Source organism: Rhizobium sp. R339, from assembly GCF_002211395.1.
In the GTDB taxonomy this organism is placed as follows: Bacteria; Pseudomonadota; Alphaproteobacteria; order Rhizobiales; family Rhizobiaceae; genus Rhizobium.
Map to the genome: position 1 here is coordinate 558,241 of NZ_LOKV01000023.1, position 56,475 is coordinate 614,715.

Sequence of the window (56,475 nt, forward strand, 5' to 3'; positions counted from 1 at the left end):
GTTCAGGTGTAATCAACTGATGCGGGATGGAAAGGTTCCGTTGCCGAGCGCTGCCGGCCCCCGTAAGGGGCAGAGGGCGGAACGCTTTGTCTGAAAGGCTGTTGTCAGAGGATTTCATCATGGCAGATCTCAAGGCTCGTCCGCGTCCGACCGGCGCCACCGCCGTTCTCGGCCGCATGGGTTTTCCGCATGTCACGTCCACCACCAAGGGTGAGATCGATATCGTCACCGCGCCGTCGCAGCCGGGCTTCAGCCCGCTCGATCTGCTCTATGCCTCGCTTTCGGCCTGCCTCGTGCTCAGCGCACGCATCGCCGCCAGCCAGATGGGCGTTTTGGACAGGATCACCGAGATCACAGTCGACGTTACCGGCGAGAAGGCGACGGAAGGTCTTTCGCGCGTTGCGAAGTTCAACATTGCCTTCTCGATCAAGGGCGATATCGACGAGGAAATGCGCGAGAAAATCGTCCGTGCAGCCGAAGAAGAGATCTGCACGGTCAGCAATACGATCCGCGGCAATGCCGATTTTTCGACGACGATATCGGGTCGGACATAATCCATAATTATTATAGACAACCGCCGGCGGAGGATTGCGCGGCCAATGTCCGGCTTCTATGCTCGGGCATCGAAAGCGATGATCCGGCCACCATGCAGTTCAATCCACTCCTGAAGTCTCAACGGCCTGTCGTCGCCATCATCGGCGGCGGCGTTTCCGGCGCAGGCGTTGCCTACCATCTCGCCAAGGCAAATTGCCGCGAACGTCCTGTCATCGTCGTCTTCGAACCGCGCGCCGAACTTGGCCGCGGCCTGGCCTATGACACGACCGATCCGGCCCACCGCATCAATGTTCCGGCCGCCAAGATGAGCCTGCAGCCCGCCGACATCGGCGAATTCCAGGCCTGGATCGAAGCGCGGGATGCCGTCGCCGACGATCCCGAGGCGAAACAGCCGGATGGCATGCTTTTCCCGCGGCGCCGGCTCTTCGGCGAATATGTCGCTTCCATGCTGAAGCCGCTGCTCGACGATGGCACCGTGCGTCATTGCCGCGCCGCGGTGACTGCCGTCGAGCGCCGGGGCGGCCGCTGGTCGATCCAGGATGACAAAGGCGGCGTGACGGAGGCCGATATCGTCGCGATCGCCACCAGCCATCCGCCGCCGGCAGCGCCCGGCCGGCTTGCGGCCAGGCTTGGCGCCCATCCCCGCTTCATCGCCGATACCACTAGGCCGGGCGCACTCGAGGTGATCCGCCCGCACGACCGCGTGCTCGTCATCGGCAACGGCCTGACGGCGGCCGATGTCATTGCCTCGCTGACGCAGCGCGGGCATGCGGGGCCGATCACCGCGATCTCGCGCCGCGGCCTGCGTTCGCGCGGCCACGCGCCGGTGCCGCAGCAGCTCTTCGGCGATTTCCTCTCTCACGCCGCGCATTCCGCCGTTTCGCTGCTGGCGGCAATCCGCTCGGCCATCGACGCCGCCAAAGGGGAGGGCATCAGCTGGCACGGCGTGATCGATCAGGTGAGGGCGCAGGGGCATGATCTGTGGCAGGCGCTGCCGATTGCCGAGCGACGCCGTCTCGTCCGTCATCTCCGCCCCTATTGGGATGTGCACCGTTTCCGCATTGCGCCGCAGGTCGAAGCCGTGCTCGACGCGGCGATTGCCGCGGGCCGTCTCGAGATCCTCGCCGGATCGGTCGCCGATGCGCGCATCGAGGGCGAGCTCATTCGTTGCACCCTGCAACCGCGGCATCAGCCTCAGCCGTTGGAGCGGAGCTATGACGCCGTCGTCGTGACCACCGGCCCGGCCCATGGTGACATTCTCGAAACCCAGCCGTGGCTTTCCGCCCTTGCCGCAAATGGCCACCTGAGCCTCGATCCGACCGGCCTCGGCCTTGCCTGCACCGAGCGTTCGGAGGCGATCGGCTCGACCGGGGCGGCAGATCCGTCGCTGCTGATCTCCGGTCCCTTGGCGCGCGGCACCTTCGGCGAGCTGATGGGATTGCCGCAGGTCACCGAGCATGCATTCTTCGTTGCGAGCAAGATTGCCGGGAAGCTAAAGGCGACTGCGACGAAGCCACAACCGGCCTGATTTTCTATTTCTGATGTCGCTCTTTGACTGTCGCCACTGATCGGTTTCTGGTACTCAGTCGCCAGCCAATATCCCGCTGCCCTCCTGTTGGGCGCCAAAAATATCGAGATCATGTCGCAGGCTGCCTCCACCCTTTCCGAAGCCTCGCCTTCCAATCGTTTTCCGCTGGCGATGCTCCTTCTCGGCGGAGCGGCGATCGGCGGCTCGCCGATCTTCGTCAGGCTGTCCGAGGTCGGACCGATGGCCACGGCCTTCTGGCGGGTGGCACTGGCGCTGATCCCGATCTTCATCGTCTCGCTCATGAAGAAGAATGCGGGACCGAAACCGCAAAGCCTTTCCGACTATGGCATGCTGGTCCTTCCTGGTGTCGTGCTGTCGCTCGATCTCGCTGCCTGGCACCTTTCGATCACCATGACATCGGTCGCCAATGCGACGCTGCTCGCCAACCTCGCGCCGGTTTTCGTCACCGTCATCGCCTTCCTCTTTTTCAAGGCGCGGATCAGCCGCGTCTTCGTGCTTGGACTTGTCACGGCACTGGCCGGCGTCGTCATCCTGAAGGGCGGGCCGGCCGCGCTTGGCAATGGCGACCTTCACGGCGATGGCCTGGCGATGATCGCCGCCTTCTTCTACGCCTGCTACATCCTTGGGCTCGGCAGGCTGCGCAGCCGGTTCGATACGATGCGCATCATGCTGTGGAGCACGGCGTCCGCCGCCGTCTGCATCCTTCCGGTCGCCTTCTTCTTCGAGGGGAACATGGTGCCGGTGACGGTCTATGGCTGGTCGATGGTTTTTGGCCTTGCCTTCATCAGCCATGCCGGCGGGCAGGTGGCGATCACCTATGCGCTGGCCTATCTGCCGCCGGCCTTTTCCTCGCTGACGCTGCTGCTGCAACCGGTCGTCGCAGCGATCCTCGCCTGGGCGCTGCTCGGCGAGGCGATCGGCACGATGCAGGCCGTGGGCGGCGCTGTCGTGCTTGCCGGCATCATGGTTGCCCGAACAGCTCGGGCTTCGGCTTGACCGCCTGCTGTTCCAGCGGCGGCTGTTCATCGCCCATTCTCTGCAGCAGCCACTTCTGGATGATCGGCACATCGGCATCGCCAAGGTCGTGGCCGCCGGGAATGACGTCGGAATCGACGGTGGCGCCCGAACTTTTCAGCCGCCCTTCCAGCTCGCTCGCATATTTGCCGTAGGCATCCGTCTTTCCGCTGATGACGAGCAGGTCCGTGCCCTTCAGATCGGCATGCGGATAGTCGCTGAGAACAGGCATGGAACGCAGCAGCACCGCCTTGTGAATGAGGTTCGGGTGCAGATAGAGCAGCGAGTTCAGAAGGTTCGCGCCGTTCGAATAGCCGACATAGACGACCTTCTGCGGATCGAGCCCATAGGATTTGACGGCGCCTTCGATGAAGGCCGCGAAAGCCTCAGCCTCAGTCTTGATATCGTTCTGGTCGAAGGAGAAGGGGGTGAGGCGCTTGTACCAGCGCGGAAAACCTTCCTCCGTTGCCCGCCCGCGTACGCCGAGCAGCGTCGCGCGGGGCGCCGCCTTGTTCAAGAGCGGCATCAGCGTCGTTTCGTTGCCGCCGGAACCGTGCAGAAGCACGAAGACGCTGCCGTCGGGATTCGGCGGCGTATAGAAGCGATGGACGAAGGGCAGCTCGCGGTAGTTGATGCGCGGTTCGCCGGGCATCGAAAATTGCGGCAGCACCACCTTCAGGTCGCCGAGATCGGTGATGGCGTCGGGCGGCGCGAAGAGCTTTTCCCCGAGCGCTGCCTGCTCTTCATCCACGATCATGCCGGGTTTGTCCGTCGCAAGCTCGATCAGCGTGCCGCCCGGTTCCCGTGCATAGAGCGAGCGGAAATATTTGCGGTCATGCATGTTGGTTGGCGACGCCTCGGTCGTCTCCAATGCCTTGCGGACGGACAGCAGCGTCTCCTCATCGGGAGCGCGGAAGGCGACGTGGTCGACTGTGCCGGTGCCCGGCGCACCGGACCAGAAGCCGCGCGCATCGCGCACGTCGATGATGTCGCCGGATTGCGAGGCCAGCCTGTCGATCGTGCCGCGGTTGGCCTGGAAGCGGTAGCCGAAATGGGTTTCGAGGAAGCTGCGGCTCTCGGCGGGCTTTTCGGTCAGCATGGTCGCGCCGCGCACCCGCTGGATGGCGTGCTCGACCGGAATAGAGGCGCCATCCCAGACGGCTTGCGACGCAAGGCCCTTTGCGCCGGCGAGCTTGAGAATGATGTTGTCGGGATCTTTCAGCCGCAGGACGGGCTCGCCGAATTCCTCGGCCGGTCCCTCGGAGCGCAGGCCGAAGCTCATGGCGCGCGTCAGCCAATAGCCGATGCTTGCGGGGTCGATCGCCAGCGAGACTTCACTGATCTGGCCGTAGCCGGCCCGCCCGGGTGCCCCATCCTCCCAGGCGAGGAAGGTCAACAGCGACCCCGAGGTGCCCGCCGCATCGCCGTAGAAGAGATGCAGTTGCGTCGCGTCCTCGTAGCCGGCGGTCTGCTTGACCAGCCGCATGCCGAGAAAGCCGGCATAAAAGTCCACGTTCGCCTGCACCTTCCGGGTGACGGCCGTGACGTGATGTATGCCTGATACCATCGAGAGCAGTCCTGATTGAATGGGCGTCAGGAGCGCGAGTATGAGAGCTGCGACAGTCATACCGTTGCCAATGACCATCGCTTAGTTTTGTTCCGCACAAAGCGCAAGCGAATCGCCGCGCTGCAGCAATTCCAGATGCTCCACATCCTCGAGTGCCTCTTCCAGTTGCTGACGGGTCGGTGGCTTGACCATATAGGCGAGTGCGCCGAGATCCCGGGCCCGCCGCATGTCGGTCTCGTCGCTCGACGTGCTGAGGATGCAGACGGGAATCTGCTTGAGGCGGGCATCGGCCGAAAGCGCATGCAGCACCTCGAAACCGTCCATGATCGGCATGTTGATGTCGAGCAGCATCAGGTCGATCTGCGGCACATCGGCAACGCCGGCGCGTTCTTCGAGCAGCTGCATCGCCTCGCGCCCGTTGGTGGCGACATGCAGGTTGAAATTCACCTTCTCGCGCCGCATCAGCTTGATCTTCAGAAGCTGGATGTCGGCGGGGCTGTCTTCCACCAGCAGCACCTCGGCGAGCCGGCCAGAACCTTCGCCCAGATGTTCGCCGAGCCTGGCATTGTGCGTCACGGGCGAAACGGCGGGCGCCTGAGGCTTCACCGCGGCGAGCGGCACCTCGACGATGAAGGTGGCGCCGGATCCGTTTCCTGCCTCGCACCAGATCGAGCCGCCATGCAGTTGCGCGATGCGGCGGCAGATGGCAAGGCCGAGCCCGGTGCCCTCGATGCCGCGGCCGACGAGGCGTTTGAACGGCTGGAAGATCAGCTCGCGATGCTGCGGATCAATGCCTGGACCGTTGTCATGCACGGTGAGGCGGCAGATGTCGCCCTGCGGTTCGCCCGAGATCCTGATCTCCGGAACCTTCTGATCGCAATAGCGGATGGCGTTCGACACCAGATTCTGCAAGAGCTGGACCAGGAGAGTCGCGTCGCCCATGACTTCCGGCAACGCTCCGCGGATGATGGCGGCCCCGCGGCTTTCGATCTGCTGGCGCAGATTGTCTTCCACCTGGCCGAGCACGTCGGCCAGCGACACCGGCTTCAGCTCCGGCCCGCCGGAGGCCTCGAGCTTGGTGAAGCCCGAGACCTTGACGATCAGGTCCTCCATATGATCGGCGGCACTCAGTACGTAATCGAGCAGTTCCCGGTCTTCGGCGGGAAGGGCTGCAGAACCGTGCAGGATCCGGCTGAAGGATTTGATCGTCCGGAGCGGCTCCTTCAGATCATGGGCCATGGCGCGCGTGAAGATCTCCAGCGATTGCCGCTTCTGCTCCAGCTTCGCTTCCAGCACGCCGTGCATGATGGCGTTCTGGATGCAGCGATGCAGTGTTTCGGGCGAAAGCGAATCCTTGGTCAGATAGTCGCGCGCGCCGCTCTTCATCACCTCGACAGCAACGGTTTCGCTGCCCTGGCCAGTCAGCACGATGACGTTGGCGGCAGGGTCGTCCTCGAGGATATCGGCAAGAACGCCGAGCCCGTCGCGTCCCGGCAGCGAATAGTCGAGCAGTATGCAGTTCGGCCGTCTGCGGCTGTTCAGCGCGCGGCCCTCTTCGCCCGTCTCGGCCTCGACCACCGTGTAAGCGATGCTGGTGACCCGGCCCAATATGCGGCGATAGACCTCGCGGTCGTCAATATTGTCGTCGATGATGAGAATGCAGCACTCTTCCGCCAATCTGTCAGTCCTCAAGCGGCAGGATTGCGATTTCGAACCAGTATTCCTTCAGCCGCTGGATCGCGGCGAAGAGGCCGTCGAGATCGACCGGCTTCTGCACATAGGTATTGGCCCCGAGCGCGTAGCAGCCTTCGATATCGCGTTCGTCGTCGGAGGTCGTCAGGATCACCACGGGGATCTTGCGCCAGCCGTCGTTCGACTTGATCGCCTCCAGCGTCTTGCGGCCGTCGAGGCCGGGCATGTTGAGATCGAGCAGGATCAGCCCCGGTTTCGGCACCATCGCGGTCAGCATATCGAGCGCTTCCTGTCCGGAGGCCGCCCAGCGGATCGAGTTGCGCAGGTTGGTGCGTTTGAAGGCGCGCATCGTCGCTTCGAAATCGTCTTCGCTGTCTTCCACGATCAGGATCGGTTGCGTGTCACGCTGCTGCATTCTGCCCCTCGCGCTTTTTTCCCAGGGTGAAATAGAATGTCGTGCCGGTGCCGACTTCGGACTCCAGCCAGATATCGCCATTGTGCCGCGCGATGATCTTGCGGACGAAGGTGAGGCCTGCTCCGGTTCCGTCGTCGGAATCCTGCGACTTTTCAAGCCGCTTGAAAATGCGGAAAATATCCTCGTGGAATTCCTGCGGGATGCCCTTGCCGTTATCCTTAACGAAAAACACGTTGCGGGCAACCGTGCCGTCCGTGCCGACATAGCGTTCGAGATAGCCGATCGAGACGAGCGGCGCCGGTTTGTCGTTGTACTTGATGGCATTGGTGATGAGATTGCGGAACACTTCGGTCAGCCGCGGTGCGTCGCAGATCACGTCCGGGAGCCTGCCGTCGATGACGACCTTGGCATGACGTTCTTCCAGGAGGAGCTCCATCGTCGCGACGACGTCCTTGACGATCAGGTTGATATCGGTGCGCTTGACCGCCAGTTGCTGGCGTCCGAGACGGGAAAAATACAGGAGGTCGTTGACCAGCTTCTCCATGCGCTGGCTCAGGCGCACGAGCCGGTTCAGCCGGCGCACGCCGTCGTCGTCGAGCTTGTCTTCGTAATCCTCCAGCAGGAAGCGGGAATGGTTGTGCAGGCCGCGCAGCGGCTCCTTGAGGTCATGCGAGGCGATATAGGCGAATTCGTCGAGGTCGTGGTTGCTGCGCTCGAGATCGGCGGTATAGGCCTCGAGCTGGGCCAGCGTCGTCTTCATCCGTTCTTCCTGGCGGGCGCGCTCGCTGATATCGCGCACGATGCCGACGAAGGTCTTCGTATTGCCGGTGACGACGGCGCTGATGGAAACGTCGATCGGAAAGACGATGCCGTTCTTGCGCCGTCCCGAGACCATGCGCGTCGTTCCGATGATGCGCTCTTCGCCGGTCTGCCGGTAATGGGCGAGATAGCCGTCATGTTCGGAATGGTAGGGTTCGGGCATCAGCATCTTGATGTTCCGGCCGATCGTCTCCTGCGGGGAGTAGCCGAACATAGCTTCGGCCGCTGGATTGAAGCTTGTGATCGTTCCACGTTCGTCGATGACGATGACGGCATCGGGTGTGCTGCGCACGAGTGCGCCGAAGCGGATACGTTCGGTCTCCAGGTGATGGCTGTTGCGCATGAAATAAAAGATCAGGATCGCGATCAGCCAGAGCGTGGCGGCCGTGATGGTGCGATTGGCGATTTCCTGCCAGAACGAGGCTTCGTCATGCCTGACGGCGAAAAAGCCGAGCATCAGGAGCACGGTGCAGGCGAAGGCGAAGAAAAGCGGCGCATTCCTGTTGCCGAACCACAGCGCCGTCAGCACCAGCGGCACGTACAGAATACCGTTGGCGACGCCGAGCGGCGTATAGAGATCGACGAGCAGGCCTGTGAAGCAGACCGCGGCCGGAATCCACAACGGGATCTGCGCCCGGTTCGCCGGCTGCATCAGCCAGGATCGGGCCAGAAGCCCCGACCCGAAGATCACCATGCCGACGGCCGTGTGCAGCGCCATCGCTGCATAAGGCCCCCAGCGATAGCCTTGCTCGGCGGCGGTGACGTAACCGGCGAGCGCGATCATGCCGAGCGTGATGACGACATAGCTCGCCAGCTCCTGCACCACCTGACCTCGCGATTTCTCCATGCGAAGCGAGAGCAGCAAGGAGAGATTGCCGATCAGGAACACCAGCGCCGTGTTCGGCCCCATGCCGCCGCCGATCTCCGCAGAAAAATCCGGCGCGATCAGAAGACCAGTTACGAGCGTGTCGACATAGTGGAAGTTCCGCCCGATCGTGACGATTTCCACGAGCCGGACCGCGGCGATCGCCGCCGCGAGCCCCGCCGTGATCGCTGCCGCCGCCCGAAAGCGGCGGGCGGGAAATGTCGAGGTGACAAGCCCAGCGCCGGACAGCATGAAGCAGAGCGCGGTATTGAAGGCCATCGAGGGAAAGCCGGGAATGACCGAGAGAATCACCTTGATCTGCAACAGCCAGCCGGCAAGGACGGTGATGCCGAGAACGAACATCAGGCAGCCGACCGTGATCGCGAAGGCATGATAACGCCACCGCCTCCGCTGGTCTCGCAGGTCCAAGTCGTTCCTATCCTGCACCCGCGTATCCTCCTCGGTTCGCGCGGTCATTTTTTCCGAAATCGAGGAATACTCAATAGGCAAGCCAGGGCTGTGCCGTGCTTTTTGTGAAACGATTTGTAGCAATGTATATCGAATTTTAGCAAAACGGCCTTATCGTGATGTCGAAGGACGGCGAGGACCATTCCAACAATATCTGAGTTGCGGTGCTGGATGCCTACTTTATTCTACGTCGACGACAGCAGGGATGACCTCTTCTATCTCGACTATATCAGCAGGAAGCAGCAGATAGATGTCGATCTATTCTGTTTTTCGACCGCCGAGACGGTATTCGAGGCGTTGGAGCGGCGTGTGGCGGAAGGCAAGAACCCGCCCGACCTGCTGATTGCCGATCTCTATATGCCGCTGGACAGCGGCGTTGGGCTGATGAACCAGTTGCGCCGGGATGATCGGTTCAAAGCGATGCGGCTTGCTATCTGCAGTGGATCGGATGCCGATGAGGACCGTGCGCGTGCGCTGGAGGCCGGCGCCGATTTTTATCTCGAGAAGCCGCTTGATCTTGCTGCGATCATTCTCAATCTCTAAGTGTAGAAAACGATGGAAGCCTGAAGGCCCGTTTTCCGCCGTTCGTTCGCTGCGGTTGACAAACCGCAATTGACAAGGTCGAGGACGCATCCCAAGATGCAACCGAAGCGAAGAGACCGTAACGCAAAAATAAGCGCTGAGAGAACCGATTTACCCGCGTTCGCCGCCACGAACATCAGCCAACCCCTTAGCTGAATGGGCCAATCGGCTCTCTCGCGCTTACGTCTGGCACTGCCTTCCCGCATTCATGGATGTTGAACGCGGGGAGATTACGATACCCAGGTAAGAACTACTGCCCCCAGTAAAACTGCCCGTGCATCACCTGTAGTTGAGATAATTGATGATATCCGCCTTCCATATCGAAAGTCCCCGTTTCGATACTTGTCATCAACCGTCTCGCAATTTTTGTAGCTGTTCGCGTTTAGGACGTATATCCCAAGATTTCGGGATCGGGGGCATCGGGCGGGAGGAGAGGAAAGAGTGGGAATGAACAATGCTTCGGCAATTCCCTTTCATGCCGGACCGGAGCTTAGCCGGGCGATCAACCGCACCGATTTTTTCCGGCTGTTGAAGGCGGCGGCGCAGCATTACAACTTCGACAATTTCGCGCTTGCCCGCATTTCCGAGGCTTCGGCCCCCTTCGGCGAGCGGGATATCGTCATCACCAACGTTGCCGAGCGGCGCGTCGGCCTTTTCATTGCGACGTTGAAGGAAGCGCTCGGGACCGTGCGGGCAAAGTCCGCCCAGTTTCTGGCGACGCCGGTCCAAGGCAGGGGCGCCCAGCCGGAAGCCTATGCGTCCGATCTCGTCTTCAACGAGTTCCGGAATGGCGTCTTTCTCTTCATTCCCCTGTTTACGCCGGAGGGGCGGCGATACTGCCTCGTGCTCAGCGGCGAACGTCAGGAGCCCGATCAGGGTGAGATCGCCGACATGCTGCTGGATGCGATGCGGATTTTCGACAAGCTCTACGAGGAAATTCTGACGCAGGAAATGTCCGGGCGGCTTACCCAGCGCGAATCGGAAATCGTCAAATGGACGAGCGAGGGCAAGACGTCGGCGGAAATCGCCATCATCCTCGGCCTGTCCGAACATACGGTCAATTCGCATATCACCGCGGCGGCGCGCAAACTCGATGCCGTGAACCGCGTCCACATGGTGGCGATCGCATTGAGAAACGGATTGGTTTCGTGAAGCTGGTTTCGGGACTGGGGAAATTGGGAAGATGAGCGCCGAAACAACGCGGAGGAGTGCTGTAAAAGTTCTCTTTGTCGACGACGAATTCATCGAATTCCGTGCGCTCAAGAAGAAGATCGCTGATCTTTCCGAACCCGCCGTCGAACTCGAATATTCGGCATCGATCGGCGATGCGCTGGAAAAGATCCGCGCGGGGCGCTTCGACCTCATCCTGCTCGACAACCGTCTTCTGCCCAATGCGGATTTCCGTGAAACGGTGCCCGAACTGCGCGGCATCGGCTACACCGGGCCGATCGGCGTCGTCTCGACCGATATTTCGGGCGGCTATTTCCAGGAGTTTCCGGAGTACGGCGTCGATTTCCGCATCGGCAAGGACGAAATCGATGTCCAGACGCTCCAGCACATCATTCGCGAATATGTGACCTATGACGTGCCGGATTTCTGGAAGGACGATTACAGCATCTAGTTCCGAGACCCCGCTATAGATGCTGGCATGACGTGCTTTCGGCAAAGCTCCGAGACCGGCATGCCCGGCTGGTGCTCCTTCAAAATGCCGGCCAGAGCTTACTTCAAAATCAATTATTTTTGACGGGGCAAGGTCACCCGATATCACCCAACCGGATGATTGTACTCACTGGTCCGGACTATAGTTTAGAGCAGGTTCTCGGCGACTTCACGCGAGATAGTCGTCGATTTGGGGCTCGATCTTCGCGACGAACTCTTTTTTACAGATCGTGCCCGGGCAAGCAGATGGAGCTGCTCTAAAGGAACCTTTGCGGCTGGGAGCAGCCTTAATCGGTCAGCAGGCTCCATGTCATCGGATGATGTTTGAAAGGTAACGACATGCGCACAACAATAGCAGTCGGCCTAGCCGCGTTGATCGCCGTGTTCTTTCTCGGGGGCATGAGCGCGAGACATGAGCTCTTTCCTTGGCCACAACTTTCCGCGCTGCGGAAAATGGTCGGCGCAGAGAAGGCGGCGGCTCCAAGCCGGTATACTTTCGACGATAAGGAACGACTCATCGGCGATGAATCAAAAACGCTTGTGACCTGCCCGACTCAAACCGATCGAACTGCTGTCTTGCTCATTCTTGGCCAATCGAACGCAGCCAATTACGGTGGACAACGGCACCGGTCCAACTATGGCGCTCGGGTCGTGAACGCCTTTGACAAACGGTGCTTCATCGCGGCGTCGCCCCTTCTAGGATCGACCAATACCAGGGGAGAGTACTGGACGCTTCTTGGGAATAAATTGATCGCATCAGGACAAAATGACAACGTCATCCTCGCACCTCTCGCATATTCCGGATCTGAGGTTGCACGATGGGCGGCAGGCGGCGACTTCAATCCTGTTTTGGTCGACACAATGAAGAAGCTTCAGGATTCCGGTTATCGGATAACGGGCGTCCTCTGGGTGCAAGGAGAGGCGGACCTCGTGATGGGCACCACTGCCGAGACCTATCAGGAACGTTTCATGTCGATGGTCGGCACGTTGCGTCAGCACGGCGTCGAAGCACCCGTTTACATTTCGATCGCATCGAAATGCCTCGAGCCGAGCAATGGCGGCTTTAAGGAGCATATTCCAGACAACGCGATAGTTCAGGCGCAGCTGGCCCTGTCAAAAGGCGGCCACGGTATCCGAGAAGGCGTAAATTCTGACGTCCTGCTCGATGGAGACGATCGCTACGACGATTGCCATTTCGGGGGCACAGCCGGGGAGAAAGTGTCGCAGGCCTGGCTGAACCTTCTGCGCGGCGATCACCACCTGGAAGCCTCGGATAGTCTTCGGTGAACCGGTTTTCGTGCCTTCAGGCAATGGGCAGTCGGATGGTGAAGCGGCTGCCCCTATCATCCGAATGTTCGAGGCTGACATCGCCGCCGAGTGCCTTCAGAAACTCCCGCGCCGTCGTCAGTCCGAGACCGGCGCCGGGGACGGTTCCCGCCTTCGGCAGTTTCCAGAACGGCTCGAAGACCCGCTCCCGATGTGCGGGGTCGATACCCATGCCATTGTCGGAAATGCGAATGAACCACAGCGGGCCGTCGCGGTCTGCCGTGATCGTGACGTGCGGCGGCGATTCGCCGCGATAGGTCAGCGCATTGGAAATGAGATGCCGCAGCGCCAGGCCGAGTAGTGCAGGGTCGGTGCGGATGGAGGGAAGGGCTTCGCTTGTAAGCGCGGCGTCGCGGCTCGACGGCTCGTCGGTCAGTTCTTGCCAGACATTTTCGACGAGCGCCTGCAGATCGACCTCTTCGGGCGTCACTTGAGGCGTGCCGCCGGCGAGACTCATCAGGGCCTTGGTCAGGCGCTGAGCGGTCTGCGCCTTTTCCATGATCATCCTGAGGCTCTGGCGATGCTCATCCTCGAGCGTCTCCTCGATGTCGTCGAGCAGCACTTCGGCATACATGGCGATATGGCGAAGCGGCGATTGCAGGTCGTGCGAGGCGGTTGCGAGGAAGCGTTTGATTCGCTCCTCATTGTCGGCAGCGCTGGTTTCCGGCGGTCTCGTCGGGTTGGATGACATCTGGCGGTTTCCCCGATCATTCTTGGAGCGCCGTGCGTTCTTTCGAAGCGCACGATGCAGTGCCGACAATAGAAAGAGGGCGCCGGCTCTGCAACCGGCGCCCTCTTCAAGGATGCGTTAACAACCGCGATTAGGTCGCGGACTTGCGCGGGCGGCCCTGTTCGGGCGGGATGATGTCGACGTTCTCATCGCTTGCCGGTGCCTTGGCATGGCGGCGGCGCCAGTCGCCCAGGAAGAGCAGGATCGGGGCTGCGATGAAGATCGACGAGGCGCCGGCAACGAGAATGCCGAAGACCATCGGGATCGCGAAGCTCGAGACCGCGCTGCCGCCCCAGATCGCCATCGGCACCAGGGCGAGGAAGGCCGTCGCATTGGTGTAGAGGCTTCGTGCGAGCGTTTCGTTGATCGACTTGTCGATGATCTCGCGCAGCGGCATCGACTTGTAGAGCCGCATGTTTTCGCGCATGCGGTCGTAGACGACGACCTTGTCGTTCACCGAGTAGCCGACGAGCGTCAGGATGGCGGCGATGGCCGTCAGGTTGAAGTCGAGGCCGGTGATCGCAAAGAAGCCGATCGCCTTGGTGACGTCGAGCACCAGGGTAACGATGGCGCCGACGGCGAACGGCCATTCGAACCGCACCCAGATATAGATCAGCATCGCAAAGCTCGCGATCACCACCGACAGGATGCCGGCCGAGGCAAGCTCGCCGCTGACCTTCGGGCCGATGACGTCGGTGCCCTCGACGGTGGCGGTCGGATCGATCCTGGCGACTTCGGCCTTCAGCTTGGTCACTGCTGCCGTCTGCGCCTCTTCACCGCCTTCCTGCCGCTGGGCGCGAACGAGAATGCTGTTGTTGTCGCCGAAGGACTGCAGCGTGATTTCGCCGAGGCCGAGGCTATCGAGACCCTCGCGGAACTTCGCGAGATCGGCCGCGCCCTGGGTCTTGACGGACATCTGGATGCCGCCGCGGAAATCGACGCCGTAGTTCAGGCCGGGATGGATGAACAGCACGACGGAGGCGATCGAAAGCAGCGCCGAAACGGTGACGCCGAAGAAGCGCGCCTTCATGAACTGGATGTGCTTGTCGTAAGGGCTGAAGGGGATCAACGGCCGGATGTTCAGCACCTTGAACTTGCGGCGGCGGGTGATCTCGATCATGGCGACGCGAACGAAGGCGACCGAGGTGAACATCGAGATGATCAGGCCGAGCGCCATGGTCACCGCAAAGCCGCGAACCGGTCCGGACCCGAAATAGAACAGGATGGCGGCAGCGATCAGCGCCGTCATATTGCCGTCGATAATGGTCGAATAGGCGCGATTGAAACCCGTATCGATGGCGGCAAAGGCGCCCTTGCCCTTGCGGGTCTCTTCACGAATACGCTCGTTGATGAGGACGTTCGCATCGACCGCGAGGCCGATGCCGAGAACGACACCGGCAATGCCCGGCAGCGTCAGCGTCGCGCCGACCAGCGTCAGAGCCGAGAAGGTCAGGATGGTGTGGATCAGCAGCGCCACGTTCGCCAGGATGCCCCAGGTTCCGTAGAGCACGAAGATGAAGGCTGCGACGAGGGCGAAGCCGACGATGCCGGAATAGACACCCATCTTGATGGCGTCGGCGCCGAGGTCGGCGCCGACGGTGCGTTCCTCGATGACGGTCAGCTTGGCGGGCAGGGCGCCCGCGCGCAGCATGGCGGCAAGCGTCGTTGCGCTGTCGGCCGAGAAGTTGCCGGAGATCTGGCCGGAACCGCCGGTGATCGGCTCGCGGATGACAGGTGCGCTCAGCACCTTGTCGTCGAGGACGATGGCGAAGGGATTGCCGACGTTCTGGCGGGTGATATCGGCAAAGCGGGTGGCGCCGGCGCTGTCGAAGCGGAAGCTGACGACCGGCTCGCGGGTGTTGGGATCGAAGCTGACGCGGGCATCCGAAAGCCGGTCGCCTGATATTTCGACGCGGTCGAGGACAGGATAGGAGTTGCCTTCGTCATCCTTCATCATCGTCACGCCGGGGCCGGGCTGGTTGTTCGGCGCGAGCATATGGAACGACATCTTCGCCGTGGAGCCCAGGAGTTCGCGAAGGCGCGACGGATCCTGCGCGCCCGGAAGCTGGACGAGCACGCGGTTGCCGCCGATGCGCTGGATGGTCGGCTCGGAAACGCCGACCTGGTCGACGCGCTGGCGGATGACTTCAAGGCTCTGCTGGACGGCGTTGTCGACATTGGCGGAGATGCCGGCCGGCGAGAAGCCGACGGTGATGGTCGCTCCATTCGCCGTGACATTGAGATCGGCCTGGCCGGCGCTGAGGCCGGTGCTGATCGGGTTGGCGAGCGTCTTGAGTTCGGTGACGGCTGCATCGCTCTGCGAGGCATCGGCAAGCGTCACGACGATCTGGTTCTGGCTGCGCACGACGGCCTTCGGCTGGATGCCCTTTTCGCGCAGTACGCGGCGCGCGTCCTGGAGCAGCGATTGCAGCCGCTCCTTGGTCAGGTCGGCTTCATCGACTTCCAGCACGAGGTGAGAACCGCCGCGAAGGTCGAGGCCGAGCGACACCTGGTCATGCGGCAGCCATGCCGGGATGCGCTGGAGGGTGGATTGCGGCAGGACGTTCGGCAGGGCGATCAAGAGGCCCACTATGATGATCACCGAATAGGTGAGCACCAGCCATGGTGAGGTACGCATGTTGTATTCCTTAGATAATCAGGGGCCGGCGCTCCGGCGCTGGCGGTATGTCGTCAATGGTCGGAAGCGCCGCTCGGCGCAGGCCTCAGGCAACTGCCGGCGGTGCGCGCGGCTGATAGGTGGCGGAGACGGCGGCACGAAGCGGGGCTTTGAATGCCGCAAAAGGCACGGCGGCGGCCCAGCCGTCGAAATCCAAAGGCGGGACGGCGGCAAGCAGGGACGATCCGGCGTCGTGAGTGGTCTGCTTCGGCGCAAGCTTGCGCTCGGCGGCGAGCACCCCGCGCAGAGCCTCGCGCGCGGTCAGCTGCGGCGCCTGCGGATCACGGCCGGAAGAGGAAAGCGTATTGACGGCGGCGGCAGGCGAGAGAACCAGGTTGCCGCCGAAGAGCAGGCCGAGATAGGCAAGGATGGCGACCGCAAGGGAAGCGGCGATACGGATCGTCAGACGGTGCTGGTCCAGCTCCATCTCCTCCGTTCCGGCGATGTCACTCCCATATCGGCTCAAAAGCGCGCCAATCTCTCATTCTTTTTCCAGCGGAGCAGTGCCCGTCGGTATGATTGTATCAGGCTCGTGCCTGTCTTCATAGGGAACACTCTCATGATGCACTTGAGCGAGCCGGTCAACCATGCCAAGCGCGATTTCGCGTTCGCCCATGATGACGGTATCGGCGCCGTATTGCTTCAGCTCGTCGACCTCGGCGTCGGAATGGGCGCGGGCGACGATGAGGATCGAGGGATTGACGCTGCGCGCCTGCTCGGCGATGCGGCAGGCCTCGAAGGCGTTTGGAATGGCGATGGCGAGGCTGCGCGCCGTCGAGAGATTGGCGAGATCGAGCGTCTCCCGCGCCACCGCATTGCCCATGAAGGCTTCGATGCCCTGCGCCTTCAATTCGCCGATACGCTTGTCGGAATCTTCGATGACGAGGAAGGGCGTGCCTGACGATTTGAGGTTCTGCCCGACGATCCTGCCGACCCGGCCGTAGCCGATGAGGATCGCGTGGCCGCTGAGGGCAGTCGGGTGGACCTCGTCGTCTTCAAGCGGCATCTGTTCCTGAGCGGCGCCCGCATCCGCGGCGGCAGCGGGGTCGGCCGCGGCCTCCTCGCGCTTTGCGCCTTCGAGAAGAGGCCGCATGCGGTCGCAGAGAAAGAACAGCAGCGGGTTGAGAACGATCGAGATGATGGCGCCGGCGAGGATCAGGTCGCGGCCTTCCTCCGGCAGCAGCCCGAGCTCGACTCCGAGAGCGGCTAGGATGAAGGAGAATTCGCCGATCTGGCCAAGACTTGCCGAGATCGTCAGCGCCGTTCCGAGCGGCTTCTTGAAGGCGAGCACGATCAGGAAGGCGGCGACGGACTTGCCGATGACGATGATGAAGATGGTGGCGAGGATCAGCAGCGGCCTGTCGATCAGGATGTTCGGATCGAACAGCATGCCGACCGAGACGAAGAAGAGCACGGCGAAGGCGTCGCGCAGCGGCAGGCTTTCCTGGGCGGCGCGATGGCTGAGCTCGCTTTCGGCAAGCACCATGCCGGCGAAGAAGGCGCCGAGCGCCAGCGACACGCCGAAGAGCTTCGCTGCGCCGAAGGCGACGCCGAGCGCAATGGCGAGCACGCCCAGCCGGAAAAGCTCGCGCGAGCCGGTATGGGCGATGCGGTGCATCGTCCAGGGAATGAGCTTGCGCCCGAAGACCAGCATCAGCGCCACGAACAGCGCCACCTTCACCAGCGTCATCGCAATCATGGCGCCGATGCCGAGATCGAAGCCGAGCAGGCGGCTCAGCCCCGCTGAAAGCGGCTCGACGGGGCCGTGGCCGTCACCGCCGATGCTGGCGGCTGCCGGTATCAGCACCAGCGCCAGCACCATGGCGAGATCCTCGACGATCAGCCAGCCGACGGCGATCCTGCCGCGCTCGGTCTCGACGAGCCGCCGCTCCTGCAGCGCCTTCAGCAGCACGACGGTAGAGGCGACTGAAAGGGCCAGGCCGAAAACCAGGCTGCCGCCGGTCGGCCACCCCATGAAGGCGCCGAGCGCCCAGCCGAGCAGTGTGGCGAAGGCGATCTGCGCGATGGCGCCCGGCACGGCGATGCCGCGCACCGACAACAGGTCTTTGAGCGAGAAATGCAGCCCGACGCCGAACATCAGCAGGATCACGCCGATTTCGGCAAGCTCCGGCGCAAGGCTTTGATCCGCCACGTAACCCGGCGTATGCGGCCCGACCAGCACGCCGGCGATCAGATAGCCGACAAGCGGCGGCATGCGCAGCCGATGGGCGATGGCGCCGAAGACGAAAGCCAGCACGAGGCCGCCGACGATTGTCGAGATCAAGGGCGTATCGTGTGGCATCGCTGTCTCCCGATCTGGAAATCCCGTTCGCAATATGACATATATGGTCTATATCGACCAATATGGGTAACTTGAAATCATGGGTCAAGGCGCCAGGGAAACAATTCTAAGCCCCGCTCTTTGCCGGGCTGCACGTGGTCTCCTCGACTGGACCCAGACCGATCTTGCCGAGAAGGCCGCCGTCTCGCGCAGCACCATTCGCGATTACGAGGGGCGCCACCACGACATCCATCGTGCGACGGAGGCGCAGCTGCGCCTCGCCTTCGAGGAAGGCGGCGTCAAATTCATCGAGATCGAAGGCGCGGGCACCGGCCTCTGCCTGCCCAATCGGCCAGGCTGACGCCGGCTCAGGGCGCCAGGCAGGCGGCCGAGACCTTGTAGATATAGAGCGACTTGCCCTTGTAGTAGCCTGCTGTCGGCTGCCAGTTCTTCAACACTTCGGGCGTCTCGGTGGCGCAGGTGAGGGGGGCGTCCGTCAGGAAGAGCACGGTGCCGGTCATATCGGCGGGCAGGGCGAATTCCTGCTCGTAATAGCTCTCCGGAAGGCCTGCCGGCGCCCGCGCATAGATCCTGTAGGATGCGTCGCGCAGCGTATAGAAAAGATCGGCGACCATGTCGCGGTTGTTGGTGACGATGATGTCGATGCCGGCCGGGCCCGCAAGTGCCGCCGCCTCGCGGCTGACCTCGGCGCGGCCGAGATAGCGCTTCATCAGCTCGTCGCCGTTCGGCAGCAGCAACTGCTGCGGAAAGATCGTCGCCAGTGGAAAGAGCAGGCTTGCGATGCCGTTGATGGTGAGCGATAGCCGCAGCCCCTTCGGCCACAGGCGATAGAGAAGCCAGACGGCAAGGATCGTCCCGGCGACATAGGCGGTCACGGCCCAGTTGGCATAGGCTTTGGCGACCGTCGCCTGCAGGGTGATCAGCACCACCACCGGCATCGACAGCCAGATCAGCATCTTCTCGCGGTCGTCGCTCCTGCCCCTGATCATGCGGTAGACCGCCCAGAGCATCGCGAAAAATATGATTGGCCCGACGACGCCGAACTGGGCGGCGAAGAATTCGAGCCCGCGCCTGAGGTTGATGCCGAGTTCGCTCCAATGGGCGATATCCTGCGTATGGCGCACTGTCGTATTGTCATGCTGCAGGTTCCACCAGAGGTTCGGCAGGGCGACGGCCGCCGATACTGCGACCGCGATGATGAAATCGCGAATGGCGATGCGCGCCGCCGGAATGAGAAGAAGCGCAAGCGCGCCGCCCGGAACGACGAAAAGCACAGCATATTTCGTCAGGAAGGCGAGGCCGACGCCGAGGCCCATGACGAGCGCCAGCCCGACCGAGCGCCGCTGCGTCAGGCCGAAATAGGCAAGCAGGGCGATCGCGATGAAAAAGAGCAGGATCACGTCGGTCGAGAAGAACACCGAGGAAAGCGCCACGCCAGGAAGGGTGATGTAGGTGGCGCCCGTCCAGCCTTCGATCTCCGGGCCGACGAACCGCTTGGCCACCTTCATCAGCACCAGGGCCGCCGCCATGTGAATCAGCGGTCCGGAGAGCCTGATCCAATAGATGGCGTTGGAGCCGGAAAGCTCGGTCATCGCCCGGATCACCCAGGCGATCATCGGCGGCTTGGAATAATAGCCGAGATCGAGATTCTGCGACCAGAACCAGTACTGCGCCTCATCAACGAAAAGGTCCGTCGCATCGAAATGGAGCGAGACGACGCGCCAGAGCGTGAAGCCAAGGACGATGAGGAGACCAGATCTGGGGGACATGAACTTAAGTGTTCCGCTGACATGAAAGGCGCGAGTGCGATTACACCAAAGGCGCCGGACTGCCAACGGGAAAGGGTTCTTAGAACACCCGAAGCGGGCGGATGTCGCGGTTTGCTGCGATAAAATCGAGACGGGCGACGGCTGCAAGCACCGCTATTGCAATCAAGCAGGAACCCAATCCGAGAACAATCATTGCTCTGTCCTTGTCGACGTCATGTCTTGGTTATCGACCGGCATATAACACGGAGCTTGCGTGTGCCTTGTAGCAGCCGTGCAACTGCGCGGCAGTATTTCTTATGAGCTGAGCTGAATTGCTTCAAAAGCCAGCACTGGGAAAGGCTTATTAACCTTCAAGCAAGGAATTAACCATAAACATTGGGTTACACGTCGGAATGGGAAGATGCACTCGTTCCCACCAGGCATGACGCCGTACCGCCGTACCGGGTCGATCCGGTATCCATCTCTTCAGACAGCTTCGAAACATAGCTGATCAGAGGGCTTTTGTCGGCCGGTGCCAACCGGCGATGAAGACCGTCTCCACGCTCTGCGTTCATCGGATGCTGCAAAGGTTTTTGGCCAGGCATTCGCCTGGAAAGTGGGTTGGGGACAGGCGTTGAGGCAGGACATGCCATCAGATCAGGCTCGTGGAGCGCAGGCAGGCAGCTTGCGCGACCGCCTGCGCTTTGCCGGTCTCGATGCCGATCAATGTGAACTCGTGCGCCGCAACCGGCCGGCCCTCGAAGCGCATTTGAAGGCCGGTCTGCGCGATCTCTTCCACCGGTTCCAGTCCTTCCCCGACGCCGCCCGCAATTTCGAGAGCGAAAGACAGGTCGATCGCCTGCATGATCTGCAGTCCTCGCATTGGGACGTGCTGACGGATGCGCGCTTCGACAGCCTCTATGCCGAGCGTGTCAAGGTCCTCTCCGATACCGAAAGCAAGATGGGGCTCGACCCGCGCTGGCACGTGGCCGGTCACGGCGTCATACTCGAGCATGTCGTTTCCGGCCTTGCCGAAGAAATCGCCGGCCGCCCCTTGCTGCCGTCGGCCAAGCGCCGTGCACGTGAAATCTCCGATCTGATGACGGCGATCATCCGCATCGTCATGGTCGATGTGGAAATTGCCGTCTCGCTCCGTTTCAACGCGCTACGCGCCGCCCAGAGCCGCGCCCTCGCCGATCAGCGGACCGACAGCGAGGCCGAGATCGCCAGGATCTTTGGCGATGTCATCGAAGGCCTGTCCGCACGCGACCTGACGCGGCGCGCGCCCGTCGATGGCGCCAATGCCGCGATCGCCACCGCGCTGAACAATGCCTTGGATGGCCTGCAGGCCGAGTTCACCGCCATCACCGAACGCACTGATAAGGCCGAGGCGGCGACAGGCTCGCTTGCCGGCCTGTCCAGACAGTTTGCCGGCAATGCTTCCGGCCAGGCCGATCGCCTCCAGCTTTCCGCCGCCGCTCTTGCCGGCATCGCCGGCAGTGTCCGCGACGGTGCCGCCGACAGCCGTGCCGCCGAACAGGCTGCCGCCTCGACCCGCGCTGCCGCCGAGGAAAGCGGCGAGGTCGTCGGCCGCGCGATTACCGCCATGGCCGATATCGAACAATCGGCCGAAAAGATCGGCCAGATCATCGGCGCGATCGACGAGATCGCCTTCCAGACCAATCTCCTGGCGCTGAATGCCGGTATCGAGGCCGCCCGCGCCGGCGATTCCGGTCGCGGTTTTGCCGTCGTGGCCCAGGAAGTCCGGGCACTTGCCCAGCGCTCGGCCGAAGCCGCCCGCGAGATCAAGACGCTGGTGACGACGACCAAGGCGCAGGTCGATGCAGGCGTGCAGATGGTCGGCCGCACGCAGGATTCGATCGGCAGTATCGTGCGCCAGGTCACCGACATCAATGCGGCGATATCAGGCATCGCCACCAAGACCGGCGAGCATGCCGCAAGCCTCGACAGCGTCACCGCCGACGTCAAGGGCCTGGGCGCCGAGGTGGCCGATAGCGCCGGCTTTGCCGAACGCACGGCTGATGGCGCCGACCACCTCCATACCGTCATTCTCGAACTCGGCCAGACGATTCGCGAATTCCGCATCGCCCGCGAGAACGCTCTTGCCGGGCGCCCGGCGCCGGCTCGCGTGCTGCCGCCCCGCGCCATCGAGGCGGCCGCCCGTCTGGCATCGGCCGAAGACGAATATGAAAATGATGATTTTGGCCTTCCGCAGCCCTTCGCAAGCGTCGGAGGTGGGCGGAATGTTTACTAACCTATCGGATTATCGCCTCAGCTCATCTTCTCGGGCCGGGGACAAGGGGACAAGGAAAAGCTGATGGTAGCAAAGAAGAGTGGCAAGACGCTGAATTTGACAGCGGTGCTCGACCTCAACGAGGCTTCCGCCTTGCGCGATAAACTCCTCTCGCTCAGGGGCAGCGGCCTTTCGATCGACGCATCGGGCGTCGAGCGGATCGGTGCTCTCTGCGCTCAGGTTCTGATGTCCGCCGAGAAGACCTGGGAGCAGGACAAGCAGCCGTTCGCCTTTTGCAAGGTGTCCGATGCATTTCAGAAAACCATGCAGCTGGTTGGCGTCAATATTGACCACCTGCTCGCCAAGGAGATTCGGCAATGAAGAAAAAAGTGCTTACCGTGGATGACTCCCGCACCATCCGAAACATGCTTCTCGTGACGCTGAACAATGCCGGTTTCGAGACGATCCAGGCGGAAGACGGCGTCGAGGGCCTCGAGGTTCTCGAAGAGTCCAATCCCGACGTCATCGTCACCGACATCAATATGCCCCGCCTCGACGGTTTCGGCTTCATTGAAGGTGTGCGCCGCAACGAGAAATACCGGGCAATCCCAATCCTGGTCCTGACCACTGAAAGCGACGCGGAGAAGAAGAACCGCGCCCGCCAGGCCGGTGCCACAGGCTGGATCGTCAAGCCTTTCGACCCGGCCAAGCTGATCGATGCCATTGAGCGTGTAACCGCTTAAACCCAGGATTTTCTCCTATGGATATGAACGAAATCAAAGAGATCTTTTTCCAGGAGTGCGAGGAGCAGCTCGCCGAACTGGAATCCGGTCTTCTGAAAATGAATGATGGCGATCGCGATCCGGAAACCGTCAATGCGGTGTTCCGTGCCGTGCATTCGATCAAGGGTGGCGCCGGCGCCTTCGGCCTTGATGATCTCGTCGCCTTCGCCCATGTCTTTGAGACCACTCTCGATTGCGTTCGTTCCAACAAGCTTGAGCCGACCCAGGACGTCCTGAAGGTGATGCTGAAGTCGGCTGACGTGCTCGCCGACCTGACGAATGCTGCACGCGACGGCGGCAGCGTCGATGAAAGCCGCAGCCGCGGCCTCGTCAAGGAGCTGGAAGCGCTGGCCAACGGCGAATTGCCGTCTCCTGCGGCCGCCGCTGAAGCCCCTGCGCCGAAGGCCGCCGCAAAACCCGCGCCGGCTGCTGCTGCACCCGCTCCGAAGCCGACCGATGACAGCGGCTTCCAGCCGATCCCCTTCTCCTTCGACGATTTCGGCGGCGACGAGGCGGATTCCGGCTTGCCGGCTTATGAAGTCACCTTCAAGCCTCGCTTCGAGCTCTACTCCAAGGGCAACGACGCCACGCTGCTGCTGCGCGACCTCTCTCGCCTCGGCGAGATGACCATCTATTGCAACGCGGACGAGCTGCCGGGCCTCGAGGAGCTCGATCCGGAAGGCGCCTATTTCTTCTGGAACGTCACGATCAAGACGGACAAGGGCGAGGATGCTATCCGCACCGTCTTCGAATTCGCCGAGTGGGATTGCGACCTGGCGATTAAGGCGGTCGACGAAGCGGCGGGCGATGCAGGCACCAACGAGGAACTGCCGATGGTGCCGGTTCCCTTCGACCTGTCGATCCTGGACGAAACGAGCGCAACGGAAGAGACTTCCGCCGGCGCACGGGCCGACGAGACGGCCGCGGCCGTTGCCGCCGCGGAAACCGCATCCAACGTCACGCAGATGGCCGCAGCCGCCGCTCGCGTCGAAAAGAAGGAATCGGCAGCAGCCGCAGCCGCTGCCGCAAATGCCGCCGCCCAGAACAATGCAGCCGGTGCCGGCCAGACGATCCGCGTCGATCTCGACCGCGTCGACCGTCTCATCAACCTCGTTGGCGAATTGGTCATCAACCAGGCGATGCTGTCGCAGAGCGTGATCGAGAACGACACGACCGGCACCTCCTCGATCAACATGGGTCTCGAAGAGCTGCAGCAGCTCACCCGCGAGATCCAGGACTCGGTCATGGCGATCCGCGCGCAGCCGGTGAAGCCGGTCTTCCAGCGCATGTCGCGTATCGTCCGCGAAATCGCCGATATGACCGGCAAGTCGATCCGCCTGATCACCGAAGGTGAGAACACCGAAGTCGACAAGACTGTTATCGACAAGCTGGCCGAGCCGCTGACCCACATGATCCGCAATGCCGTCGACCACGGCATCGAAACGCCGGAAAAGCGCGCCGCCGCCGGCAAGAACACCGAAGGCACGGTCCGCCTCACCGCCAAGCACCGCTCCGGCCGCATCCTGATCGAGCTTGCCGACGACGGCGCCGGCATCAACCGCGAGAAGGTCCGTCAGAAGGCGATCGACAACGATCTCATCCCGGCCGATGCCAACCTGTCGGATGAGGAAATCGACAATCTGATCTTCCTGCCGGGCTTCTCCACCGCCGACAAGATCTCCGACATCTCCGGTCGCGGCGTCGGCATGGACGTCGTCAAGCGCTCGATCCAGGCGCTCGGCGGCCGCATCAACATCACGTCGAAGCCGGGCCACGGTTCGGTCTTCACCATGAGCCTGCCGCTGACCCTCGCCGTCCTCGACGGCATGGTCGTCACCGTCGCCGGCCAGACGCTGGTCGTGCCGCTGACCGCGATCGTCGAAACCCTGCAGCCAGAAGCCGCCGCGATCCACTCCTTCGGTGCGAACCACCGGTTGATCTCGATCCGCAACTCCTTCTGCCCGCTGGTCGATGTCGGCCGCATCCTGAACTTCCGCGCGACCCAGGCCAATCCGGTCGAAGGCGTGGCGCTTCTGGTGGAATCCGAAGGCGGCGGCCAGCGCGCCCTGATGGTCGATGCCATCCAGGGCCAGCGCCAGGTGGTCATCAAGAGCCTGGAAGCGAACTACACCCACGTGCCGGGCATCGCCGCCGCCACCATCCTCGGCGACGGCCGCGTGGCCCTCATCCTCGATGTCGACGCGGTTGTCGGCGCTTCGCGCGGCCAGTCGCTCAAGGCGGAAATGTCGTTAGCAGCAGTAGGGTAAGGCAATGTCGTACACCGTAAAAAGTCTGAGCGAAGGGGACCGCGAACTGATCGCGTTCCGTATCGGCGATCAGGAATTTTGCGTGAACATCATGTCGGTTCGCGAAATCCGGGGCTGGACCCCGGCAACCGCGATGCCGCACTCACCGGCCTATATGCTCGGCGTCATCAACCTGCGCGGCGCCGTGCTGCCGATCATCGACCTTTCGGCCCGGCTCGGCATGAAGCCGGCCGATCCGACCGCCCGCCACGTCATCATCGTCGCTCAGGTCCGGCGTAAGGTCGTCGGCCTTCTGGTCGACGCCGTCTCCGACATCCTGACGGTGACCGACGAGGTCATCCAGCCGACGCCGGAGATTTCATCCGACCTCGAGCGCCAGTTCGCCCGCGGCGTCCTCGCCATCGATAAGCGCATGATCTGCCTGATCGAACTCGAAGCCCTCTTTTCCGAAACCGAAAGCGAAGCCGCATGAATGCAATGGGCGCAAAAGATCAGAGGCAGGGAGCCGACGAGGTCCTGGCGAGCGGAGAATATCCGCTGACGCGCCGCGACCTCACGGAAATCGCCGCGATGATCTATTCGGATGCCGGAATCTTCCTCAACGAGACGAAGGCTTCGCTCGTCTATTCGCGCCTGTCGAAACATATCCGCAATCTCGGCCTGTCCGGTTTCCGGGAATATTGCGCGCTCGTCGCTTCGCCGGCCGGTGCTGCGGCCCGCCGCGAGATGCTGTCGCATCTGACAACCAATTTCACCCGCTTCTTCCGCGAAAACCATCATTTCGAGCATCTGCGCGACCATGTCCTGCCGGAACTCCTGCAGCGGGCGCGATCCGGCGGCAGGGTGCGCATCTGGTCGGCCGCCTCCTCCGACGGGCAGGAGCCTTATTCGATCGCGCTGACGGTGCTGTCCCTGATGCCGAATGTCGCCGACTACGACTTCAAGATCCTGGCAACCGACATCGACCCGAAGATCCTCGCGATCGCCCGCGCCGGCGCCTATGACGAGGCCGCGCTCGAAACCGTGTCGCCCGCCATGCGCAAGCAGTGGTTCAGCGAGGTCGACGTGCAGGGCCGCCGGAAATTCCAGGTCGACGACCGCGTAAAGCGGCTGATCACCTATAACGAGCTGAACCTGATGGCGCAGTGGCCGTTCAAGGGCAAGTTCGACGTCATCTTCTGCCGCAACGTCGTCATCTATTTCGACGAGCCGACGCAGATGAAGATCTGGCAGCGTTTCGCCGGCCTGCTGCCGGAAGGCGGCCATCTTTATATCGGCCATTCCGAGCGTGTCTCGGGCGAGGCGAAACACGTCTTCGACAATATCGGCATCACGACCTATCGCTACACGACCAAGGGTCTCGGGAGGAAGGCATGAGCGCGCCGGCAAGGGTTCTCGTTGTTGACGACTCGCCGACGATGCGCGGTCTGATCACCGCTGTCCTGAGTTCGGACCCCGAGGTCAACGTCATCGGCCAGGCCGGCGACGCGCTGGAAGCGCGCGAGGCGATCAAGCGGCTGAATCCCGACGTCGTGACGCTCGACATCGAGATGCCGAATATGAACGGCCTCGATTTCCTCGAAAAGATCATGACGCTGCGCCCGATGCCGGTCATCATGGTATCCACAATGACGCACCGCGGCGCCGAGGCCACGCTTGCGGCGCTGGAGATCGGCGCCTTCGACTGCGTCGGCAAGCCGGCGCCCGGCGAACCCCGGCCCTTCGGCGACCTTGCCGAAAAGGTCAAGGCGGCCGCGCGCACGCAGCGCCAGTTCTCTCAGCCGGCGGCTGCCGCCGTCACGCCGCCCCCTGCCGTCGCCGATTTCCGCGTCGGCCGCAAGATCGTCGCGATCGGTTCATCGACCGGCGGCGTCGAGGCGCTGATCGCCGTGCTGCAGAAGTTTCCGGCCAACTGCCCGCCGACCGTCATCACCCAGCACATGCCGCCGACCTTCACCAGGAGCTTCGCCGAGCGCCTCAACCGCCTCTGCGCGCCGGTGGTGCAGGAAGCGACCGACGGCGCCCGTCTTGAGATCGGCAAGATCTACCTGGCACCCGGCGGCGAACGTCACCTTCAGGTCACCGGCGCCTCCGCGCCGTGCTGCCGCCTCGTCGACCGGCCGCCGGTCAACGGTCATCGCCCATCGGTCGACGTGCTCTTCGATTCGGTCGCGGAACTGGCGGGACGCAACGCCGTCGGCGTGATCCTGACCGGAATGGGCCGCGATGGCGCGGCCGGATTGTTGAAAATGCGTCACGCCGGCGCCAGAACGCTCGGCCAGAACGAAAAAACCTGTGTCGTTTACGGAATGCCAAGGGTTGCTCATGAACTTGGCGCCGTTGAGCAGCAGCTGCCACTGTCTGCCATCGGTGAGGAAATATTGAAAATGACAGCCGCCCGAAAGGAAGGGACCGAATAATGTCGATCGCGGAGAAAATCAAAGTTCTGATCGTCGATGATCAGGTAACGAGCCGGTTGCTGCTCAGCGATGCGCTGACCCAGCTCGGGTTCAAGCAGATCACGTCCGCAGGCGACGGCGAGCAGGGCATGAAGATCATGGCCGAGCAACCGCACCACCTGGTGATCTCGGACTTCAACATGCCGAAGATGGATGGCATCGGCTTCCTCCAGGCGGTGCGCACCAACCCGAACACCAAAAAGGCGGCCTTCATTATCCTCACCGCCCAGGGCGACCGCGCGCTGGTGCAGAAGGCGGCCCAGCTTGGCGCCAATAACGTGCTCGCGAAGCCGTTCACGATCGAAAAGATGAAAGCGGCCATTGAAGCCGTGTTTGGAGCCTTGAAATGATCAATGAGGGGGCAGCCCGCCGCGTGCACATCATTCAGGGCGAGTACAAGGTTCTGAGCGACCCGAATGCGGTGCTCTCGACCATTCTCGGCTCGTGCGTGGCTGCGTGCCTCCGAGATCCTGTCGCCGGCGTCGGCGGCATGAACCACTTCCTGCTGCCCGGTTCGGCGACCTCGCCGACATCAGGCGGCGATGCCACGCGCTACGGCGTGCATCTGATGGAACTGCTGATCAACGGTCTCCTGAAGCAGGGCGCCAGGCGCGACCGGCTGGAGGCGAAGATCTTCGGCGGCGCGAAGACGATCTCGACATTTTCCAATGTCGGTGAGCAGAACGCGGCCTTCGCCATGCAGTTCCTGAGGGATGAAGGCATTCCGGTGGTCGGTTCCTCGACCGGCGGAGAACATGGACGCAAGCTTGAATATTGGCCGGTCTCCGGCCGTGCCCGGCAATACCCCCTGACCGGCGCCGAAACCCAGAGAACCGTCGCTCTCGAGCAGCGTCCCGCCGCTCCGCAGAAGCCCGCCGAAACCAGTATCGAATTTTTTTGATGGCGAGGATTTTCATATGACCTTTAACCCGGTGATCGAACCTCCCGCGCCAGTCGAAGCGCTGAGCGACATCCTGATGCGCATCGTTTCCGAACTGCACGATGTCGCCTATCTCATCGAGCGCATCGAGCCGCAGCTTCTCGATCTCGGCGGCGCCGAAATCCTGAATTCGCCGGATTCGATGAAGGTCATGCAGGGTATCGATCTCGCCGTGCAGAAATCGCGCGGCCTTGCCGAATTCATCGACACCATCACCGGCGAAATCCCGCAGGGCTGGACAGTCGACGTCGCGACCGCGCTCAGCCTCGTCAAGCTGGCGGAGATGCAGAAGGCGCTGGGCGGCGCCATGCGCCACGGCCATTCCCAGCCGCTGAGCAAGGCGGCCGGCGACTTCGATTTCTTCTAGGAAAGGCTCACAGCCCGCCGGTCCGTTTCGCTCCGCGCGCCCTTTACGAAACGCTCGCGCAAGTTTCGCCGATTATTCGTCAGATGAGGCAATAAGCCTGCTTTGTCTTTGACGGATCGTGCGAGAACAGAATGAATCTGTTAAATCAATTAGTTCAGATTTTTAAGAACTTTGGCGCCCTAGGCCGTACACGCCTGATGATTCTCGGAGGCGTCGGCGCCGTTTCCATCGCAATCGTCCTTGCGGCTGCCCTTTTCGTCAACAAACCGGCACAGGAAACGCTCTATGTCGGTCTGGATTCGCCCGATCTCAATCAGATCAGCATGGCGCTCGCCGAAGCCAACATCGATTTCCAGGTCGGCACGGACGGTTCCAGCATCACCGTTCCCGCGGGGATGACGGGCAAGGCCCGCCTGTTGCTTGCCGAACGCGGCCTGCCGAACAGCGCCAATGCCGGTTACGAACTCTTCGACAATGTCGGCTCGCTCGGCCTGACCTCCTTCATGCAGGAAGTGACGCGGGTTCGCGCGCTGGAGGGCGAAATCGCACGCACCATCCAGTCGATCTCGGGCATAACAGCCGCGCGTGTCCACATCGTCATGCCTGAAGTCGGCAACTTCCGGAAGGCGGAGCAGAAACCGACCGCTTCCGTCATGATTCGCGCGAGCGCCGCCGCGGGGCGCAGCGCCGCCACCTCGATCCGCCACCTCGTCGCCTCGGCCGTGCCGGGGCTTGACGTCGATGACGTGACGATCCTCGATTCCGCCGGCCAGTTGCTCGCCTCCGGCGACGAGACGAGCAACAGTTCGCTGAACCGCTCGCTCAACATCGTCCAGAACGTCCAGCAGGAAGTCGAATCCAACATCGACAAGGCGCTGGCGCCCTTCCTCGGCATGGACAACTTCCGCTCCAGCGTCACCGCCGATCTCAATACGGACGCCCAGCAGATCCAGGAAACGGTCTACGATCCCGAATCCAAGGTCGAACGCTCGGTCCGCTCGACGAAGGAAGCCCAGCAGTCGCAGCAGAGGCAGTCCGACAACGCCACGACCGTCGAGCAGAACATTCCTCAGGCCGCTCCCGAGGCCGGCGGCGCCGGCGGACCGGAATCGCAGGACAAGTCCGACAAGCGCGAAGAGCAGACCAACTACGAAATCAACAGCAAGACGACCGCGACGACCCGCAACAGCTACAAGGTCGAGAAGCTTTCGATCGCCGTGGTGGTCAACAAGGGCCGCATCGCCAAGATGGTCGGTGAACCGGCCGACCAGGCCAAGATCGATGCCTATCTCGCCGAAATGCAGAAGATCGTCGCTTCGGCGGCCGGTATCGATGCCAAGCGCGGCGACGTCGTCACCGTCACGGCCATGGATTTCCTCGAAAACCAGCTGCTCGAAGAGGCGACCGGCGGCGTCCGCGTCATGGACATGCTGAGCCGCAACCTTGCCGGCATCATCAACTCGCTTGCCTTCGTCGCCGTCGCCTTCGTGGTGGTCTGGATGGGCCTGCGGCCCCTGGTGCGCAGCGTCAACGACAGCGGCTCGGGTGCAATGCTCGGCGACGCCACGCCGGAAGCGGCCGGCCTCGAGCTGCCGGACTTCGCGCCGGCGGCCGGAGCGTCCGGAGGGGCTCTCATGGATGGCTTCGGATCCGACTTCGGCTTCGACAGCACCGAAGATCTGCTCAGCCTCGGCGACGACGACGGCAACTTCAACCGCCGCGTCAAGGAAGGTCCGGAACGCAAACTGTCCCGCATGGTCGAGATCAACGAGGAACGCGCCGCGAAAATCCTCAGGAAATGGGCGATCGACGACGCAGCATAAAAAAGGGCCGGGCAACCGGCCTTTTTTCATGTGGGTACGGGGCCGGTTCCATCCAGATCGGGAATAGGTCCGAGTCTCTTGAATGCCCGTCGGGAAAAGTTAGATAAAATTGCTGAGGATCACTCGCGTAAAACGCGAATCAAGTTGCGGTACAGCCAGAATCATCTTAGCCTTCCCTATATTCTGAGGGGCGCAATTGGTGCTCGAATCAGTGCATGGGCGACAGCGAAAGTAAATCCCCAGAAGTCGGAGATGGTGATTTACATCGGCTGACTTACCCTTAAGTGATTCGAAATGGGATTCGCGCGGGGCTTGAATTGAATCCTTTACAGAAAAATTGCTGTCGCACCGAGTTTGATCGTTCCTCAGCCGCAGGAAATTGCCAATGGATATGACCGTATTTCAGGCGAGCAAAGGCGAGAGGCAAATGGCGAATTTCGCGAGCGTGATGGCGCCGGCACTCTTGCCGCGCGACGAGCTGATCCGGCGCCTGCACGGTGTCGCCGACACTGGAAGGTTGCAGTCCGGTCTGCGCGCTCTGACGGAGTATGTCGGTGCTTCGCACTATCTCCTGGCGCGCTGCGATCTCATTCAGGAAAGCGGCCTCGATTTTATCGTTGCATCCGACTGGCCGTTCGATCTGGTCAAGGATGTCGTCGACGATCTGATCAGCGGCTATGCCCGTTCGACCGAGCTGGAAAAATGCATGCAGGTCTTCCAGCCGAACTTCGCTCTTCTGCCCGATAGCGCCGATGTGCCGGAGGGCGCCAGCCGCCAATATTGTTCGCTGACCTTCAATGTCGGCCGGTCGCGGCTGGCTCTGATGTTCCTGTTCGGCGAAGGCTTCATTCTTTCGCCCGAGCGACTGCGGGACGTGGGCCTGCTGGCAGGTTATGTCGCGAGCTTCCTTCGCTGCGGCGGTGCACGGGTCGATCGCGATTTCGAACTGACGGACCGGGAGCTGGAATGCCTGTTCTGGATCGCCGAGGGCAAGACCAGCGACGAGATCGCAATGATCCTCGGAATCTCCCGCAATACCATCAACAACTACATCACCAGTGTGATGCGCAAGACGGCGACCAAGACCCGGTCCGAGGCCATTGCCTTCGCTGTCCGGAATAATCTCGTATAGGGGGATCCATGGCCCATCCATCAGGCAGGACGATCAGCGGCGCGGAGCAGCTGCGCATGGTGCGTGTGAACAGGATTTCCAGCCGGTCCGACCTTTTCCCGCGGCTGATCGCGATGCAGAAGCTCGCCGAAGCCCAGGGCTTTGCGATCTATCGCGTCAGCGGTTCGGGCCTGCCGGCAAAGCAGCGCCTGGTCTGCGAGCTTGAGAACTGGGGCTCTTCGAACGCCGGTTTCGGCAAGGCCTTCACGGATGCCTACGGCGATATTCTCCTCGATCATATCGACAAATCGCTGCTGCCGCTCTCATGGGCCGGCGCTCACGATCGTGCGGCACCCGGCCCGGCGGACTTTTCGCCGTTCATGACGCGGCTGAAGGATGGCATCCTGCCTTTTTCCGGCATCGCTTTTCCGGTGCGGCTCGGCGCCGTCGGCAACGGCTTCATCCTTTTCACCGGCGATGAAATCGACCCCTCGAGCGATACGATCGTCGAGCTGCACGGCCGCTGCTGCCATATCATGATGGATCTGCTCTCGCTCGACGAACGCCGCACGGGTGCCGCCGAAGCCCTCAGCGAACGCGAGATCGCCTGTCTGCAGCTCGCCGGCGACGGTCGCATCAGTGAAGAGATCGCCGATAAGCTCGGCCTTTCCGTGCACACCGTGAACGCCTATCTCGGCTCGGCGACCATCAAGCTCGATTCCGTCAACCGCATCCAGGCGATCGCCAAGGCGATCCGGCTCGGCTATATCAGCTGAACCGGATTGAAGGCGTCAGCTCGCTAAAGCTTGCGGTGGCTGATTCACGTTGTAGCGCGACTCACGCAGGCTCTTTTCGAGGAAGCGGGTATTCTCATCGGGATCGGCCGAGGGGTCCTGAAACGCGATGTGGTTGATCTCGATGCCGGCATGGTCTTCGGCGAGGGTGAGCTGGGCGTAGACCGTGACGCCGCGCGGCTTGATCTCCAGATCGAGAACGACCTCGGGCTTGCCGCCCCACTCAAGCGTATAGTTTCCGCCAAGGCCGAAATTCACCGTGCCCGGATGAAAGAAAAGCTCCGCCGCCGAAGCGACGAGATCGGAAAGATTGCCGTAGTACTCGAAGCGCAGCAGTGAAATGAGGTCAGAAGCGTCCAGAAGGCGCAGTTCCGTGGCAACTGGGCTGATGGCGTTTGCGAGGATCTTTTCACGTTGGGCAGAGTGAGGGCATTTTTTCATTCGGCTTATCTTACCCGTTTGTTCTTGGCGTCTGCGGCGTAGATCCGGTGGATCAGCTCCGCAACGGCCTTATAGAAGACTGACGGTATGACACTATCGACCGAGACTTGCGCAAACATGGAGCGGGCGAGCGGCGGATCCTCGAACACGGGGATGCCGTTCTTCTCGGCGATCTCCCTGATCTTCAGCGCGATGAGGTCCTGGCCCTTGGCCAGCACCACCGGGGCGTCGTTTTCTTCGCGTGCATAACGCAGCGCCACCGCATAGTGCGTCGGGTTGGCAATGACCAGTGTGGCGCGGTCAACGTTGGCGATCATGCGCCGGCGCGCGCGGTCGCGCATCAGCGAGCGCTGCCGGCTCTTGACGAAGGGGTCGCCCTGGGCCTGCTTGTTTTCTTCCTTCACTTCGTGCCGCGTCATCTTCAGTTCGGTGAACCAGTGATGGCGTGTCCAGAAAAGATCGGCGATCGCGACGATCGCCGTGGCGATCAGCACGACGATGATGATCTTGCGCATCGCCGTCATCATCCGCACGAGGATCGTCTGCGGGTCGGAAAACATCGCATCGATCGAGCCGAAATATTCGCTTCTCAGCACGAAAAATAGGATGACACCGACGATGACGACCTTGAACAGCGACTTTCCGAATTCGACGAGGCCGGGCAGGCTGAAGAGCCTTGACCAGCCTTTGATCAGAGAGATGCGCGAGGCCTGCGGCCGGATGCGCTCGAGCACCGGCGTCGGCAGGTTCTGGAAGATGGAGGAGGCGATGCCGAACACCATGAACAGGATGAAGGCGGGGGCGAGCAGCGCAGCACTCGCCCAGCCGAGCCGGACGAAAAGCGCCAGAATATCCGGCCCGGTCTCGATCTTCCACTGGTCGGGCTGCTCGAAGATGTCGCGCAGCGTCTCGTTCATGCGACCGACGCTGTCGGGAAGGAAGAACACCAAATAGATGAAGGTCGCGAGGATGGTTGCGAAGATCGACAGCTCGCGCGAAAACGGCACATTGCCTTTCTCCGCCGCATCGCTTCGCTTTTTCGCGGTCGGGGCTTCTGTTTTGCTGTCCTTGTCATCATCTGCCAAGTCGCGGCCCTCCGTCAGACAAACGGGCCGCAGCCAATGCATGCCGCCCGGCAGTGTGCAATGGTTTTGGGATGACGATATGCATCAAAGCAAAGACCTGAACGCCTTGCATGATTTGCGTTCATGCAAGGCGCTCTGAAGCACGACCTATTGATGGAAGGGTAGTCGCCCGCAGCAGGGCGATCAACAGCCGCCTTTCGGCATGCTGGATTTGTCAACAGTCTCGAAGCGTTAGGCGGCTGCCGAAGCGTCGCCTTCCTTCTCCTTGAGCTCGATCTGGCCTGAGTTGGCCAGGCGAATCGCTTCCTGGGCGACGGCGCGGCGAGCGATGGCGATCTCGCGCGGATTGACGCCGCCCATGCCGCTCTGCAGATCCGATTCGATCATGCGGCGCTGGCGCGGGCTGATGGCGGAAAGAACCGATTCGCGGATCTCCGGCGGCGAGCCGCGCAGCGCGACGGTGAGTACATCCGTGGAGATGTCGTTGAGCAGCATGACGCGGCTGCGCTGCGGCATATACATGAGGTCCTCGAAGAGGAAGATCTTCGGGCGAACCTTGTTGACCGCTTCCCGGCTGATCGATTCGAGCGAGGTGAGCAGCGTGTCGACCTGCGGTTTGTCGAGTTCGTTCATGAGATCGGCGACCTTCGTCGAACCGGCCGCATTGCGCTCGGCCTCGACTTCGGCGAGCAGCGTCATGACCTGGTTCTCGATGATCTGCGCGGCCTTCGGGCTGACGGTCTTCATGTTGACCGTGCGGTTCATGATGTCGGCCCGGCGGTTGTCGGGAAGCTGCAGCAGCACCTTGGCGCCGAAGGCGGAGGGCATCATCGAAAGGATATAGGCGACCGTCTGCGGGTGTTCGCGCAGCAGGAACTGTGCCACGAATGCCGGTTCGGCCTCGCTGAGGCGATCCCAGATCGAGGTTTCGTAAGCCTGGAATGCGGTGCGGCGGCCGAGCAGGCTGTCGACCTCGTCGGGCGTCAGCCCTTCTTCCAGGATCGCTTCGATCGCCTTGGCGTTGTCCATCAGGCCGGCGCCCTCGGTGAAGAGGTCTTCGAATTCCGCGACGAGCGACAGCAGCTCGTCCGGCGGAATGGCGCGCAGCGACTGGGCGGATGAGATAATGGTCTGCAGTTCTGCCTGGGTAAAATATTTCAACAGCCGGCCGGCGACTCCCTTTCCCATAGCGAGAAGAACAGCCGCCGCCTTTTCAGCCTGGGTCAACGGTTTCCCGGCTAGCGCGCCGCCGAAATCGTCAAAGTCCATCATGGTCTAACCTCTCCGTCCCACACAGGGATCAGGCTTTTTTCGTGCTCAAAACTTCTATCAGTTTCACACCGAATCGCGTGTCGTCGTTATCAAGCACCGTAATCTCGCCGCGTGCAATCCTGCGGCCATTCACCATAATCTCGACCGGTTCGCCGATCTTCTTGTCGAGGGCGATCGTCGCCCCTTCATTGAGATTCATCAGGCCGGAAACCTGCATGCGGCTGGTGCCGAGCATGATCTGGACGTCGATCGGAATGTCCATGATCAGTTCGAAGTTCGAGGTCAGCGCGCTGCCGAGCGGCGCCGGCGACGCCTCGAAGGAAGAGCTGCCGCCGAAATCCATGCCTGCGGCCGGGCTGACATTGCCAGCGCCGAAATCACCGCCGAAATCGTCGCCGCCGAACGGGGAATCCGAAGTCTCGCCGCCAAAGGCGGCCAGATCCGTTCCTGCACCGAAGGCATCATTCTCCAGGTCGCCGCCAAACTGCGACAAGTCGCCATCGGCATCCTGCTTCAGCACACCGCGCAGATCGTCGATCGCCTGGTCGAGATCGGCTTCACTGCCCGGCATATCCAGGGAGAGGTCGCTGTTCTGCTGTGTTTTCTTCGTAGCCATGAAATCACTATTCCAGTTGAAACTTGCCTCAAACTGCCTTTGCAGCCCAAAAGCCAGAGAACCGATTAATTCATTAAATGACGGATGAGTTCGTCATCCGAGTTCATCGTATCTTTGACGCGGACCATGTAGTTTTCGCCGGAACGCCCGAATTCGCACACATACAGTTCCTTGCTGTTGGCGCTCACCTCGACGCGTACGTCTTCGTGGTCGCGGAATGGAATGACGTCGCCGACCATCAGCTTCGATATAGTGCGCAGCGTCAGATCCTGTAGTCTGATCTTTGCCTCGAGCGTCACATGCGAGCGGCGGACCTGGTCGCCGAGCTGCTCGGTCCATTCCGGCGATTTGCCGGCGGCTTGGCGCTTCGGCTTCGGCGGCGTCACGTTGGTCTTGAGAAGCGCCGTCTGTGGAACGATCAGCGAGAATTCCGAAACGATGCCGGCCAGCGTGATCGACATGTTGATGGCGGCGGCGAACTCATCCGGCCGGTCTTCCGGCGGCCGGGCGCGCGTATCATGGGCGTGCGGGGCCGACAGGCTGGGTTCGAAGCCGCCCGGCGCGTTGACGGCCGAGCGCAGCACCTTGGCGATTTTGTCGAAGATCATGACGGCGAGGTCGAGCTCGATCACCGACAGCAGACGGTCGGCCGGCTCCTCGATCGTATCGGCGGTGGCGCCGAGCAGATGTTCCATCAGCGTGATGACGAAACCGTTGCCGCAGGCAAGCGTGATGTTCTGCGACCAGTTGCGCAGCGTCCCATCGACGAGCGTGACGTTGGCGCTCAGGTCGTCGATCAGGTGGTTCTTGTAGCCGATCTCGCAGCCGAGATAGTTGACTGCCACGTCGAGGCCGGTCTCGCTCTTGATGACGTCGGGAAAGAATTCGCTGTAAACTTCGCCGAAGGAGCTGCAGATCTTGGCGACCCTGCCTCTGTCGCCGAGCCCGCCCGTCAGCTTGGCCAGAAGGGCAGGATCCATTGCCGGTTTGTCATGCGAAGCATTGCTCGTGGTCATTTAAGCCGCCTTGTTTTCGCCGCCTGGGTTCATCATTTCCTGTTCGACTGCATCGATCGACGGACGCTCGTAAGCCGAGATCGTCTTGCGCCCGTATTCGAGAGCGACCTGCGGCACCGAGCCGTTCATGTAGGCAAGCAGCGTCTGCTTGACGATGACGTAGAGGCGGTGCTGCTTGTTGCGCACGATCTTGATCTGGGAGACCAGCGGCGAGCAGAGGCAATAGGACAAGAGAATGCCGAGGAAGGTGCCGACGAGCGCCGAGCCGATCAGGTGACCGAGCACTTCAGGCGATTCATTAATCGCTGCCATCGCCTTGATGACGCCGAGAACGGCCGCGACGATACCAATCGCCGGGAAGGAATCGCCCATGATCTGGATCGCGTGGTAGGGCTTCATCTTGTCGTGCATGATGGTGTTGAGCTCTTCGTCCATCAGCGCCTCGATTTCGTGGCTGCGGGCATTGCCGATGATGATCAGGCGCACGTAGTCGCAGATGAATGCGGTCAATTCCTTGTTTTTCAGAACGGTCGGAGCCTGCTGGAAGATGGTCGATTCGGCCGGATTGTCGATGTGGGCTTCGATTTCGTTTCGCGACTTGGTGCGCAGGTCGCGCATCAGCGAATAGAGCACGCCGAGCGTGTCGAGATAGTTGCGTTCCTTCGGCACGGCGTGCTTGAAGGCTTCGCCGAGCGCCTTGCCGGAATCCTTCACCACCTTCATCGGGTTGGCCATGATGAAGCTGCCGAGACCCGCGCCGCCGATGATGACGAACTCGAAGGGCTGGAACAGAGCGTCCACGTGGCCGCCCATTGCCATGAAGCCGCCGATGACGCAGCCGCAAGTCACTATAAATCCGATAATGATGTTCATCGTCAGCCCAATCTGAACGTTGCTTTTCTTTGAGACCGATAGGGTTTCTGCCTTGCGTGAGGCTGATGAAAGGGCCTGTCGCGGGGCATTTCCGCGTGCCAGCTTCGCGCAAGCATCTGCCGTCAGGCTAAAGGTGACGAATGGGTGTCCGCACCCGTTTCTGAGATGCCGCCTCAGCGAATCCCGGCCGAACCACACCAAACGACGCCCGGCTTTTCGTTCCGTTCATCGCCAATGCTTGGAGCTTACCGACATGCAATCCGGTCTTTATGTTTCTCTGTCGTCGCAGATGGCTCTGGAAAAGCGCCTGAACACCATCGCAGACAACATGGCGAACGTGAATACGACCGGTTTTCGCGCCACCGAGGTGAAGTTCGACGAGATGGTGGCGAACACCAAGAACAAGCTGAACACCAAGGTCGCTTTCGTCTCGCAGGGCAACGACTATCTGAGCGAGCAGACCGGCGAATTGCAGCACACCGGTAACATGCTCGATTTCGCCATCAAAGGCGATGCCTGGTTCGCGCTCGATACGCCGGCCGGCCGGGTTCTGACGCGGGACGGCCGCTTTACGATCAGGGAAACGGGCGAACTCGTTACTGTCCGGGGATATCCGGTTCTCGATGCCGGCGGCGCGCCGATCCAGCTCAACACGGCAGGCGGCGAGCCGGCCGTCGGCACCGATGGGGTGATCTATCAGGGCGGCCGCCAGGTCGGTTCACTCGGCCTGTTCGAGGCCGATGTCAGCAAGGGTTACCTCAGGTATGAAAACAGCGGCATCATGACCACCGACCAGCCGCGCGCCGTCGTGGACCGCTTCAATATCGGTGTCGAGCAGGGTTATCTCGAAAATTCCAACGTCAACGCCATGCGCGAGATCACCCAGCTGATCCAAGTCAACCGCGCCTTCGAAAGCATCTCCTCGCTGATGCGTGACAGCGAGGATTCGTTCAAGGAAGCCGTCCAGACGCTCGGAGGCAGCCGCTAATGCATGCCGCCCAAGAGTATGCAGCGGTTTTGGGAAGCTGCGCGACGCATTTTCGGGCGGGATTTGACGTATGAGCACCACGTTGCTGTCCGAGGAAAGCCTCTCTCCCAAACTGGCGCATCTGGCAGGCCTCGTCGACCGCTACGTCTCGCCGGACTTCGCCGTCGCCCATGGCGGGCGGGTTCAGACCATCGCCGCCGGCCACTATACGGTCCGCGGTCTCTCGCGCCATGTTCGTCTCGGTGAGTTCGTCGCCCACAAGTCGGCGACCGGCATCCATCTCGGAGAGGTCGTTCGCGTCGAGCCGGATCTGATCTATGTCTGCCCGATCGAACCCGGCGAGCCGATCGGTATCCACGATACCGTCATCCGCAAGGGCGCCTTCCGCATTTCACCCTCGGACAGCTGGTGCGGGCGCACCATCAATTCGCTCTGCGAGCCCATCGACGGGCTGGGCCCGATCACCGAAGGGCTCGATCGCCGGTCGATCTCCAATACCGCCCCACCCTCGATGACCCGTAAGCGTGTCGAGGCCGGCTTCAAGACCGGCGTGCGCGCCATCGATATCTTCTCGCCGCTCTGCCTCGGCCAGCGCCTCGGCATTTTTGCCGGCTCCGGCGTCGGCAAATCGACGCTTCTGTCCATGCTTGCCCGTGCGGATGCCTTCGACAAGGTGGTGATCGCGCTTGTCGGCGAGCGCGGCCGCGAAGTGCGCGAATTCATCGAGGATACGCTCGGCAGCAATATGAAGAAGGCGATCGCCGTGGTCGCAACCAGCGATGAAAGCCCGATGCTGCGCAAGATGGCGCCGCTGACGGCGGTCACCATCGCCGAGCATTTCCGCGACAAGGGCGAGAACGTTCTCTTCATCGTCGACAGCGTCACGCGGTTTGCCCATGCGATCCGCGAGGTGGCGACGGCTTCGGGCGAGCCGCCGATTGCGCGCGGTTATCCCGCTTCCGTCTTCACCGAGCTGCCGCGCCTCCTGGAACGCGCCGGCCCCGGGCCCGAAGGCGCCGGCACGATCACCGCGATCATCTCCATCCTCGTCGACGGCGACAACCACAACGACCCGATCGCCGATTCGACGCGCGGCATCCTGGACGGACATATCGTCCTGCAGCGCAGTCTCGCAGAAGAAGGGCGTTATCCACCGATCGATCCGCTGGCCTCGATCTCGCGTCTTGCCCGGAAGGCTTGGACGCCGGACCAGGAAAAGCTGGTGTCGCGGCTGAAGGTGCTGATCCACCGCTTCGAGGAGACACGCGACCTGCGCCTGATCGGCGGTTATCGCCAGGGCGCCGATCCCGATCTCGATATGGCGGTCAAGCAGGTGCCCATCATTTACGACGTTCTGAAGCAGTCTCCCGGTGACCGCGAGTCGGCCGACGCCTTCGCCGATCTCGCCGGCGCGCTCAAAGCCGCGGCCGGCATGGGCAATCAGGGCGCCCCCATCCAGAGGAGATAGACGTGGCTGAATTCGACGACGAACGCATCGCTTCCCCGAAGCAGCGCAGGAAGACCGTCATTCTGGACCGGTTCCTGACGTTCGCCGGCCTGGCGCTCGCCGGCGCCTCCGCTTTCTTCCCCTGGTATGTCTTCTTCAACGAGGACAAGTTCGGCATCAACGTCGCCAGCAGCGACAATGCACGCGAACTGCCGGATTGGCCGGCCCGCAACGTTTTCAGCGTCTCGCCGCTTGCGATGGTTAACAAGAACGAGACGGACAAGAAGGTCCCGCCGGTCGATACGTTGACGACGGCGACGGTCTCCGATCTCGGCAAGGCGCGTGATGGCGCCATGCTCAAGGAGGACCAGCCTTTCCCCGGCAAGTCTTCCTTCCGGCTGCTGCACGTTTCCAACGGCCGGGCGCTGATCGAAGATCCCTCGGGCATGTACGTGGTGCGGATCGGCTCGATCCTGCCCGACGAGAGCCGTCTGGCGACGCTCGAGCAGCGCGACGGAAAGTGGGTGATCGTCACCTCCAAGGGCGAAATCTACCAGAACAACTGACGCTGCTTGCAAAAGCATGAGGCAACAGGGGCTCCGCCGCGAACCGGCCGGAGCCTTTGTTCTTTCAACGGCCTCCGGCACCGGCTGAAAAGGTCTCGAAGCCCGAATTCCCGTAAGTCCCACGCAAGATTACCTCACTAGGTTCGGGACAGTAAAAACGGAGAGTTTTCATGCAACCGATCCAACTTTTCGACTTGGCTTCGCGGCAGGCGGAATGGCTGACGATCCGTCAGCAGGTTGTTGCCGGCAACATCGCGAATGCCAACACGCCGAAGTTCCGCGCCAAGGACGTGACGCCCTTCGACGCCGTGCTTGATAGGTCCGAGATCACCATGGCGCGCACCAATCCGGCGCATCTGAGCGGCAATGATTTCAGCGCCAGCGGCGACATCGATGTCAAGGACGCGGCGCTCGACCAGGAGATCGGCATTCAGGAATCGGGCAACACCGTCGGTGTGGCCGAGGAACTTTCCAAGTCCGGCGAGATCAAGCGGCAGTACGAGCTCAACACGTCGCTGGTCAGCTCCTTTAACCGCATGATGTTGATGACTGTCAGGAAGTAAAAGTCATGGATCCGCTTTCAGCAGCAATGAAAATCGCCGGTTCTGGGCTCGAAGCGCAGTCGACGCGCCTGCGCATCGTCTCGGAAAACATCGCCAACGCCCGCTCGACCGGCGACACGCCCGGCGCCGACCCCTATCGCCGCAAGACGATCACCTTCGGCCAGCAGATGGACCGCACGAGCGGCGTCGAGACGGTCAACGTCAAGAAGGTCGGCGTCGACGAAGGCGATTTCAGCACTGAATTCGACCCCAGCAATCCGGCTGCGAACGAAAAGGGCGTCGTCAAGCTGCCGAACGTCAATATCCTGGTCGAGATGGCCGACATGCGTGAAGCCAACCGCTCCTACGACGCCAACCTGCAGACCATCAAGCAGACCCGCGACCTCATCTCCTCCACGATCGATCTCCTGAAGAGCCAATAATAATGATCAGCAGCGTCCAGAATGTCAGCAACCTTTCGATGACCCGTGCGCTCGGCGCCGTCGACACCGAAAATTCCGTCTCGTCGTCTGCCGCCGCCACCATGCCGGGTACCGCGGGCGCCGCCAACGGCATGAGCTTCGCTTCGGTCCTGGGCGGCATGGCCACTGACGCCGTCAACAGCCTGAAGGGTGCGGAAAGCATGTCCTTTGCCGGTATCAAGGGCACGGCGACGACGCGCGAAGTCGTCGATTCCATGCTGCAGGCCGAGCAGACGCTCCAGACCGCGATTGCCATCCGTGACAAGGTCGTCTCGGCCTTTCTCGAAGTCACCAAGATGCAGATGTAACTGATTTGAGGACGAAGACATGAGAGCGCTCGCCATCGCAGCAACGGGCATGGATGCCCAGCAGACCAATCTGGAAGTCATCGCGAACAACATCGCCAACATCAACACGACGGGCTTCAAGCGGGCCCGCGCCGAGTTCACCGATCTGCTCTACCAGACCGAACGCGCCAAGGGTGTCGCCAACCGCGCCAACCAGGCCGTCGTTCCCGAGGGCGCCAATATCGGCCTCGGCGTCCAGACCTCGGCGGTCCGCAATCTGCATCTCCAGGGCGAACTCACCCAGACCGGCAACGATCTCGACGTGGCGCTGATCGGCAAGGGCTTCTTCCAGATCCAGTCGACCGACGGCACCACGCTCTATACCCGCGCCGGCGCTTTCAACAAGAACGATCAGGGCCAGCTCGTCACCATCGACGGTTATGAGGTTCTTCCTGGAATCACCATCCCGCAGGGTTCCACCGAGCTGACGATCAGCCGCTCCGGCGAAGTTTCGGTCAAGCTGCCGGGTCAGACCGATACAACAGTGCTCGGTCAGCTGACGCTTGCAGACTTCGTCAACGAGGCGGGCCTGCAGCCGATCGGCGACAACCTCTTCCAGGAAACGGCGGCCTCGGGCGAGGCTGTGGTCGGCAACCCGGACGAGGAAGGTTTCGGCTACATGAAGCAAGGTTACCTGGAATCCTCCAACGTCGATCCGGTGAAGGAAATCACCGAGCTGATATCGGCCCAGCGCGCTTATGAAATGAATTCCAAGGTGATCACCACCGCTGATGAAATGGCCTCCATCGTCAGCAAGAACCTGAAGTAAAGGGAAGGGCCGAAACATGATGTTTTGCCGGGCAGGACGCATCTCAGGATGGGTGGCGGCAGCCACGATCGCAGTCGCGGGCATCATTTTGCCCGCGGAGGTGGATGCCGGCATGGGTTATGCCGTCGTCCCGACGACGATCATCTACCCCGGCGACACATTGTCGGGCAGCCAGCTTCAGGAGGTCGAGGTCACCAACCCCAACCTCGCAGGAGACTATGCCAAATCGATTTCGCAGGTCGAAGGTCTGGTCTCCAAGCGCACGTTGCTGCCTGGCCGCACGATTTCGGTTTCGGCCTTGCGCGAGCCCTATACGGTGACGCGCGGCTCTTCGATCCGCCTGGTCTTCTCTCTCGGCGCAATGACGATCTCGGCCGCCGGCACGCCGCTCGAAGACGGCGCGACGGGGCAGCTCATCCGTGCGCGCAATATGGATTCCGGCGTCATCGTCAGCGGCACGGTGCTTGCGGATGGCACGATCCATGTGAGGGCAAAATGAAATTGTTCTTCCGTTTCCTGACCCTTGTTGCGGTTCTCGCCATGAATTTGGCCGATGTCGCGCCCGCCTGGGCGCTGACCTCCCGCATCAAGGACATCGCCTCCCTCCAGGCCGGCCGCGACAACCAGCTGATCGGTTACGGCCTGATCGTCGGTCTGCAGGGAACCGGCGACGGTTTCCGTTCCTCGCCCTTCACCGAGCAGTCGATGCGGGCGATGCTGCAGAATCTCGGCATCTCGACGCAGGGCGGCCAGTCCAGCGCCAAGAATACGGCGGCGGTGATGGTCACCGCCAACCTGCCGCCTTTTGCTAGCCCCGGCAGCCGTATCGACGTGACGGTGAGCTCGCTCGGCGACGCGACGTCGCTGCGTGGCGGCACGCTCGTCATGACCTCGCTTTCCGGCGCCGACGGCCAGATCTATGCCGTCGCACAGGGCGCCGTCATCGTTTCCGGCTTTCAGGCGCAAGGCCAGGCGGCGACGGTGACCGAAGGTGTCACCACCGCCGGTCGCGTGCCCGGCGGCGCGATCATCGAGCGCGAACTGCCGTCCCGCTTCAAGGATTCGGTCAATCTCGTCCTGCAGCTGCGCAACCCCGACTTCTCGACGGCGATCCGCATCGCCGACATCGTCAATGGTTACGCCTCGGCCCGCTTCGGCGGCCCGGTGGCGGAAGCCAAGGATTCGCAGGAAGTGGTGGTCCAGAAGCCGCGTGCGGCCGACCTCACCCGTCTGATGGCCGATATCGAAAATCTCATCGTCGAAACCGACACGCCGGCCAAGGTCGTCATCAACGAGCGCACCGGAACGATCGTCATCGGCTCTGATGTCCGCGTCTCGCCGGTCGCCGTCAGCTACGGCACCTTGACGGTCCAGGTCACCGAGACGCCGCAGATCATCCAGCCCGAACCCTTCTCGCGCGGGCGGACCGCCGTCCAGCCGCAGACCGACATCGCGGCCGAACAGACCGGCGGACGCGTCGCGATCATCGATGGCCCCGACCTCAGGACCCTCGTCGCCGGTCTTAACAATATCGGCGTGAAACCGGACGGCATCATCGCCATTCTCCAGGGCATCAAGTCGGCGGGCGCCCTGCAGGCGGAGCTTGTGCTGCAATGATTGGTATCATCAATCCTGACATGACGGTCCTGCAACTGCTGCGCCGGCTGGCGCTGCCGGCGGCGGGCCTCGTCCTCCTCTCGATTCCCGGCGCTTTCGCACAGGAGCATCCGGAAGGCGCCATCACGCCCCAGGACGAGATCAAGCAGTTCTGCACGAACATCGCCGATCCCGCCCGCGACCAGCGTTACCTCCTGCAGAAGCAGGAACTGGAAAAGCTTCGCGCCGACATCGACGCTCGCATGGCCGAGATGGACAAGCGCAAGGCCGAATATCAGGACTGGCTCAAGCGCCGCGACGATTTCCTGAAGCAGGCGGAAGCCGGCCTCACCGAAATCTACAAGAAGATGAAGCCGGATGCGGCAGCGCTCCAGCTGCAGGACATGAAGATCGAGGTGGCGTCTGCCGTCATCATGCGGCTCGGTCCGCGCCAGTCGAGCCTCATCCTCAACGAGATGGACCCTGAGAAAGCTGCGGTCATCGCAAACATCATCGCCAGTGCGTCCGACCCCAATACGTCGAAGGATCCTTCATGAATATGCGTTTCCCGGCAGCGATCGCCGCTCTCGCACTCCTTGCAGGTTGCCAGTCTCCGACGGCGGTCAGCGAGATCGGCCGCGCGCCTGCCATGAGCCCGATCGGCAGCGGTCTCGCTTATGGCCAGACGCCGCAGATGGCGCTCTACCCGAAGCAGCCGCGCGCCGTCGCGCAGGGCTATTCGCTATGGAGCGATTCGCAGGCCGCCCTCTTCAAGGATGCGCGCGCCTTGAACGTCGGCGACATTCTGACCGTCGACATCCAGATCAACGACAAAGCTTCATTCGACAACGAGACCAACCGCAGCCGCACCAATTCGAGCGGCATGAACTGGGATATCAACGCCCAGATCTTCGGCTGGACGCCGGAGTCGAAGACCGACTTGACCTACGGTTCCGACACCAGCACCGACGGCAAGGGCAAGATCGAGCGTACCGACAAGATTACCCTTCTGGTCGCAGCCGTCGTCACCGGCATCCTCGAAAACGGCAACCTCGTCATCTCTGGTTCGCAGGAAGTGCGCCTGAACCAGGAACTGCGCATCCTGAACGTCGCCGGTATCGTTCGTCCGCAGGACGTCAATGCCGACAACCAGATCTCCTACGACAAGATCGCCGAAGCCCGCATCTCCTATGGCGGCCGCGGCCGCCTGATGGAAGTGCAGCAGCCGCCGCGCGGCCAGCAGGCCGTCGATCTTTTCTCGCCGCTTTGAGGCTGAACGACGATGGCAGAGCCAGACGAAATCGCAGGTCAACCGAAGAAGAAATCCGCCGCGCTGATGACGATCATCGGCATTGCCGTGCTGACGCTCGTTGGCGCCGGCGGCGGCTGGGCGGTCGGCACGATCGTCGCGCCCAACGTCAAGGGCGCCAAGGAGGCGGAGCTGGCCAAGGAGGTCGAGGCCAAGAAAAAGGCCGAGGAAGGCCTGGCGCGCATCTCGACCGAAGAGAACAACGTCGTCCAGCTCGAGCCGATCACGTCGAACCTCGCTTACCCCTCTGAAAACTGGGTCCGACTCGAGGTCGCGCTGCTGTTCAACGGTCCGCCTGATGTCAAGGTTTCCGAGGATATTCATCAGGATATCCTCGCCTATATCAGGACCGTTTCCCTCCAGCAGATCGAGGGGCCGCGGGGCTTTCAATATCTCAAGGATGACATACAGGAACGTGTTGACCTTCGCTCGCAAGGGCGGGTATCGAAGGTCATGTTCAGGACATTTGTCATCGAATGATTCGATTCATAGTTTTCCTTGCTGCCATGATGGCGGTACCGGAACTGGCGGTGGCACAGCAGCTGCCGACTGACTTGTTGAACGTGCCGGTCGATGGCTCCGTCGCCGCCTGGATCATTCGCACGTTCGGCCTGCTGACCGTTCTTTCGGTCGCGCCGGGCATCCTGATCATGGTGACGAGCTTTCCGCGCTTCATCATCGCCTTCTCGATCCTGCGCTCGGGCATGGGCCTCTCCTCGACGCCCTCCAACATGATCCTGCTGTCGCTGTCGTTGTTCATGACCTTCTACGTCATGTCGCCGACTTTCGATCAGGCTTGGCAGAACGGCGTGCAGCCGCTGCTCGCCAACCAGATCAACGAGACCGAAGCCGTTCAGCGGATTGCCGAACCTTTCCGGACCTTCATGGTGGCCAATACCCGCGACAAGGATCTGGCGCTCTTCGTCGATCTCGCGCGTGAGCGCGGGCAGAATATTCAGACGGTCGATCCGATCGACTACCGCGTGCTGATCCCGGCCTTCATGATTTCGGAAATTCGCCGCGGCTTCGAGATCGGCTTTCTCATCGTTCTGCCGTTCCTCGTCATCGACCTCATTGTCGCGACCATCACCATGGCGATGGGCATGATGATGCTGCCGCCGACCTCGATCTCGCTTCCTTTCAAGATTCTCTTCTTCGTGCTGATCGACGGCTGGAATCTGCTCGTCGGCAGCCTGGTGCGCTCATTCAGCTGAACGGCTGCGTTCATTGCCGTCTCCAACGAAAAAACCGCCGGATCGCTCCGACGGTTTTTTGTGCAGGTCGAAAGCCTCACTCGGCGGCGAAGGGCGCCGTGCGCGGCGGCAGCGCCGGAATGTCGATGTGCTCTGGCGCAAGGCGCTGTTTGGCGCGCTCGGCCATGATTTCGTACGCCTGCTCCAGATGATAGCAGAATCGTTCGGCGTCAAAGAGCGGCGCGATGTACCGCTTCTTCTTCAGATGCGCCTTGTATTCGGCGATCCGCCCGGGATTTTGCGCCAATTCGACAGCAAGGTCTTCATAAGCCTGCAGGTCGGCGGCGACGAGATCAGGCAGGTCGATTGCCTGGAGCAGACTTTCGCTGACGCGTGAGGCGAAATTGGTGCCCTTGACGGTTAGAACCGGCAGGCCGCCCCAGAGCTGCTCCGAGGTGGTCGTGTGGCCGTTGACGGGGAAGGTGTCGATGCCGAGATCGGCCGCCTGCTGGCGGTCGATGTGCTCTTCATAGGGCGCGCGCGGGCAGAAGATGATCCGCTTGGCGGAAATGCCCGCGGCCTGGAACTGCTTCAAGAGGTTTGCCTGGTTGCGCGGCGTATTGGCCATCAGCCAGAGCACGCTGTTCGGCGCCCGCTTGAGAATCCGGCACCAGCTGTTGATCGTTTCCGGCGTGATTTTGCGGTTGCCGTTGAAGGAGGCGAAGATGAACGCCTCTTCCGGCAGGCCGAGCTGCTCACGGGTGACGGGACGCGGCTTCGGACGATGCGTCGGGTCGTTCGGCTGGTAACTCTCCGGAAGCCGGCAGAATTTCTCATGATAGAACGGCATTGCCACATCAGGCAGGACGAAATGGTCGCCGATGACGTAGTCGAGATCGATGTTGACGGTGCTGCCGGGGAAGCCGAGCCAGCCGACATGCACCGGTGCGAGCGGCAAGTTGAAAGCCGTCGCGCGGCTGCCCGACGTATGGCCCTTCAGGTCGACCATGATGTCGATATTGTGCTCGCGTACAGTTTCGAGCACCGCCTGGTCGGAGAATCCGTGAATGTCGACGATCCTGCCCCAGCGGCTGCGGTCGGTGTCGTTGTGCTTGAGGAATTCCGGGCCTGTATGGCAGAACAGCGTGACCTCGAAGCGATCCTTGTCATGCAGTTCCAGGATGCGCTGCAAAAGCTTCATCGTCGCGTGGCGATCCCAGAAATCCGATGACATGTAGCCGATCCGGATTTTGTCGGACCATGTGTGCGGCTGGTTGCGGCGGAAAGCGACCCGTTCCGGGTTGAGAGGGGTCGTGCCGATCGTTGCGTGCCGGTTGAAATCCTCGTTGCCGCACCAGTGTAGATGATAGAAGGGGTTGTCCTTGCGCAGTATCTCGAGATCGCCCTTTGCCAGGGCCCCGTCGATCACCGCCTGATGCTTGGCTGCCTCTTCGAAGTCGTTGAATTCACGTGCGAATACAAGGTGGAGAAAGCGGAAGGCATGATTGCCGGGAAAGCGCTTGAAGAGGTTGCGCGCAAGCGCCTGGTTGGTTGCGTCGTTGAGATCGTCGCTGAGCAGCAGGGCCGCCAGGCGCATGTGATCGGGATTCATGCTTTCCGACAGGATCGTCTTGAACGGACGGATGATATCCCGCTGCTGGCGCTTCAGATAGATCGCCGTAATGATGAAGGCGAGCTCGGCATCTTCCTGCGCCCTGGTGAGGTTGCGCATGGCGATCAGCAGGGCTTCATCCTCGCTGCCGGTCTCATAATGCAGCTTGGCGGCCTGTTTCTGATATTCGTAAGCGTTCGGTCCTTCGCAATTGCCTGCAAGGCCATAGGCTTTCGCGGCATCGGCCTTGAAGCCGAGCTGCACGAGGTTCTTCGCCAGCAGCGCATAGGTCTTGGCGTCCTGCTGAGTATCGATGAGCTGGTTGAGCGTCGCCAAGGACTTTGTGTAGCGGCCTGCCTGGTAATCTTTGGATGCCGCAGAGAACGAAACTTTGCTGTTCAAAACCCAACTCCGTGAAGGAAATATTCTGGCGTGGCTGCCGATTGCGGACGCGCACGCGGGCCGTCCTCCCCGGAAAACGGGGGATCGGTCCGATGATGCTATCCCGGCATCTCACACACTGACATTCGAAGCTTGCTTGAAACCGGTGGCGCGATGGACCCGCGTCGTCCGCAAATCCTCACCTGTCTCAGAAAGAGCCCATTTTCGCCCGTAAAATTCGCTTTTGCTGCTCGAAATTCGAATGCCAAAACTATCTTCAGCAGCCATTAACTAAGCGTTGTGAGGAGGCATTAACTATGCCGTGTGAGGGCCTGAGCGTGACCCCGTATTTTTAAGAAGTTGGCAAGCATTGGCTGCGAGATTGCCCTGGACATGACGGGTTTGGGCCAAACAAGCAGGCGCCGAGTAGCATGAAGCTGGTCCGTCATCGCCGGTATTACAGTCCGGTATGTCCTCCTTTTTGTATCTAGTTTCCAGGGGACAGATTTATGACAAGCATTAACACGAATTCTTCCGCAATGGCCGCTCTCCAGACGCTGCGCAACGTCAACCAGAGCCTCAACAGCACGCAGAACCACGTTTCCTCGGGCTACCGCGTTGAAAAGGCTTCTGACAACGCCGCTTACTGGTCGATCGCAACGACCATGCGTTCTGATAATAAGGCTCTTTCGGCTGTTTCCGATGCCCTCGGCGTTGGTGCTGCGAAGGTCGATACGGCTTACACAGCCATGGACAGCGCCATCGACGTTGTCGGCGAGATCAAGGCCAAGCTGGTTGCTGCGACGGAAAACGGCGTCGACAAGGCCAAGGTCCAGGAAGAAATCGGTCAGCTGCAGCAGCAGCTGCTCAGCATCGCTCAGTCGGCGTCCTTCAACGGCGAGAACTGGGTTGCCGGCGCGAACGGCACCAAGAGCGTCGTTTCCTCCTTCGTCCGCGACGGCTCCAACGCCGTCTCGATCACCACCACCGATTACGTTCTCAACAGCGGCTCTGCCGGCAACGTTCTGTTCGGCATGAGCGGCGGCTCGGTTGAAACCTCCACCGGTATTCTCGGCACCTCGACTGGCGCGACCGGCTCAATCTACTCGATGAGCATAACCAACTTCACCGCCGGCCAGATCCAGACGGCTCTGACCAACGTCGAATCGGCTCTGAAGGCCATGACCAGCGCAGGTGCGGCTCTCGGCTCGCTCTCCAAGCGTATCGACAGCCAGGACGATTTCGTCAACGCGCTCAGCGACTCGATCGACTCCGGTGTCGGCCGCCTCGTCGATGCCAACATGGAAGAAGAGTCCTCCAAGCTCAGCGCCTTGCAGACCCAGCAGCAGCTGGCGATCCAGTCGCTGTCGATCGCGAACTCCTCTTCGCAGAACATCCTGTCGCTCTTCCGCTAGCAGCGGTCGGCATCAGGTTTCCAAGTTTCGCGGCCGGGTCATCCCCGGCCGCGAAATGTTTTAACATAAGGTTAATAAAAATCCTTCTAAGCATCAGATATTTTTACGCTATTTTCATTTTGAATTTAGCTTTCTTTAACCATCTTGCTGTTTTCTAGGCCCATCGAAACGGCGAGTTAACCCTAACAAAGATGGTTAACAGGCATGATGCTGATCGCTGTGGGCCGGCCGAAAATCCGGAATGTCCCTTTCTAAAATCTGCCAATAAGGGGCAAGCAAACTATGACGAGCATCAACACCAATAACGCTGCAATGGCAGCCCTCCAGACTCTCCGCGGCATTAACCAGGGTCTCCAGGAAACACAGGCTCACGTTTCCTCCGGCTATCGCGTCGGCAAGGCTTCCGACAACGCTGCTTACTGGTCGATCGCAACCACCATGCGTTCGGACAACAAGGCTCTTTCGGCCGTTTCCGACGCCCTCGGCCTCGGCGCCGCGAAGGTTGACACCGCTTATTCCGCCATGGACAGCGCCATCGACGTCGTCGGTGAGATCAAGGCCAAGCTGGTTGCCGCCACGGAAAGCGGCGTTGACAAGGCCAAGGTCCAGGAAGAAATCAGCCAGCTGCAGCAGCAGTTGCTCAGCATCGCTCAGTCGGCTTCCTTCTCCGGCGAAAACTGGGTTGCTGGCGCTGACGGCACCAAGAATGTTGTGGCCTCCTTCGTCCGTGACGGTTCCAACGCCGTATCGGTCGTGATGACTGACTACGTTCTCGACGACGGCTCTGCCGGCAACGTTCTGTTCGGTATGAGCGCCGGCGCGGTCGAAACCTCCACGGGTATCCTCGGCACGTCGAATGGTGCGACCGGTTCCGTCTACGCTATGGACATCACCAACTTCACCCTCGGCCAGATCCAGACGGCTCTGACCAACGTTGAATCGGCTCTAAAGGCCATGACCAGCGCAGGTGCGGCTCTCGGCTCGATCTCCAAGCGCATCGAACTTCAGGAAAACTTCGTCTCCGCGCTCAGCGACTCGATCGACTCCGGTATCGGCCGCCTCGTCGATGCCGACATGGAAGAAGAGTCCTCCAAACTCAGCGCCCTGCAGACCCAGCAGCAGCTGGCCGTCCAGTCGCTGTCGATCGCGAACTCCTCTTCGCAGACCATCCTGTCGCTCTTCCGCGGCTAATAACCCGCAGAAAACATCGGTCCGCCGGCCTCGGCGGACCCCTGAGATCCCAGCCGCGCTTCGATGGAGCGCGGCTTTTTAATTTCTGTTAACGGTTGATTAACCATAATGCTGTTTTCTCACGTCAACGAGACGGCGGGTTAACCGATATTGACAATCGGTTAACAGGCATGAGGCTGATCCCCGCTCCCGGTAACATTCCGGAATGTCCCTTTTTTCCACCTGCCGACAAGGGGCAATCATTTCATGACCAGCATTTTGACGAACGTCGCGGCGATGGCCGCCCTTCAGACCCTCCGCGGAATCAACCACAACCTCGAAGGCACGCAGAACCGTGTCTCGTCGGGTTATCGTGTCGAAAAGGCGTCCGACAACGCTGCCTATTGGTCGATCGCAACGACCATGCGTTCGGACAACAAGGCGCTTTCGGCCGTTTCCGACGCTCTCGGTCTGGGCGCCGCTAAGGTCGATACCGCTTACTCCGCCATGGACAGTGCAATCGACGTCATCAGTGAGATCAAGGCCAAGATCGTCGCCGCGACCGAAAAGGGCGTCGACAAGACCAAGGTCCAGGAAGAAATCGGCCAGTTGCAGCAGCAACTGCTCAGCATCGCGCAGTCGGCTTCCTTCTCCGGTGAAAACTGGGTTGCCGGCGCTGACGGCACCAAGAGCGTCGTGTCGACCTTCGTCCGTGACGGCAACGGCAACGTCTCGGTCAAGACGACGGACTACGTTCTGGACACAAGCTCCACAGGCAACGTTCTCTTCGGAATGACTGCAACCGGCACGATTGAGACGACCTCGGGCATTATCGGCACCTCATACGGCACAATTGGTTCGATCTATTCGATGGACATCAGCACCTTCGGTTCGGCTGAGATCTCCATGGCGCTGACCTCGATCGAGGCCGGTCTCGAAGCCATGACCAAGGCTGCATCGCAGCTTGGTTCGATTTCCACCCGCATCGAACTCCAGGAAAATTTCGTAGGAGCGCTGAGCGATTCGATCGACTCAGGCGTCGGACGCCTCGTTGACGCCGACATGGAAGAGGAATCGAGCAAGCTGACGGCCTTGCAAACCCAGCAGCAGCTGGCGATCCAGTCGCTGTCGATCGCCAATTCCAGCGCTCAGAACATCCTCACCCTGTTCCGCAGCTAACGCTCGGCTGAAGCTGGACCGAATCTTGCGCCGCCGTCCGTCGGCAAACGGAAAACCTCACGAACCGCGCCCGAAACGGCGCGGTTTTTTATTTTATATCAATAGGTTGATTGGCGCGAAGTTTCGCTGTTTGCGCGCGTGGTCCGCGCTCTTGCCCAACAGGTTGGTATCGAGTTAACCTCGCCTTGAGTTGATTTGTTTTGCGAGACGCCGACGGAACCCCCGTCGGAGGCATGACGCCACGTCAGTCGCCGCCGGCAATCCGGCCTGCCCTTTTCACTTTATCCGAGACCCTGTCGATGACCGTTAAGATTAACAGCGCGGCCACGGTGAATGCGCTTGCGGTGCTGCGTAGCATCAATAAAGAAGCCAGCCAGACCCAGCAGCAAGTTTCCTCGGGATATCGTATCGAGACGGCCGCCGATGGTGCGTCCTATTGGTCCATCGCGACCGTCATGCGCTCTGACAGCACCAATCTCGGTACGATCGGAGATGCGCTCGGCCTTGGCGCCGCGAAAGTGGATGCGACCTATACGTCGATGAATTCGGCGATCGATCTCATCACTCAGATCCGTACCAAGCTGGTTGCGGCAAGAGAGCCGGGCACAGACAAGGACAAGATCAACGCCGAGATCAGCGAATATAAGCAGCAGCTGCAGACGGTCGTCGAATCGACGTCGTTCGCAGGCGAGAACTGGCTGCTGAACGGCGATTCTGCCGCCCCCCCGACATGGTCGGTCATCTCGGGCTTCGTGCGCGCCTCGACCGGCGAGTATCAGCCCCAGAGCATCGATTTTCCATCGTCGCAGACCATTCTCATCGATAAGAACAATGCCAGCGGCGGCCTGTTGACCAAATCGGTCGATGCGCAGGCAATCAACAACAGCGGGACCGGCCCCCGCAACTACTACCTGCTGAACGCCAACTCGACGACGCCGGCGACCGGCACGGAAATCGCGATCGGCAAGAACACGACCGACGCGCAGCTCGTCGACATGCTCGATGTCACCGATTCCTTGCTCTCCACGTTGACGACGACGGCCGCTTCGATCGGCGTGATGAAAGCCCGCATCGACGATCAGATCGATTACACCGCCAACCTGTCCGATTCGATCGACAAGAGCGTAGGCGCGCTGGTCGATACCGACATGGACGAGGCGTCGATCCGTCAGAAGGCGATCGAGACGCAGAAGCAGATGGCCGTCGAAGCGATCTCGATCCTCAACACGGCGGCAAGCAAGATCCTCATTCTGCTGGAGTAAAGGTAGGCGCGAACACGGACGTCGGGGGCGCCATTCATCCTCGCGCAAGTTTGACTTCCTAGTTTCCGGCATGAAGGCATCGTCTGAATTCGTGCCGGCGCAAGGCCAAGCCCTTGCCCGTTTCGAAACGGCATGCCGGCGCACAAGGTCATTTTGAGCGGGGTGGGCATGCTGCATCCCTCGCCAATGCTGGATGGGTTTTATGAGCATTTCGCTTTCCCGGTATTTGAGGGATTTCGGTGAACCGGAATCGCCGGCGCCGGTCATCGACGTAGATGATTTCGCCGGCGCCGGTTTTCCTGAGATGCCGAGCGAGCCTGTCATCGACGTCGAGGCGGAGCGCCGCGAGGCCTATGCTGAAGGCCATGCCGCAGCGACCGCGGAATTGACGGAAAAGTACGAGCTCGAGGCGCGGGCGCTGGCCGAGTCCCACGCCCGCGAGCTCGAGGAACTGAAGCTTCGCTACGAAGTCGAGGCGGCGGCGGTGATTGCATCCCGTATCCGCGATATCGCCGAGGAAGTCGCCGAACTGGTCAGCGCCGGTGCTGCGGCGGCAATCGCGCCCGTGATGACCGACGCGCTCGCCGCCAGGGCTGCCGAGAACCTCGCCGCACTGCTGCGCGATGCGATCCTCGAAGGCGCAGCCGGACCGATCGTCGTCAGAGGGCCGACACGGCTTTTCGACAGGTTGAAGGCCGAGCTTGGCGAACACGCCACGGCGGTTCGCCACGTTGAGACCGACGATATCGATCTTGCCGTCGAAATCGGCGAATCCGTCATCGTCACCCGTATGTCCGCCTGGGCGGCCAGCTTGAAGAAAGTTCTCGAATGAGTGAAGGCGAAAACCACCACCACGGCAAGAACGAGATCATCATCGTCAAGAGGCATGGCGGCGGCGATCACGATGGCGCCCATGGCGGTGCGTGGAAAATTGCCTATGCCGATTTCATGACGGCGATGATGGCGTTCTTCCTGGTCATGTGGCTGGTTAACGCCGCCAACGAGGAGACCAAGGCCGCGGTTGCGACCTATTTCAACCCGATCAAGCTTGCCGACGAAAAGCCGACCGAAAAGGGCCTGAAGAAGCCCGTCAAAAATGACGAGGGCGAGGAGAAGCAAGAGAAGTCGAAGCAGAAGGAAGAAAACCCGACCGAGGGCAAGTCTGCCGCGGATGGTGACGACCAGACATCGACCTCAGGCGACCACACCAATTATTCGGAAGCCGACTTCTTCGAAAACCCCTATTCGGTTCTCGCCGAGATCGCGCAGGAAGTCGGCCAGCAGGCCAATGTCAGCGCCAAGGGCGATGGCGGCGCGGCTGATTCCGGCCCGGCCACCGGCGCTGATGGCGGCGAGGCCTATCGCGATCCCTTCGATCCGGATTTCTGGACGAAGCAGGTCGAGGTTACGACGGCAGGCAAGTCGCAGCCTCCCGGCAAGAGCGAGGAACAGCCGAGCGAAAGCGAACCGACCGAAATTGCCAAGGCCGAGAATGTGACGCCCGAGAATCTGAAGCCGATGCCGGTGCCGGAACAGAAACCGTCCAAGGACGCGAAGGGCGAGGTGCAGGCCCAGGATGGCAAGGGGGACGGCAAAACGCCCGACGAAAAGAAGACCGACGCGCAAAAGGACGCCGACCACCAGAAGGAGGCGGACAAGAGCGCGGCCGAAACCGAAGAGCAGCAAAAGGAAGAGGCAAGGCAGCTCCAGGAGCAGATCGCCCAGCAGATCGGCGGAGTTGCCGGTAAACTCGCAGAAGGCTTGACGGTGACGGCAGCCGAAGGCGGGCTTCTGGTGAGTATCTCCGACCAGACCGACGACTCGATGTTCAATATCGGCTCCGCGGTTCCGCGCCAGGAGATGGTGCTCGCCATGAGCAAGATCGGCGAGATCCTGAAGGAGAGGGGTGGCGCGGTGGCTATCCGCGGCCACACGGACGGGCGACAATATAAAGGTACCCAGAACGAGAACTGGCGGCTTTCAATGGACCGTGCACAGAGCGCCTACTACATGCTGGTGCGCGGCGGGCTCGACGAAAAGCGCATATCTCAGGTCTCCGGTTTCGCCGACCGCCGCCTGAAGGTGCCGGCTGAGCCGTTCGATGCGGCCAACCGCCGGATCGAGATTCTGGTGCAGGCGGATTAAGGAA

General features: G+C 61.4%; 56 protein-coding genes. 40 read left to right on the forward strand and 16 right to left on the reverse strand.

Going from position 1 to position 56,475, the window contains the following annotated elements:
* The first annotated feature begins 119 nt into the window (after positions 1-119).
* The 3 genes from ATY76_RS22030 (at position 120) to ATY76_RS22040 (ending at position 3,100) form a co-directional block, all read left to right on the forward strand.
* Entirely contained in the window at positions 120-554 is a 435-nt protein-coding gene (locus tag ATY76_RS22030) for an OsmC family protein (RefSeq protein ID WP_088676983.1), read from the forward strand.
* Positions 555-646: 92 nt separating this feature from the next.
* Positions 647-2,083 carry an FAD/NAD(P)-binding protein gene (locus tag ATY76_RS22035; RefSeq protein ID WP_088676810.1) on the forward strand — a complete coding sequence of 479 codons (1,437 nt, stop codon included), beginning with the start codon at positions 647-649 and terminating at the stop codon, positions 2,081-2,083.
* Positions 2,084-2,194: 111 nt separating this feature from the next.
* On the forward strand, positions 2,195-3,100 hold the full coding sequence (locus tag ATY76_RS22040) for a DMT family transporter (RefSeq protein ID WP_088676985.1): 906 nt from the start codon (positions 2,195-2,197) through the stop codon (positions 3,098-3,100).
* Here ATY76_RS22040 and ATY76_RS22045 read toward each other — a convergent pair.
* Genes ATY76_RS22045 through ATY76_RS22060 form a run of 4 tightly spaced genes read right to left on the reverse strand, consistent with a single transcriptional unit; the run spans position 3,066 to position 8,923 of the window.
* Entirely contained in the window at positions 3,066-4,745 is a 1,680-nt protein-coding gene (locus ATY76_RS22045; RefSeq protein ID WP_190233708.1) for a VOC family protein, read from the reverse strand. The two genes, ATY76_RS22040 and ATY76_RS22045, sit on opposite strands and share 35 nt — an antisense overlap.
* Before the next feature lie 21 nt (positions 4,746-4,766).
* Positions 4,767-6,362 carry a response regulator gene (locus ATY76_RS22050; protein WP_088676811.1) on the reverse strand — a complete coding sequence of 532 codons (1,596 nt, stop codon included), beginning with the start codon at positions 6,360-6,362 and terminating at the stop codon, positions 4,767-4,769.
* A gap of 4 nt (positions 6,363-6,366) precedes the next feature.
* The gene (locus ATY76_RS22055; RefSeq protein ID WP_004674503.1) at positions 6,367-6,792 is read right to left on the reverse strand and encodes a response regulator; all 426 of its coding nucleotides are present in this window, start codon (positions 6,790-6,792) and stop codon (positions 6,367-6,369) included.
* Positions 6,779-8,923, reverse strand: coding sequence for a PAS domain-containing sensor histidine kinase (locus tag ATY76_RS22060; protein WP_088676986.1), 2,145 nt, complete (start codon positions 8,921-8,923; stop codon positions 6,779-6,781). The genes ATY76_RS22055 and ATY76_RS22060 overlap by 14 nt, the downstream gene beginning before the upstream one ends.
* 192 nt (positions 8,924-9,115) lie before the next feature.
* On the opposite strand from ATY76_RS22060, the gene ATY76_RS22065 reads away from it, so the two are divergent.
* From ATY76_RS22065 to ATY76_RS22080, 4 genes are all read left to right on the forward strand, one after another.
* Positions 9,116-9,487, forward strand: coding sequence for a response regulator (locus ATY76_RS22065; protein ID WP_088676812.1), 372 nt, complete (start codon positions 9,116-9,118; stop codon positions 9,485-9,487).
* 486 nt (positions 9,488-9,973) lie between these two features.
* Entirely contained in the window at positions 9,974-10,678 is a 705-nt protein-coding gene (locus ATY76_RS22070; RefSeq protein ID WP_088676813.1) for a LuxR C-terminal-related transcriptional regulator, read from the forward strand.
* 31 nt (positions 10,679-10,709) lie between these two features.
* Positions 10,710-11,147 (forward strand): response regulator, encoded by a 438-nt coding sequence (locus ATY76_RS22075; protein ID WP_088676814.1) that lies wholly within the window; start codon positions 10,710-10,712, stop codon positions 11,145-11,147.
* 377 nt (positions 11,148-11,524) lie between these two features.
* Positions 11,525-12,472 (forward strand): sialate O-acetylesterase, encoded by a 948-nt coding sequence (locus ATY76_RS22080; protein WP_088676815.1) that lies wholly within the window; start codon positions 11,525-11,527, stop codon positions 12,470-12,472.
* 16 nt (positions 12,473-12,488) lie between these two features.
* On the opposite strand, the gene ATY76_RS22085 is transcribed toward ATY76_RS22080, so the two are convergent.
* From ATY76_RS22085 to ybaL, 4 genes are all read right to left on the reverse strand, one after another.
* Positions 12,489-13,202, reverse strand: a complete 714-nt coding sequence (locus ATY76_RS22085) for a HAMP domain-containing sensor histidine kinase (protein ID WP_088676816.1) — start codon at positions 13,200-13,202, stop codon at positions 12,489-12,491.
* A 130-nt stretch (positions 13,203-13,332) separates the two neighbouring features.
* Positions 13,333-15,879, reverse strand: a complete 2,547-nt coding sequence (gene secD / locus ATY76_RS22090; RefSeq protein WP_088676817.1) for a protein translocase subunit SecD — start codon at positions 15,877-15,879, stop codon at positions 13,333-13,335.
* Positions 15,880-15,964: 85 nt separating this feature from the next.
* A complete protein-coding gene (locus ATY76_RS22095) occupies positions 15,965-16,345 on the reverse strand; it encodes a hypothetical protein (RefSeq protein ID WP_088676818.1) in 381 nt (126 codons plus the stop codon).
* 54 nt (positions 16,346-16,399) lie between these two features.
* Positions 16,400-18,220, reverse strand: coding sequence for a YbaL family putative K(+) efflux transporter (gene ybaL, locus ATY76_RS22100; protein WP_088676819.1), 1,821 nt, complete (start codon positions 18,218-18,220; stop codon positions 16,400-16,402).
* 79 nt (positions 18,221-18,299) lie between these two features.
* On the opposite strand from ybaL, the gene ATY76_RS22105 reads away from it, so the two are divergent.
* Positions 18,300-18,560: a helix-turn-helix domain-containing protein gene (locus ATY76_RS22105; RefSeq protein ID WP_088676820.1), complete on the forward strand. Its 261-nt coding sequence runs from the start codon at positions 18,300-18,302 to the stop codon at positions 18,558-18,560.
* 7 nt (positions 18,561-18,567) lie between these two features.
* On the opposite strand, the gene ATY76_RS22110 is transcribed toward ATY76_RS22105, so the two are convergent.
* The gene (locus ATY76_RS22110; protein WP_088676821.1) at positions 18,568-19,989 is read right to left on the reverse strand and encodes a glycosyltransferase family 39 protein; all 1,422 of its coding nucleotides are present in this window, start codon (positions 19,987-19,989) and stop codon (positions 18,568-18,570) included.
* Positions 19,990-20,614: 625 nt separating this feature from the next.
* On the opposite strand from ATY76_RS22110, the gene ATY76_RS22115 reads away from it, so the two are divergent.
* The 13 genes from ATY76_RS22115 (at position 20,615) to ATY76_RS22175 (ending at position 32,747) form a co-directional block, all read left to right on the forward strand.
* Positions 20,615-22,243: a globin-coupled sensor protein gene (locus ATY76_RS22115; RefSeq protein ID WP_088676822.1), complete on the forward strand. Its 1,629-nt coding sequence runs from the start codon at positions 20,615-20,617 to the stop codon at positions 22,241-22,243.
* Between the two features lie 63 nt (positions 22,244-22,306).
* Positions 22,307-22,603, forward strand: a complete 297-nt coding sequence (locus tag ATY76_RS22120; RefSeq protein WP_088676823.1) for an STAS domain-containing protein — start codon at positions 22,307-22,309, stop codon at positions 22,601-22,603.
* On the forward strand, positions 22,600-22,965 hold the full coding sequence (gene cheY1, locus ATY76_RS22125; protein ID WP_003570362.1) for a chemotaxis response regulator CheY1: 366 nt from the start codon (positions 22,600-22,602) through the stop codon (positions 22,963-22,965). Before ATY76_RS22120 ends, cheY1 begins: the two co-directional genes overlap by 4 nt.
* Before the next feature lie 17 nt (positions 22,966-22,982).
* Positions 22,983-25,271 carry a chemotaxis protein CheA gene (locus ATY76_RS22130; protein ID WP_088676824.1) on the forward strand — a complete coding sequence of 763 codons (2,289 nt, stop codon included), beginning with the start codon at positions 22,983-22,985 and terminating at the stop codon, positions 25,269-25,271.
* 4 nt (positions 25,272-25,275) lie between these two features.
* On the forward strand, positions 25,276-25,743 hold the full coding sequence (locus tag ATY76_RS22135; protein WP_088676825.1) for a chemotaxis protein CheW: 468 nt from the start codon (positions 25,276-25,278) through the stop codon (positions 25,741-25,743).
* The gene (gene cheR, locus ATY76_RS22140) at positions 25,740-26,648 is read left to right on the forward strand and encodes a protein-glutamate O-methyltransferase CheR (protein ID WP_088676826.1); all 909 of its coding nucleotides are present in this window, start codon (positions 25,740-25,742) and stop codon (positions 26,646-26,648) included. The genes ATY76_RS22135 and cheR overlap by 4 nt, the downstream gene beginning before the upstream one ends.
* Complete coding sequence (gene cheB / locus ATY76_RS22145) at positions 26,645-27,691, forward strand: protein-glutamate O-methylesterase CheB (RefSeq protein ID WP_088676827.1); 1,047 nt, start codon at positions 26,645-26,647, stop codon at positions 27,689-27,691. The genes cheR and cheB overlap by 4 nt, the downstream gene beginning before the upstream one ends.
* Positions 27,691-28,080 carry a response regulator gene (locus ATY76_RS22150; protein ID WP_003556488.1) on the forward strand — a complete coding sequence of 130 codons (390 nt, stop codon included), beginning with the start codon at positions 27,691-27,693 and terminating at the stop codon, positions 28,078-28,080. Before cheB ends, ATY76_RS22150 begins: the two co-directional genes overlap by 1 nt.
* Entirely contained in the window at positions 28,077-28,631 is a 555-nt protein-coding gene (cheD, locus tag ATY76_RS22155) for a chemoreceptor glutamine deamidase CheD (RefSeq protein ID WP_088676828.1), read from the forward strand. The genes ATY76_RS22150 and cheD overlap by 4 nt, the downstream gene beginning before the upstream one ends.
* A gap of 16 nt (positions 28,632-28,647) precedes the next feature.
* Entirely contained in the window at positions 28,648-29,037 is a 390-nt protein-coding gene (locus ATY76_RS22160; protein WP_088676829.1) for a hypothetical protein, read from the forward strand.
* Positions 29,038-29,168: 131 nt separating this feature from the next.
* Positions 29,169-30,860, forward strand: coding sequence for a flagellar basal-body MS-ring/collar protein FliF (gene fliF, locus ATY76_RS22165; protein ID WP_088676830.1), 1,692 nt, complete (start codon positions 29,169-29,171; stop codon positions 30,858-30,860).
* A 385-nt stretch (positions 30,861-31,245) separates the two neighbouring features.
* Positions 31,246-31,992, forward strand: a complete 747-nt coding sequence (locus ATY76_RS22170; RefSeq protein ID WP_088676831.1) for a helix-turn-helix transcriptional regulator — start codon at positions 31,246-31,248, stop codon at positions 31,990-31,992.
* Positions 31,993-32,000: 8 nt separating this feature from the next.
* Entirely contained in the window at positions 32,001-32,747 is a 747-nt protein-coding gene (locus ATY76_RS22175; RefSeq protein ID WP_088676832.1) for a LuxR C-terminal-related transcriptional regulator, read from the forward strand.
* Positions 32,748-32,762: 15 nt separating this feature from the next.
* Here ATY76_RS22175 and ATY76_RS22180 read toward each other — a convergent pair whose 3' ends face one another.
* The 6 genes from ATY76_RS22180 to motA form a co-directional block, all read right to left on the reverse strand.
* Positions 32,763-33,206: a hypothetical protein gene (locus ATY76_RS22180; RefSeq protein WP_088676833.1), complete on the reverse strand. Its 444-nt coding sequence runs from the start codon at positions 33,204-33,206 to the stop codon at positions 32,763-32,765.
* 5 nt (positions 33,207-33,211) lie between these two features.
* A complete protein-coding gene (gene flhB / locus ATY76_RS22185) occupies positions 33,212-34,291 on the reverse strand; it encodes a flagellar biosynthesis protein FlhB (RefSeq protein WP_088676834.1) in 1,080 nt (359 codons plus the stop codon).
* Positions 34,292-34,522: 231 nt separating this feature from the next.
* On the reverse strand, positions 34,523-35,563 hold the full coding sequence (fliG, locus tag ATY76_RS22190; RefSeq protein ID WP_088676835.1) for a flagellar motor switch protein FliG: 1,041 nt from the start codon (positions 35,561-35,563) through the stop codon (positions 34,523-34,525).
* Positions 35,564-35,591: 28 nt separating this feature from the next.
* A complete protein-coding gene (gene fliN / locus ATY76_RS22195; protein WP_088676836.1) occupies positions 35,592-36,179 on the reverse strand; it encodes a flagellar motor switch protein FliN in 588 nt (195 codons plus the stop codon).
* A gap of 65 nt (positions 36,180-36,244) precedes the next feature.
* On the reverse strand, positions 36,245-37,195 hold the full coding sequence (locus tag ATY76_RS22200) for a FliM/FliN family flagellar motor switch protein (RefSeq protein ID WP_088676837.1): 951 nt from the start codon (positions 37,193-37,195) through the stop codon (positions 36,245-36,247).
* Positions 37,196-38,068 carry a flagellar motor stator protein MotA gene (gene motA / locus ATY76_RS22205; protein WP_088676838.1) on the reverse strand — a complete coding sequence of 291 codons (873 nt, stop codon included), beginning with the start codon at positions 38,066-38,068 and terminating at the stop codon, positions 37,196-37,198. It abuts the gene before it with no gap.
* A 253-nt stretch (positions 38,069-38,321) separates the two neighbouring features.
* Here motA and flgF point away from each other — a divergent pair, with 253 nt between their 5' ends.
* From flgF to fliP, 13 genes are all read left to right on the forward strand, one after another.
* Positions 38,322-39,056, forward strand: a complete 735-nt coding sequence (flgF, locus tag ATY76_RS22210; RefSeq protein ID WP_088676839.1) for a flagellar basal-body rod protein FlgF — start codon at positions 38,322-38,324, stop codon at positions 39,054-39,056.
* Positions 39,057-39,126: 70 nt separating this feature from the next.
* Positions 39,127-40,524 (forward strand): flagellar protein export ATPase FliI, encoded by a 1,398-nt coding sequence (gene fliI, locus ATY76_RS22215; protein WP_088676840.1) that lies wholly within the window; start codon positions 39,127-39,129, stop codon positions 40,522-40,524.
* Between the two features lie 2 nt (positions 40,525-40,526).
* Positions 40,527-41,069 carry a flagellar protein gene (locus tag ATY76_RS22220; protein ID WP_088676841.1) on the forward strand — a complete coding sequence of 181 codons (543 nt, stop codon included), beginning with the start codon at positions 40,527-40,529 and terminating at the stop codon, positions 41,067-41,069.
* Between the two features lie 170 nt (positions 41,070-41,239).
* A complete protein-coding gene (flgB, locus tag ATY76_RS22225; protein ID WP_088676842.1) occupies positions 41,240-41,632 on the forward strand; it encodes a flagellar basal body rod protein FlgB in 393 nt (130 codons plus the stop codon).
* 5 nt (positions 41,633-41,637) lie between these two features.
* Entirely contained in the window at positions 41,638-42,054 is a 417-nt protein-coding gene (flgC, locus tag ATY76_RS22230; RefSeq protein WP_088676843.1) for a flagellar basal body rod protein FlgC, read from the forward strand.
* Between the two features lie 2 nt (positions 42,055-42,056).
* Positions 42,057-42,401 (forward strand): flagellar hook-basal body complex protein FliE, encoded by a 345-nt coding sequence (locus ATY76_RS22235; protein WP_088676844.1) that lies wholly within the window; start codon positions 42,057-42,059, stop codon positions 42,399-42,401.
* A gap of 19 nt (positions 42,402-42,420) precedes the next feature.
* Complete coding sequence (gene flgG / locus ATY76_RS22240) at positions 42,421-43,209, forward strand: flagellar basal-body rod protein FlgG (RefSeq protein WP_088676845.1); 789 nt, start codon at positions 42,421-42,423, stop codon at positions 43,207-43,209.
* Positions 43,210-43,225: 16 nt separating this feature from the next.
* Positions 43,226-43,708 carry a flagellar basal body P-ring formation chaperone FlgA gene (flgA, locus tag ATY76_RS22245; RefSeq protein WP_088676846.1) on the forward strand — a complete coding sequence of 161 codons (483 nt, stop codon included), beginning with the start codon at positions 43,226-43,228 and terminating at the stop codon, positions 43,706-43,708.
* Positions 43,705-44,826, forward strand: a complete 1,122-nt coding sequence (locus ATY76_RS22250; protein WP_088676847.1) for a flagellar basal body P-ring protein FlgI — start codon at positions 43,705-43,707, stop codon at positions 44,824-44,826. Before flgA ends, ATY76_RS22250 begins: the two co-directional genes overlap by 4 nt.
* On the forward strand, positions 44,823-45,362 hold the full coding sequence (locus ATY76_RS22255) for a MotE family protein (protein WP_088676848.1): 540 nt from the start codon (positions 44,823-44,825) through the stop codon (positions 45,360-45,362). Before ATY76_RS22250 ends, ATY76_RS22255 begins: the two co-directional genes overlap by 4 nt.
* Positions 45,359-46,075: a flagellar basal body L-ring protein FlgH gene (gene flgH, locus ATY76_RS22260; RefSeq protein WP_088676849.1), complete on the forward strand. Its 717-nt coding sequence runs from the start codon at positions 45,359-45,361 to the stop codon at positions 46,073-46,075. Before ATY76_RS22255 ends, flgH begins: the two co-directional genes overlap by 4 nt.
* A gap of 12 nt (positions 46,076-46,087) precedes the next feature.
* Positions 46,088-46,594 carry a flagellar basal body-associated FliL family protein gene (locus tag ATY76_RS22265; RefSeq protein WP_088676850.1) on the forward strand — a complete coding sequence of 169 codons (507 nt, stop codon included), beginning with the start codon at positions 46,088-46,090 and terminating at the stop codon, positions 46,592-46,594.
* Positions 46,591-47,328, forward strand: a complete 738-nt coding sequence (fliP, locus tag ATY76_RS22270) for a flagellar type III secretion system pore protein FliP (RefSeq protein WP_088676851.1) — start codon at positions 46,591-46,593, stop codon at positions 47,326-47,328. The genes ATY76_RS22265 and fliP overlap by 4 nt, the downstream gene beginning before the upstream one ends.
* Before the next feature lie 76 nt (positions 47,329-47,404).
* Here fliP and ATY76_RS22275 read toward each other — a convergent pair whose 3' ends face one another.
* Complete coding sequence (locus ATY76_RS22275; RefSeq protein ID WP_088676852.1) at positions 47,405-49,321, reverse strand: glycosyl transferase; 1,917 nt, start codon at positions 49,319-49,321, stop codon at positions 47,405-47,407.
* A 488-nt stretch (positions 49,322-49,809) separates the two neighbouring features.
* On the opposite strand from ATY76_RS22275, the gene ATY76_RS22280 reads away from it, so the two are divergent.
* From ATY76_RS22280 to ATY76_RS22305, 6 genes are all read left to right on the forward strand, one after another.
* Complete coding sequence (locus tag ATY76_RS22280; RefSeq protein WP_088676853.1) at positions 49,810-50,715, forward strand: flagellin; 906 nt, start codon at positions 49,810-49,812, stop codon at positions 50,713-50,715.
* Positions 50,716-50,997: 282 nt separating this feature from the next.
* The gene (locus tag ATY76_RS22285) at positions 50,998-51,906 is read left to right on the forward strand and encodes a flagellin (protein WP_088676854.1); all 909 of its coding nucleotides are present in this window, start codon (positions 50,998-51,000) and stop codon (positions 51,904-51,906) included.
* A gap of 246 nt (positions 51,907-52,152) precedes the next feature.
* On the forward strand, positions 52,153-53,064 hold the full coding sequence (locus ATY76_RS22290) for a flagellin (protein ID WP_088676855.1): 912 nt from the start codon (positions 52,153-52,155) through the stop codon (positions 53,062-53,064).
* 299 nt (positions 53,065-53,363) lie between these two features.
* On the forward strand, positions 53,364-54,326 hold the full coding sequence (locus ATY76_RS22295) for a flagellin (protein WP_088676856.1): 963 nt from the start codon (positions 53,364-53,366) through the stop codon (positions 54,324-54,326).
* 202 nt (positions 54,327-54,528) lie between these two features.
* On the forward strand, positions 54,529-55,158 hold the full coding sequence (locus tag ATY76_RS22300; protein WP_088676857.1) for a hypothetical protein: 630 nt from the start codon (positions 54,529-54,531) through the stop codon (positions 55,156-55,158).
* The gene (locus ATY76_RS22305) at positions 55,155-56,471 is read left to right on the forward strand and encodes a MotB family protein (protein WP_088676858.1); all 1,317 of its coding nucleotides are present in this window, start codon (positions 55,155-55,157) and stop codon (positions 56,469-56,471) included. Before ATY76_RS22300 ends, ATY76_RS22305 begins: the two co-directional genes overlap by 4 nt.
* Positions 56,472-56,475: the final 4 nt, after the last annotated feature.

Excerpts from the sequence above, each read along its gene's own strand:
- ATY76_RS22030 (WP_088676983.1), top strand. The coding sequence starts at position 120 with ATGGCAGATCTCAAGGCTCGTCCGCGTCCGACCGGCGCCACCGCCGTT.
- ATY76_RS22035 (WP_088676810.1), top strand. The coding sequence starts at position 647 with ATGCAGTTCAATCCACTCCTGAAGTCTCAACGGCCTGTCGTCGCCATC.
- ATY76_RS22040 (WP_088676985.1), top strand. The coding sequence starts at position 2,195 with ATGTCGCAGGCTGCCTCCACCCTTTCCGAAGCCTCGCCTTCCAATCGT.
- ATY76_RS22045 (WP_190233708.1), bottom strand. The coding sequence starts at position 4,745 with ATGACTGTCGCAGCTCTCATACTCGCGCTCCTGACGCCCATTCAATCA.
- ATY76_RS22055 (WP_004674503.1), bottom strand. The coding sequence starts at position 6,792 with ATGCAGCAGCGTGACACGCAACCGATCCTGATCGTGGAAGACAGCGAA.
- ATY76_RS22065 (WP_088676812.1), top strand. The coding sequence starts at position 9,116 with ATGCCTACTTTATTCTACGTCGACGACAGCAGGGATGACCTCTTCTAT.
- ATY76_RS22070 (WP_088676813.1), top strand. The coding sequence starts at position 9,974 with ATGAACAATGCTTCGGCAATTCCCTTTCATGCCGGACCGGAGCTTAGC.
- ATY76_RS22075 (WP_088676814.1), top strand. The coding sequence starts at position 10,710 with ATGAGCGCCGAAACAACGCGGAGGAGTGCTGTAAAAGTTCTCTTTGTC.
- ATY76_RS22080 (WP_088676815.1), top strand. The coding sequence starts at position 11,525 with ATGCGCACAACAATAGCAGTCGGCCTAGCCGCGTTGATCGCCGTGTTC.
- ATY76_RS22085 (WP_088676816.1), bottom strand. The coding sequence starts at position 13,202 with ATGTCATCCAACCCGACGAGACCGCCGGAAACCAGCGCTGCCGACAAT.
- secD (WP_088676817.1), bottom strand. The coding sequence starts at position 15,879 with ATGCGTACCTCACCATGGCTGGTGCTCACCTATTCGGTGATCATCATA.
- ATY76_RS22095 (WP_088676818.1), bottom strand. The coding sequence starts at position 16,345 with ATGGAGCTGGACCAGCACCGTCTGACGATCCGTATCGCCGCTTCCCTT.
- ybaL (WP_088676819.1), bottom strand. The coding sequence starts at position 18,220 with ATGCCACACGATACGCCCTTGATCTCGACAATCGTCGGCGGCCTCGTG.
- ATY76_RS22105 (WP_088676820.1), top strand. The coding sequence starts at position 18,300 with ATGGGTCAAGGCGCCAGGGAAACAATTCTAAGCCCCGCTCTTTGCCGG.
- ATY76_RS22110 (WP_088676821.1), bottom strand. The coding sequence starts at position 19,989 with ATGTCCCCCAGATCTGGTCTCCTCATCGTCCTTGGCTTCACGCTCTGG.
- ATY76_RS22115 (WP_088676822.1), top strand. The coding sequence starts at position 20,615 with ATGCCATCAGATCAGGCTCGTGGAGCGCAGGCAGGCAGCTTGCGCGAC.
- ATY76_RS22120 (WP_088676823.1), top strand. The coding sequence starts at position 22,307 with ATGGTAGCAAAGAAGAGTGGCAAGACGCTGAATTTGACAGCGGTGCTC.
- cheY1 (WP_003570362.1), top strand. The coding sequence starts at position 22,600 with ATGAAGAAAAAAGTGCTTACCGTGGATGACTCCCGCACCATCCGAAAC.
- ATY76_RS22130 (WP_088676824.1), top strand. The coding sequence starts at position 22,983 with ATGGATATGAACGAAATCAAAGAGATCTTTTTCCAGGAGTGCGAGGAG.
- ATY76_RS22135 (WP_088676825.1), top strand. The coding sequence starts at position 25,276 with ATGTCGTACACCGTAAAAAGTCTGAGCGAAGGGGACCGCGAACTGATC.
- cheR (WP_088676826.1), top strand. The coding sequence starts at position 25,740 with ATGAATGCAATGGGCGCAAAAGATCAGAGGCAGGGAGCCGACGAGGTC.
- cheB (WP_088676827.1), top strand. The coding sequence starts at position 26,645 with ATGAGCGCGCCGGCAAGGGTTCTCGTTGTTGACGACTCGCCGACGATG.
- ATY76_RS22150 (WP_003556488.1), top strand. The coding sequence starts at position 27,691 with ATGTCGATCGCGGAGAAAATCAAAGTTCTGATCGTCGATGATCAGGTA.
- cheD (WP_088676828.1), top strand. The coding sequence starts at position 28,077 with ATGATCAATGAGGGGGCAGCCCGCCGCGTGCACATCATTCAGGGCGAG.
- ATY76_RS22160 (WP_088676829.1), top strand. The coding sequence starts at position 28,648 with ATGACCTTTAACCCGGTGATCGAACCTCCCGCGCCAGTCGAAGCGCTG.
- fliF (WP_088676830.1), top strand. The coding sequence starts at position 29,169 with ATGAATCTGTTAAATCAATTAGTTCAGATTTTTAAGAACTTTGGCGCC.
- ATY76_RS22170 (WP_088676831.1), top strand. The coding sequence starts at position 31,246 with ATGGATATGACCGTATTTCAGGCGAGCAAAGGCGAGAGGCAAATGGCG.
- ATY76_RS22175 (WP_088676832.1), top strand. The coding sequence starts at position 32,001 with ATGGCCCATCCATCAGGCAGGACGATCAGCGGCGCGGAGCAGCTGCGC.
- ATY76_RS22180 (WP_088676833.1), bottom strand. The coding sequence starts at position 33,206 with ATGAAAAAATGCCCTCACTCTGCCCAACGTGAAAAGATCCTCGCAAAC.
- fliG (WP_088676835.1), bottom strand. The coding sequence starts at position 35,563 with ATGATGGACTTTGACGATTTCGGCGGCGCGCTAGCCGGGAAACCGTTG.
- fliN (WP_088676836.1), bottom strand. The coding sequence starts at position 36,179 with ATGGCTACGAAGAAAACACAGCAGAACAGCGACCTCTCCCTGGATATG.
- ATY76_RS22200 (WP_088676837.1), bottom strand. The coding sequence starts at position 37,195 with ATGACCACGAGCAATGCTTCGCATGACAAACCGGCAATGGATCCTGCC.
- motA (WP_088676838.1), bottom strand. The coding sequence starts at position 38,068 with ATGAACATCATTATCGGATTTATAGTGACTTGCGGCTGCGTCATCGGC.
- flgF (WP_088676839.1), top strand. The coding sequence starts at position 38,322 with ATGCAATCCGGTCTTTATGTTTCTCTGTCGTCGCAGATGGCTCTGGAA.
- fliI (WP_088676840.1), top strand. The coding sequence starts at position 39,127 with ATGAGCACCACGTTGCTGTCCGAGGAAAGCCTCTCTCCCAAACTGGCG.
- flgB (WP_088676842.1), top strand. The coding sequence starts at position 41,240 with ATGCAACCGATCCAACTTTTCGACTTGGCTTCGCGGCAGGCGGAATGG.
- flgC (WP_088676843.1), top strand. The coding sequence starts at position 41,638 with ATGGATCCGCTTTCAGCAGCAATGAAAATCGCCGGTTCTGGGCTCGAA.
- ATY76_RS22235 (WP_088676844.1), top strand. The coding sequence starts at position 42,057 with ATGATCAGCAGCGTCCAGAATGTCAGCAACCTTTCGATGACCCGTGCG.
- flgG (WP_088676845.1), top strand. The coding sequence starts at position 42,421 with ATGAGAGCGCTCGCCATCGCAGCAACGGGCATGGATGCCCAGCAGACC.
- flgA (WP_088676846.1), top strand. The coding sequence starts at position 43,226 with ATGATGTTTTGCCGGGCAGGACGCATCTCAGGATGGGTGGCGGCAGCC.
- ATY76_RS22250 (WP_088676847.1), top strand. The coding sequence starts at position 43,705 with ATGAAATTGTTCTTCCGTTTCCTGACCCTTGTTGCGGTTCTCGCCATG.
- ATY76_RS22255 (WP_088676848.1), top strand. The coding sequence starts at position 44,823 with ATGATTGGTATCATCAATCCTGACATGACGGTCCTGCAACTGCTGCGC.
- flgH (WP_088676849.1), top strand. The coding sequence starts at position 45,359 with ATGAATATGCGTTTCCCGGCAGCGATCGCCGCTCTCGCACTCCTTGCA.
- ATY76_RS22265 (WP_088676850.1), top strand. The coding sequence starts at position 46,088 with ATGGCAGAGCCAGACGAAATCGCAGGTCAACCGAAGAAGAAATCCGCC.
- fliP (WP_088676851.1), top strand. The coding sequence starts at position 46,591 with ATGATTCGATTCATAGTTTTCCTTGCTGCCATGATGGCGGTACCGGAA.
- ATY76_RS22280 (WP_088676853.1), top strand. The coding sequence starts at position 49,810 with ATGACAAGCATTAACACGAATTCTTCCGCAATGGCCGCTCTCCAGACG.
- ATY76_RS22285 (WP_088676854.1), top strand. The coding sequence starts at position 50,998 with ATGACGAGCATCAACACCAATAACGCTGCAATGGCAGCCCTCCAGACT.
- ATY76_RS22290 (WP_088676855.1), top strand. The coding sequence starts at position 52,153 with ATGACCAGCATTTTGACGAACGTCGCGGCGATGGCCGCCCTTCAGACC.
- ATY76_RS22295 (WP_088676856.1), top strand. The coding sequence starts at position 53,364 with ATGACCGTTAAGATTAACAGCGCGGCCACGGTGAATGCGCTTGCGGTG.
- ATY76_RS22300 (WP_088676857.1), top strand. The coding sequence starts at position 54,529 with ATGAGCATTTCGCTTTCCCGGTATTTGAGGGATTTCGGTGAACCGGAA.
- ATY76_RS22305 (WP_088676858.1), top strand. The coding sequence starts at position 55,155 with ATGAGTGAAGGCGAAAACCACCACCACGGCAAGAACGAGATCATCATC.